General features: G+C 68.6%; 54 protein-coding genes (2 of these 54 running past the window's edge). 31 read left to right on the top strand and 23 right to left on the bottom strand.

Translation table 11 applies throughout. The annotated features are described in order from the left end of the window. The 4 genes from uvrA to IEY70_RS02340 all read left to right on the top strand — a co-directional run. On the top strand, positions 1–2,727 hold the 3' portion of the coding sequence (gene uvrA / locus IEY70_RS02355; RefSeq protein WP_189063385.1) for an excinuclease ABC subunit UvrA. Its footprint begins 366 nt before the window's first position; 2,727 of the gene's 3,093 nt are visible here — the last part of the coding sequence; its start codon lies beyond the left edge, outside the window; its stop codon occupies positions 2,725–2,727. Further along, positions 2,724–3,455 (top strand): hypothetical protein, encoded by a 732-nt coding sequence (locus IEY70_RS02350; RefSeq protein WP_189063384.1) that lies wholly within the window; start codon positions 2,724–2,726, stop codon positions 3,453–3,455. Before uvrA ends, IEY70_RS02350 begins: the two co-directional genes overlap by 4 nt. Before the next feature lie 107 nt (positions 3,456–3,562). Continuing rightward, on the top strand, positions 3,563–4,258 hold the full coding sequence (locus IEY70_RS02345; protein WP_189063383.1) for a DsbA family protein: 696 nt from the start codon (positions 3,563–3,565) through the stop codon (positions 4,256–4,258). A gap of 3 nt (positions 4,259–4,261) precedes the next feature. Then, positions 4,262–4,702: a disulfide bond formation protein B gene (locus IEY70_RS02340; protein ID WP_189063382.1), complete on the top strand. Its 441-nt coding sequence runs from the start codon at positions 4,262–4,264 to the stop codon at positions 4,700–4,702. 50 nt (positions 4,703–4,752) lie between these two features. Here IEY70_RS02340 and IEY70_RS02335 read toward each other — a convergent pair whose 3' ends face one another. The 3 genes from IEY70_RS02335 to IEY70_RS02325 form a co-directional block, all read right to left on the bottom strand. Next, positions 4,753–5,499, bottom strand: coding sequence for an SDR family NAD(P)-dependent oxidoreductase (locus IEY70_RS02335; RefSeq protein ID WP_189063381.1), 747 nt, complete (start codon positions 5,497–5,499; stop codon positions 4,753–4,755). Positions 5,500–5,694: 195 nt separating this feature from the next. Continuing rightward, positions 5,695–6,642 (bottom strand): electron transfer flavoprotein subunit alpha/FixB family protein, encoded by a 948-nt coding sequence (locus IEY70_RS02330; protein WP_189063380.1) that lies wholly within the window; start codon positions 6,640–6,642, stop codon positions 5,695–5,697. After that, on the bottom strand, positions 6,639–7,400 hold the full coding sequence (locus IEY70_RS02325) for an electron transfer flavoprotein subunit beta/FixA family protein (protein WP_189063379.1): 762 nt from the start codon (positions 7,398–7,400) through the stop codon (positions 6,639–6,641). The genes IEY70_RS02330 and IEY70_RS02325 overlap by 4 nt, the downstream gene beginning before the upstream one ends. A 660-nt stretch (positions 7,401–8,060) precedes the next feature. Here IEY70_RS02325 and IEY70_RS02320 point away from each other — a divergent pair. After that, positions 8,061–8,741, top strand: coding sequence for a hypothetical protein (locus tag IEY70_RS02320; RefSeq protein WP_189063378.1), 681 nt, complete (start codon positions 8,061–8,063; stop codon positions 8,739–8,741). Positions 8,742–8,803: 62 nt separating this feature from the next. Here the strand turns inward: IEY70_RS02320 and IEY70_RS02315 are convergent, their stop codons facing one another. After that, entirely contained in the window at positions 8,804–9,229 is a 426-nt protein-coding gene (locus IEY70_RS02315) for a carboxymuconolactone decarboxylase family protein (RefSeq protein WP_189063377.1), read from the bottom strand. Positions 9,230–9,579: 350 nt separating this feature from the next. Here IEY70_RS02315 and IEY70_RS02310 point away from each other — a divergent pair, with 350 nt between their 5' ends. From IEY70_RS02310 to IEY70_RS02280, 7 genes are all read left to right on the top strand, one after another. Further along, entirely contained in the window at positions 9,580–11,820 is a 2,241-nt protein-coding gene (locus tag IEY70_RS02310) for an ATP-dependent Clp protease ATP-binding subunit (RefSeq protein WP_189063376.1), read from the top strand. A 174-nt stretch (positions 11,821–11,994) separates the two neighbouring features. After that, positions 11,995–12,276, top strand: a complete 282-nt coding sequence (locus IEY70_RS02305) for a DUF2087 domain-containing protein (protein WP_189063375.1) — start codon at positions 11,995–11,997, stop codon at positions 12,274–12,276. Next, positions 12,269–13,660, top strand: a complete 1,392-nt coding sequence (gene radA, locus IEY70_RS02300) for a DNA repair protein RadA (RefSeq protein ID WP_189063374.1) — start codon at positions 12,269–12,271, stop codon at positions 13,658–13,660. The genes IEY70_RS02305 and radA overlap by 8 nt, the downstream gene beginning before the upstream one ends. 4 nt (positions 13,661–13,664) lie before the next feature. After that, on the top strand, positions 13,665–14,183 hold the full coding sequence (locus IEY70_RS02295; protein WP_189063373.1) for a PH domain-containing protein: 519 nt from the start codon (positions 13,665–13,667) through the stop codon (positions 14,181–14,183). Positions 14,184–14,265: 82 nt separating this feature from the next. Beyond that, complete coding sequence (locus IEY70_RS02290; protein WP_189063372.1) at positions 14,266–15,228, top strand: cation diffusion facilitator family transporter; 963 nt, start codon at positions 14,266–14,268, stop codon at positions 15,226–15,228. A gap of 120 nt (positions 15,229–15,348) precedes the next feature. Beyond that, on the top strand, positions 15,349–15,702 hold the full coding sequence (locus tag IEY70_RS02285; protein ID WP_189063371.1) for an ArsR/SmtB family transcription factor: 354 nt from the start codon (positions 15,349–15,351) through the stop codon (positions 15,700–15,702). Next, positions 15,699–16,205, top strand: a complete 507-nt coding sequence (locus IEY70_RS02280) for an SRPBCC family protein (protein WP_189063370.1) — start codon at positions 15,699–15,701, stop codon at positions 16,203–16,205. Before IEY70_RS02285 ends, IEY70_RS02280 begins: the two co-directional genes overlap by 4 nt. A gap of 55 nt (positions 16,206–16,260) precedes the next feature. Here IEY70_RS02280 and clpB read toward each other — a convergent pair whose 3' ends face one another. The 8 genes from clpB to glnA form a co-directional block, all read right to left on the bottom strand. Continuing rightward, a complete protein-coding gene (gene clpB, locus IEY70_RS02275; RefSeq protein WP_189063369.1) occupies positions 16,261–18,819 on the bottom strand; it encodes an ATP-dependent chaperone ClpB in 2,559 nt (852 codons plus the stop codon). Between the two features lie 182 nt (positions 18,820–19,001). After that, positions 19,002–19,979 (bottom strand): lipocalin-like domain-containing protein, encoded by a 978-nt coding sequence (locus IEY70_RS02270; protein WP_189063368.1) that lies wholly within the window; start codon positions 19,977–19,979, stop codon positions 19,002–19,004. A gap of 143 nt (positions 19,980–20,122) precedes the next feature. Beyond that, a complete protein-coding gene (locus tag IEY70_RS02265) occupies positions 20,123–20,851 on the bottom strand; it encodes an ABC transporter ATP-binding protein (RefSeq protein ID WP_229777564.1) in 729 nt (242 codons plus the stop codon). Next, positions 20,844–21,653, bottom strand: a complete 810-nt coding sequence (locus IEY70_RS02260; protein WP_229777563.1) for an ABC transporter ATP-binding protein — start codon at positions 21,651–21,653, stop codon at positions 20,844–20,846. The genes IEY70_RS02265 and IEY70_RS02260 overlap by 8 nt, the downstream gene beginning before the upstream one ends. After that, positions 21,650–23,293, bottom strand: a complete 1,644-nt coding sequence (locus IEY70_RS02255; protein WP_189063367.1) for a branched-chain amino acid ABC transporter permease — start codon at positions 23,291–23,293, stop codon at positions 21,650–21,652. The genes IEY70_RS02260 and IEY70_RS02255 overlap by 4 nt, the downstream gene beginning before the upstream one ends. Further along, positions 23,290–24,303: a branched-chain amino acid ABC transporter permease gene (locus IEY70_RS02250; RefSeq protein ID WP_078302740.1), complete on the bottom strand. Its 1,014-nt coding sequence runs from the start codon at positions 24,301–24,303 to the stop codon at positions 23,290–23,292. The genes IEY70_RS02255 and IEY70_RS02250 overlap by 4 nt, the downstream gene beginning before the upstream one ends. 331 nt (positions 24,304–24,634) lie before the next feature. Beyond that, positions 24,635–25,792, bottom strand: a complete 1,158-nt coding sequence (locus IEY70_RS02245) for a branched-chain amino acid ABC transporter substrate-binding protein (protein WP_189063366.1) — start codon at positions 25,790–25,792, stop codon at positions 24,635–24,637. Between the two features lie 497 nt (positions 25,793–26,289). Continuing rightward, entirely contained in the window at positions 26,290–27,702 is a 1,413-nt protein-coding gene (gene glnA / locus IEY70_RS02240) for a type I glutamate--ammonia ligase (RefSeq protein ID WP_189063365.1), read from the bottom strand. 675 nt (positions 27,703–28,377) lie between these two features. Between glnA and IEY70_RS02235 the strand changes: the two genes are divergently transcribed. Continuing rightward, the gene (locus IEY70_RS02235; RefSeq protein WP_189063558.1) at positions 28,378–30,534 is read left to right on the top strand and encodes a glutamine synthetase III family protein; all 2,157 of its coding nucleotides are present in this window, start codon (positions 28,378–28,380) and stop codon (positions 30,532–30,534) included. Between the two features lie 232 nt (positions 30,535–30,766). Beyond that, on the top strand, positions 30,767–31,579 hold the full coding sequence (locus tag IEY70_RS02230; protein ID WP_189063364.1) for an AAC(3) family N-acetyltransferase: 813 nt from the start codon (positions 30,767–30,769) through the stop codon (positions 31,577–31,579). A gap of 79 nt (positions 31,580–31,658) precedes the next feature. Here IEY70_RS02230 and IEY70_RS02225 read toward each other — a convergent pair whose 3' ends face one another. From IEY70_RS02225 to gyrA, 4 genes are all read right to left on the bottom strand, one after another. Beyond that, positions 31,659–32,669 carry an NAD(P)/FAD-dependent oxidoreductase gene (locus IEY70_RS02225; RefSeq protein ID WP_189063363.1) on the bottom strand — a complete coding sequence of 337 codons (1,011 nt, stop codon included), beginning with the start codon at positions 32,667–32,669 and terminating at the stop codon, positions 31,659–31,661. 48 nt (positions 32,670–32,717) lie between these two features. Next, positions 32,718–34,076 carry an FAD-dependent oxidoreductase gene (locus tag IEY70_RS02220; RefSeq protein WP_189063362.1) on the bottom strand — a complete coding sequence of 453 codons (1,359 nt, stop codon included), beginning with the start codon at positions 34,074–34,076 and terminating at the stop codon, positions 32,718–32,720. Between the two features lie 166 nt (positions 34,077–34,242). Then, positions 34,243–34,851, bottom strand: coding sequence for a helix-turn-helix domain-containing protein (locus tag IEY70_RS02215; RefSeq protein WP_189063361.1), 609 nt, complete (start codon positions 34,849–34,851; stop codon positions 34,243–34,245). Between the two features lie 706 nt (positions 34,852–35,557). After that, the gene (gene gyrA / locus IEY70_RS02210; RefSeq protein WP_189063360.1) at positions 35,558–37,993 is read right to left on the bottom strand and encodes a DNA gyrase subunit A; all 2,436 of its coding nucleotides are present in this window, start codon (positions 37,991–37,993) and stop codon (positions 35,558–35,560) included. Positions 37,994–38,453: 460 nt separating this feature from the next. Between gyrA and IEY70_RS02205 the strand changes: the two genes are divergently transcribed. The 7 genes from IEY70_RS02205 to IEY70_RS02175 all read left to right on the top strand — a co-directional run bounded on the left by IEY70_RS02205 (position 38,454) and on the right by IEY70_RS02175 (position 42,031). Then, the gene (locus IEY70_RS02205; RefSeq protein WP_189063359.1) at positions 38,454–38,804 is read left to right on the top strand and encodes a roadblock/LC7 domain-containing protein; all 351 of its coding nucleotides are present in this window, start codon (positions 38,454–38,456) and stop codon (positions 38,802–38,804) included. Further along, entirely contained in the window at positions 38,801–39,142 is a 342-nt protein-coding gene (locus IEY70_RS02200) for a roadblock/LC7 domain-containing protein (protein WP_189063358.1), read from the top strand. The genes IEY70_RS02205 and IEY70_RS02200 overlap by 4 nt, the downstream gene beginning before the upstream one ends. Then, positions 39,139–39,459, top strand: coding sequence for a roadblock/LC7 domain-containing protein (locus tag IEY70_RS02195; RefSeq protein WP_189063357.1), 321 nt, complete (start codon positions 39,139–39,141; stop codon positions 39,457–39,459). The genes IEY70_RS02200 and IEY70_RS02195 overlap by 4 nt, the downstream gene beginning before the upstream one ends. 111 nt (positions 39,460–39,570) lie before the next feature. Then, entirely contained in the window at positions 39,571–40,575 is a 1,005-nt protein-coding gene (hemB, locus tag IEY70_RS02190) for a porphobilinogen synthase (protein WP_189063356.1), read from the top strand. A 58-nt stretch (positions 40,576–40,633) separates the two neighbouring features. Beyond that, a complete protein-coding gene (locus tag IEY70_RS02185; RefSeq protein ID WP_189063355.1) occupies positions 40,634–41,173 on the top strand; it encodes a cyclin-dependent kinase inhibitor 3 family protein in 540 nt (179 codons plus the stop codon). Between the two features lie 108 nt (positions 41,174–41,281). After that, complete coding sequence (locus IEY70_RS02180) at positions 41,282–41,788, top strand: hypothetical protein (RefSeq protein ID WP_189063354.1); 507 nt, start codon at positions 41,282–41,284, stop codon at positions 41,786–41,788. A 54-nt stretch (positions 41,789–41,842) separates the two neighbouring features. Then, positions 41,843–42,031: a hypothetical protein gene (locus IEY70_RS02175; protein WP_189063353.1), complete on the top strand. Its 189-nt coding sequence runs from the start codon at positions 41,843–41,845 to the stop codon at positions 42,029–42,031. 56 nt (positions 42,032–42,087) lie between these two features. Here IEY70_RS02175 and IEY70_RS02170 read toward each other — a convergent pair whose 3' ends face one another. The 4 genes from IEY70_RS02170 to sdhC are packed head-to-tail and all read right to left on the bottom strand — an operon-like array spanning position 42,088 to position 45,433. After that, a complete protein-coding gene (locus IEY70_RS02170; RefSeq protein WP_189063352.1) occupies positions 42,088–42,852 on the bottom strand; it encodes a succinate dehydrogenase iron-sulfur subunit in 765 nt (254 codons plus the stop codon). Positions 42,853–42,910: 58 nt separating this feature from the next. Next, positions 42,911–44,662, bottom strand: coding sequence for a succinate dehydrogenase flavoprotein subunit (gene sdhA / locus IEY70_RS02165; protein WP_189063351.1), 1,752 nt, complete (start codon positions 44,660–44,662; stop codon positions 42,911–42,913). 37 nt (positions 44,663–44,699) lie between these two features. Continuing rightward, positions 44,700–45,077: a succinate dehydrogenase hydrophobic membrane anchor subunit gene (locus IEY70_RS02160; RefSeq protein ID WP_189063350.1), complete on the bottom strand. Its 378-nt coding sequence runs from the start codon at positions 45,075–45,077 to the stop codon at positions 44,700–44,702. Beyond that, positions 45,077–45,433 carry a succinate dehydrogenase, cytochrome b556 subunit gene (gene sdhC / locus IEY70_RS02155; protein ID WP_189063349.1) on the bottom strand — a complete coding sequence of 119 codons (357 nt, stop codon included), beginning with the start codon at positions 45,431–45,433 and terminating at the stop codon, positions 45,077–45,079. Before sdhC ends, IEY70_RS02160 begins: the two co-directional genes overlap by 1 nt. Before the next feature lie 228 nt (positions 45,434–45,661). Between sdhC and IEY70_RS02150 the strand changes: the two genes are divergently transcribed. From IEY70_RS02150 to leuB, 6 genes are all read left to right on the top strand, one after another. After that, positions 45,662–46,024 carry a hypothetical protein gene (locus tag IEY70_RS02150; protein ID WP_189063348.1) on the top strand — a complete coding sequence of 121 codons (363 nt, stop codon included), beginning with the start codon at positions 45,662–45,664 and terminating at the stop codon, positions 46,022–46,024. Between the two features lie 316 nt (positions 46,025–46,340). Then, positions 46,341–47,627, top strand: coding sequence for a homoaconitate hydratase family protein (locus IEY70_RS02145; RefSeq protein WP_189063347.1), 1,287 nt, complete (start codon positions 46,341–46,343; stop codon positions 47,625–47,627). A 162-nt stretch (positions 47,628–47,789) separates the two neighbouring features. Then, positions 47,790–48,410, top strand: coding sequence for a LysE family transporter (locus IEY70_RS02140; RefSeq protein WP_229777562.1), 621 nt, complete (start codon positions 47,790–47,792; stop codon positions 48,408–48,410). A 30-nt stretch (positions 48,411–48,440) separates the two neighbouring features. Then, positions 48,441–49,691 (top strand): hypothetical protein, encoded by a 1,251-nt coding sequence (locus IEY70_RS02135; protein WP_189063346.1) that lies wholly within the window; start codon positions 48,441–48,443, stop codon positions 49,689–49,691. A gap of 84 nt (positions 49,692–49,775) precedes the next feature. Further along, a complete protein-coding gene (locus tag IEY70_RS02130; protein WP_189063345.1) occupies positions 49,776–50,342 on the top strand; it encodes a 3-isopropylmalate dehydratase small subunit in 567 nt (188 codons plus the stop codon). Further along, entirely contained in the window at positions 50,335–51,393 is a 1,059-nt protein-coding gene (gene leuB, locus IEY70_RS02125) for a 3-isopropylmalate dehydrogenase (protein WP_189063344.1), read from the top strand. Before IEY70_RS02130 ends, leuB begins: the two co-directional genes overlap by 8 nt. A 65-nt stretch (positions 51,394–51,458) precedes the next feature. On the opposite strand, the gene IEY70_RS02120 is transcribed toward leuB, so the two are convergent. Next, positions 51,459–51,635, bottom strand: coding sequence for a hypothetical protein (locus IEY70_RS02120; RefSeq protein WP_189063343.1), 177 nt, complete (start codon positions 51,633–51,635; stop codon positions 51,459–51,461). Positions 51,636–51,728: 93 nt separating this feature from the next. Between IEY70_RS02120 and IEY70_RS02115 the strand changes: the two genes are divergently transcribed. From IEY70_RS02115 to IEY70_RS02100, 4 genes are all read left to right on the top strand, one after another. Beyond that, the gene (locus IEY70_RS02115; RefSeq protein ID WP_189063342.1) at positions 51,729–52,037 is read left to right on the top strand and encodes a hypothetical protein; all 309 of its coding nucleotides are present in this window, start codon (positions 51,729–51,731) and stop codon (positions 52,035–52,037) included. After that, positions 52,013–53,566 carry a MocR-like pyridoxine biosynthesis transcription factor PdxR gene (pdxR, locus tag IEY70_RS02110; protein WP_373290735.1) on the top strand — a complete coding sequence of 518 codons (1,554 nt, stop codon included), beginning with the start codon at positions 52,013–52,015 and terminating at the stop codon, positions 53,564–53,566. Before IEY70_RS02115 ends, pdxR begins: the two co-directional genes overlap by 25 nt. Positions 53,567–53,678: 112 nt before the next feature. Then, positions 53,679–54,044: a hypothetical protein gene (locus IEY70_RS02105; RefSeq protein ID WP_189063341.1), complete on the top strand. Its 366-nt coding sequence runs from the start codon at positions 53,679–53,681 to the stop codon at positions 54,042–54,044. 109 nt (positions 54,045–54,153) lie between these two features. Next, positions 54,154–54,579 carry a hypothetical protein gene (locus IEY70_RS02100; RefSeq protein ID WP_189063340.1) on the top strand — a complete coding sequence of 142 codons (426 nt, stop codon included), beginning with the start codon at positions 54,154–54,156 and terminating at the stop codon, positions 54,577–54,579. Positions 54,580–54,652: 73 nt separating this feature from the next. Here IEY70_RS02100 and IEY70_RS02095 read toward each other — a convergent pair whose 3' ends face one another. Both IEY70_RS02095 and IEY70_RS02090 read right to left on the bottom strand, forming a co-directional pair. After that, positions 54,653–56,254, bottom strand: a complete 1,602-nt coding sequence (locus tag IEY70_RS02095; RefSeq protein ID WP_229777561.1) for a hypothetical protein — start codon at positions 56,252–56,254, stop codon at positions 54,653–54,655. Next, on the bottom strand, positions 56,251–56,811 hold the 3' portion of the coding sequence (locus tag IEY70_RS02090) for a VWA domain-containing protein (RefSeq protein WP_189063339.1). The gene runs 150 nt beyond the window's last position; only the last 561 of its 711 coding nucleotides appear in the window; its start codon lies beyond the right edge, outside the window; its stop codon occupies positions 56,251–56,253. Before IEY70_RS02090 ends, IEY70_RS02095 begins: the two co-directional genes overlap by 4 nt.

Raw genomic sequence — 56,811 nt, 5'->3', positions numbered from 1 at the left:
GTGTGCGGCCGCAAGATCGAGAAGCAGAGCCCCAGCGAGATCACCGACCGCCTGCTGGCGGGCTTCCCTGACAAGCGCGCCATCCTGCTCGCGCCCGTCGTGCGTGGGCGCAAGGGCGAGTACCGCAAGCTGTTCGCGGACCTGCGCCGCGAGGGCTTCGCGCGCGTCCGCGTGGACGGCACGCTGTACGAACTGGAGGAAGCCGAGAAGCTGAAGCTGGAGAAGTTCGAGAAGCACGACGTGGACGTGGTCATCGACCGCGTGACGCTGCGCGAGGGCGACCGTAGCCGCATCGCGGAGAGTGTCGAACTGGGCCTGCGCCGCGGCGAGAGCCTGCTGCGCGTCCTGATGCCGGATGCTGGTGAAGACGGCGGCGCGCACGAGGAACTGTACTCCGAGAAGTTCGCCTGCCCCGAGCACGGCAGCGTGCTGGAGGAACTCGAACCCCGCTCGTTCTCGTTCAACTCGCCGTACGGCGCGTGCGGGGACTGCGCGGGCCTGGGCAGCAAGCAGGAGTTCAGCCCGGACCAGATCATCGACGACAAGCTCTCCATCGCCGAGGGCGCCATCCTCCCCTGGAGCAAGAAGGGCACGGGTGGCGGCATCTACTACTGGGACAAACTGCAGGCGCTGGCCGAACACCTGGACTTCAGCGTGAAGACCCCCTGGCGCGACCTGCCGAAAGCCGCACAGGACGCCGTCCTGAAGGGGCCGGGCGCGCCGTTCGAGGTCGTGTACCGCCGCGCGGGCAAGGAAACCATGCGCTTCATGACCGAGTTCGAGGGGGTCATCCCGAACCTGGAACGCCGCTACGCCGACACGGAATCCGAGTTCATGCGCGAGAAACTCGAGGAGATGATGGAACTCCAGCCGTGCCCGACCTGCGGCGGCACCCGCTACAAACCCGAGATCCTCGCGGTGCGCGTGGGCGGCCTGAACATCAGTCAGGCGAGCGGCATGAGCGTGCTGGACGCCGACTCGTTCTTCGACCGCCTTCAGGACGGCGCGCTGGACCACGCGGCCATCGAGCCGTTCCTGAAAGGCCACGCGGGCGGCACCGCGAAGGCGCACGGCCCGCGCCACTACGAGTACGCCCTGAACGATTTCGGGTCGGCAGTCGCCGCGCCCGTCCTGAAAGCCATCCGCACCCGCCTGAAATTCCTGGTAGATGTCGGCCTGGACTACCTGAGCCTGGACCGCACCGCGAACACCCTGAGCGGCGGGGAGGCGCAGCGCATCCGCCTCGCCACGCAGGTCGGCAGCGGCCTAACCGGGGTGCTGTACGTCCTCGACGAACCCAGCATCGGCCTGCACCCCAAGGACAACCACCGCCTGATCGGCACGCTGAAGCACCTGCGCGACCTGGGTAACACCCTGATCGTCGTCGAGCACGACGAGGACACCATGATGGACGCCGACTACCTCGTGGACATGGGCCCCGGCGCCGGCGTGCACGGCGGGCAGGTCGTCGCCGTCGGCACCCCGGAACAGGTGAAGAAGGACAAGAACAGCCTGACCGGCAAGTACCTGCGCGGCGAACTGAAGATCGAGGTGCCCACCCATCGCCGCCGGGGCAACGGCAAACAGTTGAAGGTCATCGGGGCGCGCGAACACAATCTCCAGAACGTCTCCATCGAGATTCCGCTGGGCACCATGACCGTCGTCACCGGCCCCTCGGGCAGCGGCAAGAGCACCCTGATCCACGACATCCTGCACGCCACGCTGGCCCGCGAATTGAACGGCGCGAAGACCACCCCCGGCAAGTACGACCGGATCGAGGGCATGGAGCACCTGGACAAGGTCATCGAGATCGACCAGAGCCCCATCGGGCGCACGCCGCGCAGCAACCCCGCCACGTACACCGGCGTGTTCACCGAGATCCGCGACCTGTTCACCCGCACGCCCGAAGCCCGGCGGCGCGGCTACCAGGCCGGGCGCTTCTCGTTCAACGTGAAGGGCGGCCGCTGCGAGCACTGCAAGGGCGACGGCGTCATGAAGATCGAGATGAACTTCCTCCCCGACATCTACGTCCCCTGCGAGGTCTGCAAGGGTGCGAGGTACAACCGCGAGACGCTGGAAGTCAAGTACAACGGCAAGACCATCGCCGACGTGCTCGACCTGACCGTCGAGGACGCCCAGAGCTTCTTCGAGGCGATCCCCGCCATCGAACGCAAGATGACCCTGCTGTGCGACGTGGGCCTGGGCTACATGAAGATCGGGCAGCCCAGCACCACCCTCTCCGGCGGAGAGGCGCAGCGCATCAAACTCGCCAGCGAACTGAGCAAACGCGCCACCGGCAAGACCATCTACATCCTCGACGAACCCACCACGGGCCTGCACTTCGAGGACGTCCGCAAACTCATGGAAGTGCTGCAACGCCTCGTGGAGGGCGGCAACACCCTCGTGATCATCGAGCACAGCCTGGACGTCATGAAGACCGCCGACCACATCATCGACCTGGGCCCCGAGGGCGGCGTGCGCGGCGGCACGGTCGTCGGCACCGGCACCCCCGAGGAGATGGCCGCCCACCCGACCAGCCACACCGGCGAGTACCTGCGCCGCGTGCCTGGCATCGTGGCCGCCCAGCCCCGCACTGTCCCGTCCGACGAACCTGTGGAGGCGCCGAAGAAAGCCAGACGCACCCCGAAGAAGGCGGCCGCCGAGGAGCTGGAACCCGTCGGCGCGGCCCCCGCCCGCAAAACTCGTGCTAAGAAAGAAAGCGCATGACCCAGCCGCCCGACCCTGCCCAACCCGACGCCCACACCGCAGACGCCCAGACCCCCAGCGCTGAGGGGCCCCTTCAGGCCGACCAGACCGGGCGGCACGCGACCCCGGACGGTACCCCGACCCGCCCGGCGCCCGCTGCCCCCCCGACGCCTGCCAGGGGCCGCCCGGCCGGGCGTCAGCGTCAGGCCGGGGGTCAGGACGACCCGCCCGCCAGCACGGCCGTCACGCTGATGAAACTGCTGGGCGGCGCCGTGTGCCTGCTGGCCCTGGCGTACTTCCAGTGGACGCCCGGCGAGTGGCCCGTGCGCCTGCTGACCTGGGTGCTGCTGACCCTGCTGGCCGACGAGTTCGGCGGCTGGTTCGGGTACGCCGGGCTGGTCATGGGCGGCCTGGGGTACTTCAGTCCGGTGCAGCCGCCCGCCGAGTGGCTGGTCATCCTGCCGCTGGTCGGCGGCGCCCTGATGGGCACGCTGCTGCTCAAGCACTCGGGCGGCCTGTTCGTCCTGCCGTTCGCCGGAGTGCTGTTCGCGGGCGTCCTGATCGTCGTCGGGCAGTTCGGTACCAAACTCGACCCGCAGATGACGCTGCCCGCCAACCCGGAATTCCAGCGGACTGCCATCACCGCCATGCTGATCGCGCTGGGCATCAGCGCCGCGCGGCAACTGATCGGCCTGATCCTGCGCGCCCGCCAGCGCCGCACCCGGCGCGCGGACACCGCACCCGCCTGAACCCCCGTGCCTCCCTGCACGCCGTTCCCGCACGCCGGAGCGGCGTTTTCTGCTGCCTGCACGCCGCCCTGCGGTCCCTCATGGACGCGCGTTACACTTCAGGGCAGATGAACAGCAACTCCAACCGCACCATTCTCGTGATCGGCACGCTGATCGCCGTGGCCCTGATCGCCCTCGCCCTCGTCGCCGTGCGCGGCAAACCCGCCCCCGGAGCGGGCCTGAACGGCAACTTCGACCTGACCGGCCAGCCCTTCGCCGGCAAGGCCGACGCGCCCGTCAGCGTGGTCGTCGTCGAGGACTTCAAGTGCCCCGTGTGCAAGACCTTCGAGGAAACCATCGCTCCCGAACTGAACAGCAAGTACATCGAGACCGGCAAGGCCAAGCTGTACTCCCTGGTGTGGCCCTTCCTGGCCGAGAACGTCCGCCTGCCCACCGACGACAGTAAACTCGCCGCGCAGGCCGCCAAGTGCGTGTACGACCAGGGCGGCAACGACGCCTTCGGCAGTTTCAAGACCATCCTGTTCCGCGCCCAGGGCAGCGAGAGCACCGTCTGGGCCACCAAGACCCGCCTCAAGGACCTCGCCGGGAACGTCGAGGGACTCGACCAGGGCAAGTTCGCCACCTGCCTGGATACCGACGCCACCGCCGCCCGCGTGGACGCCGACGAGAAACAGGTCACGGACGCCCGCGTGAACCACACGCCCACCGTGTTCGTGAACGGCAAGGAAGTCCTGAACGGCAGCGGCCAGAGCAGCTACCTGCTGGCCGACGTCAGCGCCGCCATCGACGCCGCCAGCAAGTAAGCCGTGAGCCGCGACAACCGCCTGTACGCCGCGTGGGTGATCGCCCTGATCGCCACGCTGGGCAGCCTGTACTTCAGTAACATCCTGGGCTTCAAACCCTGCGTGCTGTGCTGGTACCAGCGTATCGCCATGTACCCGCTGGCCGTCATCCTAGGCATCGGCGCGCTGCGCGGCGACCTCGGTGCCCGCGTGTATGCCCTGCCGCTCGCGGGCGTCGGGGCCGTCATCGCCCTGATCCAGAACTTCGAGGACTGGGGCGTGATTCCCGTCCTGAAAGCCTGCACCGCCGACGCCACCACCGTCGCCTGTAACGTCCCCTGGCCCGTCTGGGGCAGCGGCGCGCTGGCTGGACTGAACACCGTCATCACCATCCCGGTCCTGAGCATGACGGCCTTCATCCTGATCATCGGGCTGCTGAGCTGGGGCCGCCCCCGCAGCATCTGATACGGACTCCGATTGAATGGACTGCAAAGGCCATTCAATCGGAGTCCGTATTACACCGGTCGGCCCGCCATCATGAATGACGCGGTCATTCCGCCGTCCACCGGCACGATCGCGCCCGTCATGAACGCGGCCTCCCCGCTGCCCAGGAAGTACACGACCTGCGCGACCTCGCGCGGGGTGCCCAGGCGGCGCAGGGCGTGCAGGTCCTCGTAGTCCCGGCGGGTCTGCTCGGGGTCGCTGCTGTCCGCGATGGCGTCCAGTACGCCCTCGGTGCTGATGGCGCCGGGCGCGACCGCGTTCACTCGCAGGCCGCGCGGCGCGAGGTCCAGCGCCATGGCGCGCGTCAGGTTCACCAGGCCGCCCTTGCTGGCGTTGTACGCGGCGTTGTCCTGCTCGGCGAACAGGCCCTGCACGCTCGCCACGTTCACCACTGCCGCTCCGTGCGGCAGCAGGTCCACCAGCGCCCGCACCAGCAGCAGTGGCGCGGTCAGGTTCACGTTCAGGGTCCGCGCCCAGCCGCGTTCACTGACGTCCAGCACGCTCCCGTGCGCGCCCTGGTACGCCGCGTTGTTCACGAGCACCTGCACGCCCCCCATCTCCCGCGCTGCCCGCACGATCCGTTCGCGTCCGGCGGCGGTGCTCACGTCCGCCTTCACGCGCCGCTGGCCCTTCAGGGTGGGCGGCAGGTTCACGTCCGCGCTCAGGACCCGCCATCCACGTTCCGCGTACAACTCCGCGACCGCCCGGCCAATGCCGCGCGCCGCGCCCGTCACGATCACACCAGAACCGTCTGTCATGCCCCCAGTCTCAGGGACACCCGCCCGTCCGGAGCCGAGGCATAAGGCACGCTCAAGTGGGGAGGTTGTGGGCAGTACGCAGTGCAGAGGGGGAACAGAAGGGAACCCGCCGACTGCGAATGCGTCGGCGGGCCTTTCAGGGACTGCTGTGTGGTGGGGCAGAGGTTGGAGAACCAGCCCACTCCCACATTCCGTTTACTTGCGGCTGGCTTCGATCAGCGCGGGGACGATCTCGTTGATGTCGCCGACGATGCCGTAGTCCGCGACCTTGAAGATGGGGGCCTCGGCGTCCTTGTTGATGGCGATGATGTTCTTGCTCTTGCCCATGCCGCTCAGGTGCTGCACGGCGCCGCTGACGCCGAGGGCGATGTACGCCTTGGGCTGCACGGTCTTGCCGGTCTGGCCGACCTGCTCGGCGTAGGGGCGCCAGCCGGCGTCCACGACGGCGCGCGTGGCACCGACGCCCGCGCCGATGTTGTCGGCGAGGCCCTCGACGTACCGGGCGAAGTTCTCGGGGCTGCCGACGCCACGGCCGCCGGTGACGATCACGTCCGCTTCGGTCAGGGCGACGCGGCTGCTCTTCTCGACGCTCTTGCCGGTCACCTGCACGCGGGGGGTGGGCAGGGTGAGTTCGACGTCGTACTGCTCACCGGCCGCGCCAGCGGGGGCGGCGGGCGCGAACGAGCCGGGCTTGACGGTCACGACGACCAGTCCGTCCGCCTCGACGGTCTCGGTCACGCGGGCCAGGAAGGTGTAGCGCTGCGCCTGGAGGGCCGCGCCGTTGCTGCTCAGTTTGGTGGCGTCTTCCAGGTACGCGGCGTCCAGCTTCACGGCCACGCGGGGCGCGTACTCGCGGCCGGAGCGGCTCCCGCCGATGATCACGGTGTGCGCCTCGCCTTCCTGCGCGATCTGCGTGGTGGCGGCGGCCCAGACCTCGGCGTTGTAGGTGGCGAGCTGGGGCAGGTCGGCGACGAGCACCTGATCGGCGACGGCGGCGGCCTCGGTGGCCACGCTGGCGACGTTTTGGCCCAGCACGAGCAGGGTGACGGGGCCTTCGCGGCCCGAGTCGCGGGCGGCGGTGACCATTTCCAGGGTGGCTTTCGCCAGTTTCCCGGCGGTGTGTTCAGCGACGATCAGAATCATGCGATCACCTTCGCTTCGTTGCGAAGCAGGTCCAGCAGTTGTTGGGCGGCGGCCTGGGGGTCCTTGCCGTCGATCATCCTGTTCAGGCGGGCGCGGGTCTGGATTTCAGCGCCGACCACGCGGACCTTGCTGCTCAGGCCGTAGGAAGCGGGGTCGTCCTTGCGGAGTTCCTTCTTCTTGGCTTTCATGATGTTCGGCAGGGTGGGGTAACGGGGTTCGTTCAGGCCCTGCTGCGTGGTGACCACGGCGGGCAGGGGGGCGCTGAAGCTCTCGTTGCCGTCGTCCACGTCGTGGCGGCCGGTCAGGGTTTCGCCGTCGAGTTTCAGTTCGTTCGTCCAGGTCAGCTGGGGCCAGCCGAGGCGTTCGGCGCTGGCGGCACCGAGGGCCTGGGAGTCCCAGTCGGCTTCCTGCCCGCCGACCAGGATCAGGGTCACGTTCTCGGCCTGCGCGACCTGCGCCACGACGCGGCTGAGGGTGATGGCGTCGAACGTTTCGTCGGTTTCGACGTGAATGGCGCGGTCCACGCCCATGGCGAGCGAGGTGCGCAGGGCGTCCTCGACTTTCTTGGGGCCGACGGCCAGCGCGATGATCTGTTCGACGGGCGCGCCGCTTTCGCGCAGGCGCAGGGCTTCTTCCACGCCGTACTCGTCCATGCCGTCGATGATCAGGGTGGCGCCGTCGAGGTCGACGGTCTGGCCGCTGATCTTGACGCGGGCTTCGGCGTCCGGAACTTGTCTTACGAGCGTCAGGATGTTCATGGGTCCTCCAGGGAGTCAGGTGCGTGTGTCGGGGACTTCGGGTGAGGCTGGCCCGCCCGGCCCGACAAATTGTACTTGGTTCAAGTTTAGCAGAGCGGTCCTGCCCAGGGAAGTCCCGCGCGCCGCACCACCCGGCACGCCCCGGCCCACACATCAGGAACCCAGCCGCCGCGCACCAGTCATGCACCCGCGCGCCACACCACGCTCCGGACGGAACCAGAACTCGAAAATGAACCGGTCACCAGGGTAGCTCAGGCGCACCCCGCCCGCACAGCACCGGTCAACTGATAGGGACTCCGATTGAATGGGCTGCAAAGACCGCCGGGTCCGAGCCGATGCGCGTAGGAGAAAAACGCCCCTCCGGGCGTGGAGCTGGCAGGGGCGGTGAAGTTCCGGATTGTCAGCCAAACAAACGGAATCCGTATGACTTCATCCGGCCACCCGGCGACCCAGCCACCTGACCGAACATGAGAACCCCGGGCCCACCCACCCGGCCCCACATGAACGCGCAGGGCGGCATGGACGCCCCCGCACCCACACCAGCCCGGCTTTACGTGCCGTTCAGGTCATCAAGCGACGGCCTTTAGGAAGACCGCTACCTTAAAGCTCCCGTCAACTGCCTCAAGGAACCCTCTCATGGTCACGGACGAACCTACCCTCATGAAGAACCTGATCTCCCTGACCGTCCTCGCCATCGCCGCCAGCACCGCCACCGCCGGCGCGCAGTCCCTGAACGGCGTCGAACTCGGCCTGACCGGCGGTTACGCCGGCGGCCTCAGCGGCGAAGCCTTCGTGCACGCCCCCAACGTCGTCGGTCCGGTCGGCGTGAAGGTCGGCGTGGCTGTCACCCGCTCCGCCGACGCCATCAACGACAGCAACGACGGCACCACCGACGGCAGTGGCCCCTTCACGTTCGGCGACCTCAAACAGAACATCGGTGCCACCGAATCCGGCAGCCAGACCGTCGTGTCCCTCGACGGCACCTACAGCCTCGGCGAAGTCGCCCCCGGCGTCGACACCACCCTGTACGCCGGCGGCCGCTACGGCATGTTCCGCAGTACCGAAGACTACGGCGCCGACGGCAACGTGACCTACAGCAGCAACTCCTTCGGGATCGGCGCGGGCGTAATGGCCAGCTATGCCCTGAGCGGCAACATCAGCCTCGTGGGCGACCTGGGCGTCGATCACTTCTTCAAGTCCTCGATCACGACCGGGGGAAGCAACACGAACGCCGGAGGCACCTACAACACCGGTGACGCCGGCTACAGCGTCTACGACGACCGTTTCGTGCGTCCCGGCACCAACTTCAAGGCCCGCGTGGGCGTCAAAGCCACCTTCTGATCTACGCCTCCTTTTGACCGGACCGGCCCTCCCTGTGGGGGTCGGTTCGTGTTGTGTGTGGGTCAGCGCTTCAGGTGCTGCCTGAGCACCTCGAAGGCTGCCACGGTGCGTGGGAACCCCAGGTACGGGACGCACATCATGAGGGCGCCGCGCACCTCGGCCTCGGTCGCTCCGGCGTTCATGGCGCCGCGGATGTGGGTGCGCAGTTCGGGGGGGCTGCCCAGTGAGACGAGCAGCGCGCAGGCGATCAGCTCCTTGCTTTTCAGGTCCAGTCCTGGGCGGTCGTACACGGTGTCGTACGCGAAGTCCTGAATGTAGCGGCCCAGGTCGGGGTCCAGGTCGGTCAGGCGTTCCTGAATGCGTTCCTGCTGCGAACCGAAGATGACTGCCCGCGCGTGCCCTGGCGTGGGGGTGTGGGTGGCGGCGCGTTGCTCAGCGCTCTGCTGTTCGGGGCTCTGCTGCCCGGTGCTGCGTTCGGTGTCGTTCATGCCCGCAGGGTAGTGCCAGGGTCGTGCGTGTGCGCGGGCTGCCGTGGCGGGCGCGTGTGGGCGCCTGCGGACCGGGTGCATGCAGATGTGGCAAGAATCCCGTCATGACTGGGCCGCTACAGTGGGGACGTGCCGGGAATCCGTTCAGATCGTAAGGTTTCACCTGCCCGCAGGGGCGTGGGGCGGATAGTCTACACTCAGGCTGTCCACCAGGCACCGAGCGTTCTGTCCAGTCGCGGCAGTTCGTTGTTCCCGTTTCAGCCGTTCACCCGGCGCCGCTGTTTCAGCGTGTCACGGCCCGCCCGTGATGAGCCCGTGACGGCCGCGCTTTCCGCCCCTGGGGGTCACCCATGAACAGATACGACGACCGCGCCCGACTCGTGTTCCATTACGCCCGCGAGGAAGGCAACCGCCTGGGCCACGCGATGGTCGGCCCGGAACACCTGCTGCTGGGCCTGATGCGCGAGGGCGGCACCGCCGCCAGCATTCTCGGAGAGTTCGGCGCTTCACTGGACGGCCTGCGCCGCCGCGTGGAGGAAATCATCGGCCGGGGCGAGGGCAACCGCCTGAACGACGCGCCCAGCATCACGCCCCGCGCCCGCCGCGTCATGGAACTCGCGTCCAGCGAGGCCCGCAGCCTGGGCGCCCAGGTGACCAGCACCGAGCACATCCTGCTGGGCATCATCCGCGAGGGTGACGGCGTGGCCTTCCGCATCCTGCAGGAACTCACCAAGGACGTGGACACCATCCGCTGGCGCATCCTGGCGCAGGGCGAGGGCGCGGGCAGCAAACCCGCCAAGCCGGTCGCCACGCCGTTCCTCGACGAGTACGGCCGCGACCTGACCAAGTGGGCGCGCGAGGGCAAACTGGACCCCGTGATCGGGCGCAGCGAGGAGATCCGCCGCGTCACGCAGATCCTCACGCGCCGCACGAAGAACAACCCGGTCCTGATCGGGGACCCCGGCGTGGGCAAGACCGCCATCGTTGAGGGACTGGCGCTCGCCATTCACGAGAAGCGCACGCCCCCCAACCTCCACAACGTGCGGCTGGTCAGCCTGGACCTCAGCGGCGTCGTCGCGGGCACCAAGTACCGTGGGGAGTTCGAGGAACGCCTGCGGCAGATCATCGAGGAGCTGCGCAACGCCAAGGTCATGGCCTTCATCGACGAGTTGCACACCCTGGTCGGGGCGGGCGGCGCCGAGGGCACGCTGGACGCCGCGAACATCCTGAAACCCGCCCTGAGCCGCGGGGAGATTCAGGTGATCGGCGCGACCACCACCGGCGAGTACCACCGCTACATCGAGAAGGACGCCGCCCTGGAGCGCCGCTTCCAGCCGGTGATCGTGCTGGAACCCAGCCCCGCCGAGACGCTCCAGATCCTGCGCGGCCTGAAACCCAAGTACGAGGAACACCACGGCGTGCAGATCCCCGAACAGGCGCTGGAACTCGCCGTGCGCATCGGCGAACGGAGCCTGCCGGGCCGCAACTTCCCGGACAAGGCCATCGACCTGATCGACGAGGCCGCCAGCCGTGTGCGCCTGAACATGAGCGTCGGCCTGCCGGTCGCGGAGACCGAGGACGGCGAACCGTACGTGACCCGCGAGGACATCGAGAGCGTCATCAACTCCATGGGCGGCATCTACTCCGAGGAGACGGCCGCGCAACTCGGTGACCTGGAAGGCAACCTGCAGGATCAGGTGTACGGCCAGCCGGACGCGATCCGCGCGCTGAGTTCCGCGCTGCGCCGCGCCCGCGTGGGCCTGGGCGGCCGCACCCGCGTCGCCGCGAGCTTCCTGTTCGTCGGGCCAAGCGGGGTCGGCAAGACCCACCTGGCCAAGGCGCTGGCCCGCAGCCTGTTCGGCAGTGAACGCAGCCTGATCCGCATGGACATGAGCGAATTCCAGGAAAGCCACTCGGTCAGCAAACTGATCGGCTCGCCTCCCGGCTACGTGGGCTACGAGCAGGGCGGCCGCCTGACGGAAGCCGTGCGCCGCCAGCCGTTCAGCGTGATCCTGCTCGACGAGATCGAGAAGGCCCACCCGGACGTGTACAACACCTTCCTGCAGGTTCTCGACGACGGCCGCCTGACCGACGGTCTGGGCCGAACCGTGGACTTCCGCCGCACGATCATCATCATGACCAGCAACACCGGCTTCAACGTGAACCCCACCGTCGGCTTCAGTCCGGTCACGCCGGACAGCAACGCCCCGCTGCGGAACATCTTCACGCCGGAATTCCTGGACCGCCTGGACGAGGTCATCCGCTTCAAGAGCCTCGGCGAGGAGGAACTGGTGCGGGTCGCGCAGCAACTCATGGGCGAGATGACCGAGGAACTCGCCAGCCGCGAACTGAGCGTCACCTTCGACCCGGCCATCGCCGCGTGGCTGGTCGGGAAACTCAAGGCCCGCAGCCCCAAGCATGCCGTCGGCAGCTCCCGGCAGTTGCGCACCCTGGTCCGCGAGGAGATCGAGGACCCGCTGGCCCTGGAACTCACCAGCAATCACGGCGAGGAAGTGCGTGTCGTGCTGGGCGAGAGCGGCCTGCAATTCGAGAAGGGCGAGGAAGCCGCTTCCCGCCAGATCCTGGCCTGACCACCAGAGCCTCTACCCCCCGGGACGCCCACGCACACGCGGGGCGTCCCGCTCTGCTGGCCTGCGCTGCGGGAGACTGCCGCACTCTCTCCGGGCCAGCCGCCGGGCGTCTCCGGGCACGCAGGCTGCTCCGCGTCACCCTGCGGGACGCTCCGGGCGGTTAGCATGACGGTCATGACGAAAAGCATTGTTGACTTTCAGGACGAACACGGCCGCATCACCGGGTGGCCCAGCGACCGCCGCCGCGCGCACCAGCTGGCCATCCTCGACTACCTGACGGGCCTGTTCGAACCCGGCGTGTCGTACGACCAGGGGCAGATCGAGCAGGTGCTGGCCGACCACAGCACCCTGGAGGACCCCAGTTTCCTGCTGACGGAACTGGTGGACGGCGATTACCTCGCGACGGCGAACGGCATGTACTGGCGCGCAGACGGTCGCCCCGGCGCGCGTGGCTAGAGCCCGCACCAGCTACGTCTGCAGCAGTTGCGGGTACACCAGCGCCAAACCGCTGGGCCGCTGCCCGAACTGCCAGGCGTGGAATTCCTTCGAGGAGGAAGTCCCGGCCGCCGCGACCGGTTCGCGCGGCGGCGCGTACGGGGGTGTCGTGGGCGGGAAACTTACGGCGCTGTCCACCGTGGGCCGCCGTGAGGAGCCGCGCACGTCCAGCGGCATTCCGGAACTGGACCGGGTGCTGGGTGGCGGGCTGGTCGCCGGGGGCGTCACGCTGATCGGCGGTGAACCGGGCATCGGCAAGAGCACGTTGCTGCTGCAGGTCGCGGACCGCGTGGCGAAACTGGGCGGCACGGTGCTGTACGTGGCTGGCGAGGAATCCCTGGAGCAGATCCGCCTGCGCGCCGACCGGCTGGGCGTGGCGCTGGACGGGGGTGCGGACATTCAACTCACCCGCGACACCCGCGCCGAGCATGTGGCCGCGCTGATGAACGAGCACAAACCCGCGCTGTGCATCGTGGACTCCATCCAGACCGTGACCGTGGAAGGCGAGGGCGCGCCGGGCGGTGTGGCGCAGGTCCGCGACGGCACCGCGCTGCTGACCCGCGCCGCGAAGGAAACCGGGACCGCCACCGTTCTGGTCGGGCACGTCACCAAGGACGGCACGGTCGCCGGGCCGAAAGTCATGGAGCACATCGTGGACACCACCGTGTTCCTGGAGACGGTCGGGTCGTTCCGGCTGCTGCGTTCGGTCAAGAACCGCTTCGGGCAGGCCGGTGAACTCGGCGTGTTCGAGATGCGCGGCGAGGGCCTGATCGCCGTCGAGAACCCATCGGCGGCGTTCCTGGCCGAGCGGCCCCTGGACGTGCCGGGCAGCGTCGTCGCCGCCACCATCGACGGGCAGCGCCCCATGCTGCTGGAAGTGCAGGCGCTGGCCAGCAAGACGCCGTACCCGAACGCCCGCCGGGTCGTGGTGGGCCTCGACCCGCGCCGCGTGGACGTGGTCCTGGCCGTGCTGGAACGCCGCCTGGACCTGACGCTGGGCGGCCTGGACGTGTACGTGAACCTCGCGGGCGGCCTGAAGGTGCCCGATCCGGGCCTGGACCTCGCCATTGCCCTGGCGATCTACAGCGCCGTGGTGGGCCGCGCCCTGCCCGGCAACGTTGCCGTGTTCGGCGAGGTCGGACTGGCGGGCGAGGTGCGCTCCACGACCGGCTCGATCCGCCGCGCCGAGGAGGCCCGCCGCGCCGGGTACACCCGCCTGATCGTCCCGCCCGGCCTGGACGGCCACCCGGACGGCGTGAAGAGCGTCGAGGAGGCCGTCGCGCAGGTGTGGGGCGGCGCCCCGGCGTCCGGCCGGAAACCCCGCGCGGCTGCCGAACGTACCTGAGGGTATGACTGCCCCAATTTCTGTCGCGCCGCCCACCTCGCCCGTCTGGTTCCGGGCGCTGGTGTGGCTGGCGCCCCTGCTCCTGATCGTGACCGCCTGGCTCCCGGACGACAGCGCCGACAAGCCCCTGCCGGTGGCGGGCAGCGTGGCCCTGACCCTGCTGGGCGTGGGACTGGGGGCGTTTTTCGCGCAGGTTCCGCGCCGACTGGCGTACACCCTGACCGACACGGGCCTGCGCATCAGCCGCTTCTCCGGTACCTTCGAGTGGCCCTACCGCGAACTGCGCGTGCGCCGCACCGACGCCGGGCTGGGCCTGCGGGTCGGCGGAGTGGGCCTGCCCGGCTACTACACCGGGAACTACACCTTCACGGGGGCCGGGTACCGCAGCGTGCAGGCCATCGCCTCCAACACGCGCGGCGGCCTGATCGTCGAGCGGGGCGGCACCCCCTACTACCTGACGCCCGCCGATCCGGACGCCTTCGCGCAGGCACTCGCCGCGCGGGGTGTGCCCGTGTTGGACTGACCCCGACTCCGACTGTCCTGCGTGCAGGTCACATGAACGGGGGTCGCACCTGCCGTGGGTCGGTGGGTGCGACCCTCGGGGCATGACAAGAGGTTCCACCGCTCCCGACCATGCCGGGCACGATCACACTGGTGACGACCACGCAGCGCACGGGCACGAGGGACATGACCACAACCACGGCGCGAACGCGAATGCTAGGCAGCTGACCCTCGCGCTGCTGCTGACCGGCGGGTTCCTGTTCGTGGAGGTCGCGTACGCGTTCATCTCCGGCAGTCTGGCCCTGCTGAGCGACGCGGGGCACATGCTGACCGACGCGGCGGCGCTGGCCCTTTCGCTGCTGGCGCTGCGGGTGGGCGCGCGGCCCGCCGACGCGCGGCGCACCTTCGGGTACCGCCGCGCAGAGGTCCTGGCCGCCGCCCTGAACGCCGGGGCGCTGTTCGCCGTGGGCATCTACGTGCTCGTGGAGGCCGCGCGCCGCTTCGCGCAGCCCGTCGAAGTGCAGGCCACCCCCATGCTGATCGTCGCGGTGCTGGGCCTGATCGTGAACCTGATCAGCGCCCGCATCCTGGCCGGCGGGCAGGGCGAGAGCCTAAACATGCGCTCGGCGTACCTGGAGGTCATGGGGGACCTGCTGGGCAGCGTCGCCGTGATCGTCGGCGCGCTGCTGATCCGCTTCACCGGCTGGACGTGGGTGGACCCGCTGCTGGGCGCAGGCATCGGCCTGTGGGTGCTGCCCCGCACCTGGGCGCTGCTGCGTGCCAGCGTGAACGTCCTGCTGGAGGGCGTCCCGCGCGGCCTGGATCTGGATGCCCTGCGGGCCGAGCTGCGCGCCCTGCCCGGCGTGGACGACGTACACGACCTACACGTCTGGAGTGTGACGGGCGGCGTGAACAACCTGACGGCGCATCTGGTCGCCCCGACGGCAGACGACTCGCTCCTGCATGAGGTGGAGGAGGTCGCGGCCCGATTCGGCATCACCCACAGCACCGTGCAGATCGAAGGGCCGGACGCCCACGCGACAGGTGGAGCGGCGCTGCATCCCTGAGTGGATGGGGGAGGGGTGAAGCCGGGCTGCCTCCACCAAGCTACATGCCTTGACAGGAATATTCTGATTGAGGCATAATAAGCGCACAACAGAACGCATCAGAAGGAGGTCACGCGCCGCTTGAACCACCACACCTTCACCGCCCTGGCCGACCCGCACCGCTTCCAGATCGTCGAACTGCTGCGCGAACGGCCGCACAGCGTCGGAGAGATCGCCGACCGCCTCGGCCTGCGCCAGCCGCAGACGTCCAAGCACCTGCGCGTCCTCACGGACGCCGGACTGGTCCACATGGAACCCCAGGCCAACCGCCGCATCGCCCACCTGAACCCCACGCCCTTTCGTGACCTCGACGACTGGCTGACCCGCTACCGCCCCCTCTGGGAGGAACGGCTGGACCGGCTGGACGACTACCTGCGCACCCTCCCGCCCGAAGACCCCGCACCCGACCCCACCGAACCCGGAGGTACCCCATGACGCACGCCACGCTCGACCACCGCATCGAAGACGCCCGCACCCTCGTGCTGGAACGCACCTTCGCCGCCACTCCTGAACGCGTGTTTGCCGCGTTCACGCAGGCCGAGCACCTGAAGCACTGGTGGGGGCCGCGCGGCTGGACCCTGACGCACTGCACCGTGGACCTGCGCCCCGGCGGCCGCTGGCACTACTGCATGACCTGCACCGACCCCGCCCAGGGCGACTTCCACGGCATGCAGAGCTGGGGCCTGGGCGTCTACGAGCGCATCGAGGCGCCCACCCGCCTGACCTACACCGACCACTTCAGCGACGAGCACGGCGCCGTGAACGACCAGATGCCCGCCACGCTGGCCGACCTGACCTTCGAGGCCGTCCCCGGCGGCACCCGCGTCACCAGCCGCTCCACGTACGTCCGCCCGGAGGACCTGCAGGCCGTCATGGACATGGGGATGCTCCAGGGCATCAGCGAAACCTGGGACAGGCTGGCCGAACACCTCGCCTGACCCGAACGGGCAGCGGCTCCCACCTTTACCGGGGGAGCCGCTGCCTGTGGCCGCTTCAGTTCAGCGCGCCGGTCTGGAACGTGAAGTTCGTGCCGTCGTAGTCGACGTTCAGGCTGCTGCTGTCGGGCACGTTCCCCTGGAGGATCTCGCGGGCCAGGGGCGTTTCGATCTCGCGGCTGATCGCGCGGCGCAGCGGGCGCGCGCCGAAGGCCGGGTCGTACCCGATCTGCGCCAGTCGGTCCTTCGCGGCGCTGCTCAGGTGCAGGCTCACGCGGCGCTCGGCAAGGCGCTTGATCAGGCCGCGCATCTGGATGTCCACGATGCGGTGCAGGTCGGCGGCGGTCAGCGCGTCGAACACGATGATGTCGTCCACGCGGTTCAGGAATTCCGGGCGGAAGTGACCCTGCAACTCGCCCATCACGGCGTCACGGATCTCGCTGGCGTCTTCGCCGCGGTGCTGCATCTCCAGAATCAAAGGACTGCCGATGTTGCTCGTCAGGATGATCAGCGTATTGCGGAAGTCCACGGTGCGGCCCTGACCGTCGGTCAGGCGGCCATCGTCCAGCACCTGCAGCAGCACGTTGAACACGTCCGGGTGGGCTTTCTCGATCTCGTCGAACAGCAGCACGGCATAGGGGCGGCGGCGCACGGCCTCGGTCAGCTGACCGCCCTCCTCGAAGCCCACGTATCCGGGAGGCGCGCCGATCAGGCGGGCGACGGTGTGCTTCTCCATGTACTCGCTCATGTCGATGCGGACCATGGCGTCCTGACTGTCGAACAGGAACTCCGCGAGGGCCTTGGCCAGCTCGGTCTTCCCGACGCCGGTCGGTCCGAGGAACATGAAGCTGCCCAGCGGGCGATTCGGGTCGCTGAGGCCCGCGCGGCTGCGGCGGATGGCGTCCGCGACACTCACGATCGCGCGGTCCTGCCCGATCACGCGGCCATGCAACTGCTCTTCGAGCTTCAGCAGTTTCTCGCGTTCGCCCTCCATCAGCTTGTTCACGGGAATCCCGGTCCAGCGGCTCACGACGGACGCGATGTCCTCCTCCGTGACCTGGGTGTGCGCGAACTCGGCGCCCTTGAGCTTCTGTTCCAGCTCTGTGACTTCCTTCTCCAGTTGCGGCAGGGTGCCGTACTCCAGTTCGGCGGCGCGTTGCAGGTCGTAGTCCCGGCGGGCTTTCTCGATGTCCGTGCGGACCTGATCGAGCGACTCGCGTTTCTCGCGCAGCGCCGCGACCTCGTGCCGTTCGCCCTCCCAGCGGGCGCGGACGTCGGCCAGCTCGTCGGTGATGCCCTTCAGGGTGCCCTCGATGTCCAGCAGGCGGTTCTGGCTGTCCTGATCCTTCTCACGCTTCAGGGCCTCGCGTTCGATCTCCAGTTGCAGCTTGCGGCGTTCGAGCTGGTCGATGCGTTCGGGGCTGCTCTCCAGCGCCATGCGCAGCCGGGCGGCGGACTCGTCGATCAGGTCGATGGCCTTGTCCGGCAGCTGCCGGTCCGTGATGTACCGCTGTGAGAGCTGCGCGGCGGCCACCAGCGCCGGGTCGGTGATCTCCACGTTGTGGTGCACCTGGTAGCGCTCCTTGATGCCGCGCAGGATGCTGATCGTGTCCTCGACGCTGGGTTCGTCCACGAACACCGGCTGGAAACGGCGTTCCAGGGCGGGGTCCTTCTCGATCTCGCGGTACTCGCTGAGGGTCGTCGCGCCGATCAGGTGCAGTTCACCGCGTGCCAGGGCCGGTTTGAGCATGTTGCCCGCGTCGGGGCTGCCCTCGGTCTTGCCCGCCCCGACGATGGTGTGGATCTCGTCCACGAACAGGATGACCTCGCCCGCCGAGCCGATCACCTCGTCGATGACGCCCTTGAGGCGTTCCTCGAACTCCCCGCGGAACTTCGCACCGGCCAGCAGGCTGCCCATTTCCAGGCTGACGATGCGTTTGTTCTTCAGCCCGTCGGGCACGTCGCCCTTCACGATGCGGATCGCGAGCCCTTCCGCGATGGCGGTCTTGCCAACGCCGGGTTCGCCGATAAGGACCGGGTTGTTCTTCGTGCGGCGCAGGAGGATCTGCATGGCGCGGCGAATCTCCTCGTCGCGGCCGATGACGGGGTCGAACTTGCCGTCGCGGGCGCGCTGCGTGAGGTCGGTGCCGTACTTGGCGAGGGCGTCGAACTGCTGTTCACTGGTCTTGGTCGTCACGGTCTTTCCTTTGCGCTGCTCGTTCACGGCGCGGTTCAGGTCGGTCTCGGTCGGCAGGCCCCGGCCCCGGTACTCGCCGCGCAGGGCAAGCAGCAGCGCGTCGGCCGCCACGAACGAATCGCCGAGTTGCCCGGCCAGGGTGTCGGCCCGTCCGAAGGCGCGGCTCAGGGCCGGGTCGAGGTACAGGTTGTCCCCGCCGCCCTGCACGCGCGGGAGTTTCGCCAGTTCGGCGTCCAGCGCGGCGCGGATCTGCGTCAGGTCGCCGCCCGCCAGGGTCAGGGCGCGCGCGGCGGTGTCGTTGTCGGTCAGGGCACGCAGGACGTGGGTGGGCGTCAGGTTCTGGTGCCCGCTCTGCTGCGCGAGCGTCTGCGCCTGCTGCACGGCCTGGGTGGTGGCCTCGGTGAAGCGTTCAGGGTTCAAGGGTGGACCTCCGTGGGGTGAGGATCAGGGACGTTCAATCTCCCACTATTCTGAAACTTGAGTGCGATCGTGTCAAGTTTATTGCGGATGATTAACAGTAACCCCGTTGACTTCTGAACCCACCGCAGACCCCGTGCTTGTCCGAACTCCACCCCCGGCACCCGTATGACACGAGGTCTGTTTTACTTCGGCGTCCAGGCCCCGCTGACGAGTTCCATCATTCCCTGCCCCCGGGCTGGCGCTCCGGCCCACATGCCCGTCACCTCGATCGGCCCTTCCCAGTACGCGATGCGGGTACTGCGGCTCAGGAGTTCCTGTTCGCGCCGCACGGCCTGCACGGTCAGGTCGAACTCGTCCGAGACCAGTCGCCAGCCCAGCGTGTACTCCCGGCCCTGCGGACTGACCCACGCCTCTCCCGGCTCGGCCCGCAGCCCGGAGACGGCCCGCACGCGCCCGTCCGGTTCCACCACACTGCCGATCAACTGCGCCACCGACCCGTCCAGCCGCCGCACGCGGTACACCATCAGGTCCCGCCCGCCTTCCAGGTGCACGCTGAACCAGTCCCACAGCGCCGTCTGCCCCGGAATCTGGTTCCCCCACTGGTGATCCAGCCACGCCTGACCCTGCACGGCCCGGCCGTTCACGGACCCCGCCAGGGCCAGTCGCGTGATCCCCTGGTAGAACAGCACGCCGGTGTCCGCGCTGCCGCTGTACCCCGGTGGGTGCAGTACCGGCCCTTTCAGGGGTGTCAGGGTCAGGTCCAGCGGCCCGGCCTGCAGGATCAGCGGCGCGGTCGGTTCCGGTCCGGTCTGCGTCAGCGTCCACGCGCCCTGCCGGATGCGCAGTGGCGGGAACGCGGCGTCGCCCGTGCCCGGCGACTGTTCCAGGAATGTCAGCTCGCCCGTTCGCAGGTCCGTGACCGCCACGTGCGAGATCATCAGCGGCACCGGCACCCGTGGGTCACGCACCCGGAATTGCGCCCAGTGCAGCGCCAACCCATCGCCCGGCAGGTAGGCGCTCGCGTACCACCACTCCATCGGGTTCGCGTGCGCTCCGAAATCGGTCGCAGCGGGCAGCTGAGTCGGATTCACGACGGTCTGCACCGGCGCGCACCCGCTCAGGAGGAGGGCCGCCAGTACCGGAATCAACTTGAGACGCATCGGCACCCAGCCTACCCGACCCGCTGTTCACCTGATGCCGCAGATGGTGGATGGTGGATGGCGGCAAACACGGAGCCTCTCCATCCGGATAGACGAACCGACCCCCCAGTTTCCCGGAGGGTCGGCCCAGTCGCGCCTGAACGTTACTCGTCGCCGAGGTACGCCTTGCGGACGCTCTCGTCCTGCGCGATGTCGGCCGCGTTGCCCGACAGTTTGATCTCGCCGGTCTGCAACACGTACGCGCGGTGCGCGATCTGCAGGGCCATGTTCGCGTTCTGCTCGACCAGCAGCACGGTGGTGCCGCGTTCCTGGTTCAGTTTCACGATGATGTCGAAGATCGCTTCCACGAACAGCGGCGACAGGCCCATGCTGGGCTCGTCGAGCAGCAGCAGGCGCGGGTTGACCATCAGGGCGCGGGCAATGGCCAGCATCTGCTGCTCACCGCCGGACATGGTGCCGCCCAGCTGACCCTCGCGTTCCTTCAGGCGCGGGAAGAACCCGAAGCCCTCCTGAATGCGACTCTCGATCAGGGCGCGGTCGGTGACGCTGTACGCGCCCACGTCGAGGTTCTCGCGGACGGTCATGTCCTTGAAGATCCGCCGTCCCTCGGGCACGTGGCTGATGCCCTTGTTCAGGATGTGATGCGCGGGAATCCCGGCGATGTTCTGCCCCTCGAAGGTCAGGCTGCCGCTGCGGGGTTTCATCATGCCGCTGATGGTGCGCAGGCTGGTGGTCTTGCCCGCGCCGTTCCCGCCGATCAGGGCGACGATCTCGCCCTCGTTCACGGTCATGGACACGCCCTTGAGCGCGTGGATGTGGTCGTAGTACGTGTGGACGTCTTGCAGTTCCAGCATGGGTTTGGCCTTAGACATGGGGACGCTCTTCCTTCCCGTACTCGCCGGCGGCGGCGCCGCGGCCCAGGTACGCTTCCATCACGCGGGGGTCGTTGCGGACCTGATGCGGCAGGCCCTCGCTGATCTTCGAGCCGTAGTCCAGCACGGTGATGCTCTCGGACAGGGTCATCACGAGGCGCATGTCGTGCTCGATCAGGCACACGGTGACGCCCAGCTCGTCGCGGATGCGGCGGATCAGGGCCTTGAGGTCCTCGGTCTCGCGGGGGTTCATCCCGGCGGCCGGTTCGTCCAGCAGGATCAGTTTCGGGGTGGTCGCCAGGGCGCGCGCGATCTCCAGTTTGCGCTGATCACCGTACGGGAGGTTGGTGGCGAGTTCGTTGCGCCACCGGCCCAGCCCCACGAAGTCCAACATGATCCGCGCGGCGTCCGTGGCCTCCTGCTCGGACTGATGGAATCGCTTCGTGCGCAGCATGGCGTCCACGAAAGTGCTTTTCAGGCGGGAGTGACGGCCCACCATGATGTTCTCCTCGCTGGTCATGCTGGAGAACAGCCGGATGTTCTGGAAGGTCCGGGCGATCCCGGCTTCCGTCACCTGATCCGGGCGCAGGCCCACCAGTTCACGCCCGGCCAGCCGGATGGAGCCGCTGGTGGGTTCGTAGATGCCGGTGATCATGTTGAAGAACGTCGTCTTGCCCGCGCCGTTCGGGCCGATCACGCTGATGATGCTGCGTTCGGGGATGTTCATGGTCACGTCGTTCACGGCGGTCAGACCACCGAAGACTTTCGTGACGCCCGTCACTTCGAGGATGTTGCCGCTCACCTGCTGCCCCCTGCCTTGTCGTCTTCCTTGGCCGGGGCGTACCCGGCGCTGTACACGTCGCCGCTGCCCTTGCCGAGCGCACCGGCGTTGCCCTGGGCGCTGTCGTCTTCCTGATGGTCCTCGTGGTGCAGTTCCAGTTGCCGCCTCCGGTTGGGCAGCAGTCCCTCGGGCCGCAGCAGCATCATGGCGACCAGAATCGCGCCGAAGATCAGGCGTTGCAGCTGGCCGGGGTTCACTTCCTGCGGGATGCCCAGGTTGGCGGTCGCCTCGCCCAGGCCCGGCAGGATGCGCAGGTTCAGCAGCGTCACGACGCCCGCGCCCAGGATCACGCCGGGGAAGGACCCCATGCCGCCCAGGATGACCATGGCCAGCACCATGATGCTCTGGTTCAGCACGAAGCTCTCGGGGCTGATGAACGTCTGTTTCGCGGCGAAGATCATGCCCATGACCCCCGCGAAGCTCGCGCCGGTCGCGAAGGCGATCAGTTTGGTCTGCATGAGGGGCACGCCCATGGCCTGCGCGGCGACCTCGTCGTCTCGGATGGCGATCCAGGCGCGCCCGATGCGGCTGCGGTCCAGGCGCACGTTCACGAGCAGGATCACGCCGATCACCACCAGCACCAGTGCGTACAGGAACAGCAGGTAGTGCTGATCCTCGCTGAATCCCAGCGCGCCCGCTGCCGCGTTGAACCACGGAACCGACGCGGTCCCGATGGGCGTGATGCCCTGCGACCCGGCCGAGTACAGGTCCAGGTTGTTCGCCAGCACGCGGATCACTTCACCCAGGCCCAGCGTGATGATCGCCAGGTAGTCGCCCTTGAGTTTCAGGACCGGCAGGCCGATCAGGACGCCCACGATGGCGGCCGCCATGATGCTCAGGGCCAGGAACAGCCAGAAGAACCCGGGGTTGATCCCGGCCTCCAGCGAGTCGGCGCTGCCGGACATCAGGACCATCACGGCGCGCAGGGTCAGGGTCAGCCCGGCGACTGCACCCAGGCTCGCCAGTCGGAAACTCCAGGTGGACACGGCGGTCGGGGCGGTGCGGGCGGTCAGGCGCGAGATGTACACCAGACTGGCGACCGTCACGACCAGCAGGAACAGCCCGATGGCGAGCGTCCCGGCGTTCGTGGCGCCCGGATTCTCACCGTAGTAGCGCAGCACCTCCGCGAAGCGCGGGCTGGCGAAGATGCCCCACAGGTACGCGCCCACCGCGAAGAACGCGATGTACCCCAGGTCCAGCAGGCCCGCCAGACCCACCACGATGTTCAGGCCCAGCGCCAGCGCCGCGAAGATCATGATCTGGATGCTCAGGTCCAGCAGACTGGTGTCCTCGCGGCCGGCAAGCGGCAGCACGAACAGCAGACTGCCGACGCCCACCAGCATCCGTGCCCACGGGGCGGCCTTCCACAGGTACGCGAACAGGACGTTCGCCAGGAACAGGCTGACGAACAGGGCTTCCACGATGGGGTTTTTCAGGAAGCTGCCCAGGGAGCCCAGGGACTCCATCAGCGGGGCGTTGTGTGAGGCCAGCAGGATGCCGCTGGTGATGATGAAGAACACCATCAGCAGCAGGGTGCGGTCCGGCTGACCGGTGCGCGGGAGGTTCTTGAAGGGGTTGGGTGTAGACGTGGGGGCGGTCATACTTTCTCCACGTTGCTCTTGCCGAGCAGGCCGGTGGGTTTGAAGATCAGGATCAGCACCAGCGCGATGAAGGCACCCAGTTTGCTGTACGAGTCGTCGATGACGCCCAGGTTCGCGATGCCCAGCACCTCACCGAACACGTTCGTCACGCCGATCAGTTTTTCCAGCACGCCCAGCAGCAGCCCGCCCAGCACCGCGCCGGGAATCGAGCCGATGCCGCCCAGCACGGCGGCCGTGAAGGCGGTCACGCCCGGAATGAAGCCGCTGTAGGCGTTGATGGTGCCGAACTTCATGCCGAACAGCACGCCGCTGATGCCGCCCAGCGCCCCGCCGATCAGGAAGGTGGCGCTGATCATGCGGTTGGCGTCGATGCCCATCAGACCGGCGGTCACGCGGTCCTGCGCGACGGCGCGGATGGCCTTGCCCAGGCGGGTGCGGTTCACGATGTAGTTCAGGACCGCGAGGCTCAGCAGCGACACCACGACCAGGATCACGTCCTTGAGTTGCAGGCTCACGCCGATGCCGGTCAGGAACTTCCCAACGGGCGCGCAGGTGCTCTCGGCGCCGCAGAAAGGTGCGGAGAACCCGTTCGGCAGGGTGTACGTCAGGTCGAAGCGACCCTGGAAGCCTTCAATGACCCGCAGCACGTCCTGAAGGATCAGCGACACGCCGATGGCCGTGATCAGCGGCACGAGGCGCGGCGAGTTCCGCAGCGGCCGGTACGCGAGGCGTTCGATCACCACGTTCAGCAGGCCCGAGATGGTCATGGCCGCGACCAGCGCGATCACCAGCTTCAGGTAGCCGTTCATCTCGACCGGGGCCAGCACGCGGAAGACCTCGAAGCCCACCACGGCGCCCGTGACGAACACCTCCGAGTGCGCGAAATTGATGAGCTGCAGCACGCCGTACACCATGGTGTACCCCAGCGCGATGATGGCGTACACGAAGCCGAGCACCAGCCCGCCCGTGATCACACCCACCAGAAAGGTCAACAACGTCGCAAAATCCAAAACAACCAACTCCTTTGAAACCCAGATATCCCGACCCTGTGGTCCGGTGCCGCTGCGGGCATGACGACCGGCGTGGGCGTCACGCGCAGTTCAACGGTAAAACGAAGGGAACAGCGACCGGGGTGTGGCGGGGACCTCCCTCGCCTTTCCTGTCTACCCCGGTCAGCGCAGACCGTCGATGGTCTTCGCCTGACGTGCCCGTCTCCTACCTGCGCGCCGGGTCAACAGTGGAAACGCAGATGGGGCCGAGCACATAGGCCCGGCCCCAGGATGGTACGGGGAACTGTCATAGAGGGGGTCGCGTGTATAGACGCGGCCCGGAACAGCCGCCTTACTGCTTGACGGGCTTGACGGGAATGCTGGTGCTGAGCTTGAACTTACCGGCCGTGACGTTCATCACGTACAGCGTGCCGGCCTTGCGGTCACCGACCGAGTTGAAGGCGACCGTGCCGGACAGCAGGCCCGTGAAGCTGCCCTTGCGGATGGCGCTCTCGACCTGCGCGCGGCTGGGGACCTTGTTGCCGTTGGCGCGGGTCGCGTTCAGCACGCCCTGCAGCACGACCTTGGCCGCGTCGTACCCGAAGGCGCCGAAGCCCTGGGCGTCGTCGTTGAAGGTCTTCTTGTAGTTGGCGGCGAACACCTTCGCGGCGGGCAGCGCATCGATGGGCGCGGCGACGGTCGTGAAGTAGATGTTGTTGGCGTTGGCGGTGCCGACGATCACGGGCAGTTCGCCGCTGTCGAGGCCGTCGCCGCCGACCACGGGGGTCGCGACGCCGCTTTCACGCAGCTGCTTGATGAACACGCCCACCTGGTTGTAGATGCCGCCGAAGTAGATGGCGTCGGGTTTCTGCAGCTTGATCTTGGCGATGATGCTGGAGAAGTCGCTCTTCTCCTCGGTGCCCTCGTTGGCGCTGACCGTCACGGACTTGGCTTTCAGGGCCTTCTCGACTTCCTTGGCCAGACCTTCGCCGTAGGCGGTCTTGTCGTTCAGGATGTAGACCTTCTTGGCCTTCAGGGTGCCGCTGATGAAGTTCGCGCCGGCGGGGCCCTGCGAGTCGTCACGGGCGACGATGCGGTTCATGTTGCTCAGGCCGCGGTCGGTCACGCCGTTGGCGGTGTTGGCAGGGGAGACCATGGCGACCTTGCTGGAGACCAGCGCCTGGCTGGCGGGGATGGCCACGCCGGAGTTCAGGGTGCCGACCACGGCCAGGATCTGGCGGTCAGCGGCGATCTTGCGGGCGGCAGCGGTGCCGGTGGCGGGGTCGGCCTGGTCGTCGTAGGGGACCAGAACGAGGTCGAAGCCGAGTTTCTTGAACTGGGCCTTGTACTCGTTGACGGCCAGCTGGGTGCCGTTGCGGATCTGGGTCCCCAGGTCGCTCTGGCCGCCGGACAGCGGGCTGAGGCTGGCGATCTTGATGGTGGTCTGGGCGGAGGCGGTGCCGAGGGCCAGCGCGGCAAGTACGGTCATGGTCAGTGCGGATTTCTTCATGGGTCCTCCAGATATGGGTGCACGCCAGACCTGATGTCCGGGTGCGGTGTGGTGATGCCCAGATTCTATGAAGCGCTTTATGACATGTCAATGCGTCACTCATGAAGACCATTGAAATGATTGAAGCGTGACCACATTAATACCAGTCGATGATTGCCGTAATCCGGGTTAGTTCGACAACCTGATTGCGCGGCGAGCGGCTGCCGGGCGTAACAGCAGCATTTTCATGCAGTGGAACGCAAGGACAACTTGTCCAGTTGAGACCCTGCCTCCCCCGGTGGGTGAAGGTTTCAGCACCCGGCGCCCCGATACAAAAGTGCCAGGACACCCGGTCCACGGGCAATCCGGCCGCGTCGCCGCAGGATGGCCACCCCACCACGCCGCCATGCTACGGGCGGGGCGTCTCTACCAGGCGCAGCCCGGACAGGCAGGTGACCCGTGACACACGGACTCCGATTGAATGGCTGACAGAGCCGTTCGTTCAATCGGCGTCCGTATCAGATCAGGTCGAGGTAACGGTCCAGTTCCCACTGGTGTACGGCCGCGCTGTACTCGCGCCACTCGGCGCGCTTGGCCGCCACGAAGTGATCCATGACGTGCTCGCCCAGCGCGCGGCGCATCACGTCGTCCTTCTCGAGTTCCTCGACGGCCTCGCGCAGGTCGGTGGGCAGCTCGCGCACGCGGTGGTGGCGTTTCTCGCGGACCGTCATCTTGAAGATGTTGCGCTGGATGGCCGGGGCGGGCTCCATGTTCTGCTCCATGCCGTCCAGTCCGGCGGCCAGCATGACGGCCAGCGCCAGGTACGGGTTGCAGCTGGGGTCAGGCATGCGCACCTCGGCGCGGGTGGAGTTCCCGCGTTTGGCGGGAATGCGGATCAGGGCCGAGCGGTTGCTGGTGCTCCAGGCCACGTTCACCGGCGCCTCGAAGCCCGGCACGAGGCGTTTGTAACTGTTCACCAGCGGGTTCGTGATGGCGGTCATGCCGCCCGCGTGGTCCAGCAGGCCCGCAATGAACTGTTCGGCGGTGCGGGACAGGCCGTACTCGCCTGCCGGGTCGGCAAAGGCGTTCACGCCGTCACGGAACAGGCTCAGGTGGCAGTGCATGCCGCTGCCGTTCACGCCGGGAATGGGTTTGGGCAGGAACGACGCCAGCAGGCCGTACTCCAGCGCCACGCGCTTGACCACGAACTTGAACGTGGCGATGCGGTCGGCCGTTTCGAGTGCCGGGGCGTACCGGAAGTCGATCTCGTGCTGGCCGGGCGCGACCTCGTGGTGGGCGGCCTCGATCTCGAAGCCCATCTCGACGAGTTTGTTGGTGATCTCGCGGCGGATGCGTTCGCCCTTGTCGATGGGTGCCAGGTCGAAGTACCCGGCGCGGTCGTGGGTGACGGTGCTGCCCACCCCGGCCGGCGTGCGCTCGAACAGGAAGAATTCCGGTTCGGTTCCCACGAACATCTCGAAGCCAAGGGCGGTGGCGCGGTCGATCTGCCGTTTGAGAACCTGCCGGGGGTCGCCCTCGAACGGGGTGCCGTCGGGGAGGGTCACGTCGCAGATCAGGCGGGCGACCTTGCCGCGTTCGCCTTCCTCACGCGAGAATTGCGGGTAGATCAGGAAGGTCCGCAGGTCCGGGCGCAGCAGCATGTCGGATTCCTCGACGCGCGTGAAGCCCTCCACGGCGCTGCCGTCGAAGGTCACGTCGCCGTTCAGGGCCTTGCTGAACTGGGATTTGGGCACCTCGACGTTCTTGGTGTTGCCCAGGATGTCGGTGAACTGCAGGCGCAGGAACTTCACCTCGGCTTCCTGAAGGCGGGCCAGGATGCTCTCCACACCCGGCCCGTCCGGCTGGGCAGGACGCGGGGTGGGTGTGGGGTCGGAAGGTGCAGGGGTCTTGCTGGAACGGGGCGGCGTCATGGTGAAAGGAACCTCCGGAAGGGGAACGCTGGGGTCACGGGCACAGCCCGGCGGAAACAGTGTGGAACAGCAGCACAGCGCAGAAGAACAGCACAGGGGAACAGCGCGGGAAACGCAGGAGAGGGAACACAGCAGAGCAGGTCACGGCACGGCAAGTCAAATCAGCGCGGCGGCCAGCGCCGCAGGCACGGCCCACACCACACTCAGAACCACGCCGCGCCGGGCACCATCAGGCGCCCGGCACCGTCAGGGGCGTCAAGGAGAGCTGAGGGCGCGGCGCTGCTTCCTGAACACATGCTCCCTGAACACACCACCCGGCCATCTCGAAATGGTACGACCTTCGCAGCCACCCGGCACGCCGGGAACGCCCGCGCCGCCCCGGCAGGCCGCGAGCCCCCGGTCACGCACGCCCACGCCCCGTACCCGCCACGCTGCAAAGTGTTCCGGGAAAGGTGCAGTTCTGCTCACGCGCACCGTGACAAGCTGCATGGGAAACCCCGGCCGGATGAGCGGACGGCCAGCAAACCGTCATCTTGTTCAGAACAATGCGTTGACCCTGCCAGGGTGCCCTTCTATACTCGCGGGCAGTACGTGAGCCACCGACCGGCGCGGCGTGAACCGGAACACGCCAGGCACACCGCGCACCCAACGGCGTGGCCCACCACAGGGAGCGACATGAACCAGGACTTCGACGTTAACTCGGCCGCACGCAACTGGCGCGTGGAAACCACCCCCTCCGCCTCCCCGCTGGAAGTCGTGAACGACCTGTTCGCCAGCGACGTGCTGACCCTCGAACAGCTCAAGGCCCGCCTCAGCAAGAGCGCCCACAAGAGCCTGCAGGCCACCGTGGAACGCGGCGCGCAACTCGACGCCAGCATCGCCGACACCGTCGCGCTGGCCATGAAGACCTGGGCCATGGAGAAGGGCGCCACGCACTACACCCACTGGTTCCAGCCGCTGACCGGCAGCACCGCCGAGAAACACGACTCCTTCCTGAACCCCGCCGGTGACGGCGTGGCCATCATGTCCTTCTCCGGCAAGGAACTCATCCAGGCCGAGCCCGACGCCAGTTCCTTCCCGTCCGGCGGCCTGCGCGCCACCTTCGAGGCGCGCGGCTACACCGCCTGGGACCCGTCCTCCCCGGCGTTCATCATCCGGCACGCCAACGGCGCGACCCTGTGCATCCCCAGCGTGTTCGCCTCCTGGACCGGCGAGGCACTCGACCTGAAAACCCCGCTGCTGCGCTCCATCGAGGCCCTGAACAGCGCCGTGACGCCCGCCCTGGAACTGTTCGGCGCCAGCGCCGGCACCCGCGTCAGCAGCAGCCTCGGGGCCGAGCAGGAGTACTTCCTGATCGCCGAGGAGTACTACTACCGCCGCCCCGACCTGGTCATGACCGGCCGCACCCTGTTCGGCGCGCAGCCCCCCCGCGGCCAGGAACTTGAAGACCACTACTTCGGCGCCATTCCCGACCGCGTGCTGAGCTTCATGACCGACGCCGAAATGCAACTGTACGCGCTGGGCATCCCGGTCAAGACCCGCCACAACGAGGTCGCGCCCGGCCAGTTCGAGATCGCCCCGATCTTCGAGAACAGCAACATCGCCGCCGACCACCAGCAGCTGATTATGCAGGTCCTGCGCACCACCGCCCGCAAGTACGGCCTGGTCTGCCTGATGCACGAGAAACCCTTCGCCGGCGTCAACGGCAGCGGCAAGCACTGCAACTGGAGCATGGCCACCAACGCCGGCGAGAACCTGCTGGAACCCGGCGACACCCCCCACGAGAACATGCAGTTCCTGTTCTTCTGCACCGCCGTCCTGAAAGCCGTGGACACCCACCAGGACCTGCTGCGCGCCTGCGTCGCCAGCGCCAGCAACGACCACCGCCTCGGCGCGAACGAGGCCCCGCCCGCCATCATCAGCATCTTCCTGGGCAGCGAACTGACCGACATCTTCGACCGCATCGTCAGCGGCCAGGGCGGCAGCGGCAAGTCGGCCGGGCTGATGGGCCTGGGCAGCTCCGTCCTGCCCGAGATTCCCGTGCACGCCGGGGACCGCAACCGCACCAGTCCGTTCGCCTTCACCGGCAACAAGTTCGAGTTCCGCGCGGTCGGCTCCTCGCAGAGCATCAGCTTCCCCATCACGGTCCTGAACGCCATCGTCGCCGACAGCGTCTCGGAACTCACCGCCGACCTGAAAGCCAGACTGGACGCCGGCCTGAGCCTCGACGACGCCGTGACCGAGGTCGTCAAGAGCACCTACCAGAAGTACCAGCGCATCGTCTTCAACGGCGACGGCTACAGCGACGCCTGGCACCAGGAAGCCGAGAAGGAACGCGGCCTGCTGAACCTGCGCACCACCCTCGACGCCATCGAGCACCTGAACAGCGAGAAGAACGTGGGACTGTTCGATAAGCTCGGCATCCTGAACGCCCGCGAACTCGGCGCGCGCCAGGAAATCATGTTCGACATCTACTTCAAGACCGTGAACATCGAGGGTGAAACCACCGAGTATATGGCCCAGACGCAGATCCTGCCCGCCGCACTGAACTACCTCGCGGACCTCGGCAAGGTCAGCGGCAGCCGGGCCGCCCAGGGCGTCACCGCCGAGGTCGGCGCCGCAGCCGACGAACTGTTCGACGCCATCCAGGCCCTGCGCACCCAGAACCAGACGCTCGGCGGCGAGGAAGTCCACGAGAAGGCCCACCACATGCGCGACCACGTGCTGCCCGCCATGGCCGACGTGCGCGCCGCCGCCGACAAACTCGAGAAGGTCGTCAGCAGCAAGCTCTGGCCGCTGCCCACCTACCGCCAGATGCTCTTCGTCAAGTAAGGGAAGCGCGTGGGAGCGGGTCGTGGTGAGTGGATCACCTGCCCACCTGCACCCCACGCCCTGACCGACCCATGCCAGTGACCCGCCCTGCCCCGCAGCAGGCGGGTCACTGCTCTGTTGCTGGCCGGCCCCCTGCCGCCGCCCCACTGCCCATGTCCCACTCCCTGTGCCCCGCTGCCGCTCTCCCGCCCGCGTATCAGTTCTGCTGCCCGCAGCGGAGTAAACTGCGGGTGTGTTGAATCTGCTTCGCCGCCCCGCCGTGACCCCCGCCGAGCTGGACGAGGGGCTGCGTGCGCTGGGACTGGACGGGTCGCAGCACGTGATCGTGCACGCCAGCCTGAAATCCTTCGGAACGCTGGACGGCGGCGCGCGCACAGTCGTGGACGCCCTGGCCGCGCGCACCGCGACGCTGGTGGCTCCGGCCTTCACGTACTCGACGCTGCTGTCCCGGCCGACCTCGACCACGCACGCCCGCTTTCACCGGGACAGCCGCGTGAGCCGCGACATCGGCCGGGTGTCGCAGGAGATCGTGGACCGCGCAGACGCCCGGCGCTCCTTCCACCCCACCCTGAGTTTCATCGCGCTGGGCAGCGAGGCGGCCCGCATCACCGAGGCGCAGTCCCTCAGCAGTCCGTACCAGCCGGTCGGGGCGCTGTACGACCTGAACGGGTACGCGCTGCTGATGGGCGTGGATTTCGGCAGTAACACCAGCGTGCACTACGGCGAGCACCTCGCGGGCATGCCGCTGCTGACGCGGTACGTGCCGCTGGACGGTCAGGTCCTCCCGACTGCCTTCCCGAACTGCTCGGCGGATTTCGATCACCTGGCACCCGAGGTGCACGCCGGGCTGCGCAGCACGCAGGTGGGGCAGGCCACGCTGCGCCTGTACCGCGTGCGTGACCTGGTGGACGCCACGGTGCGCCTGCTGAACCGCGACCCGGAAGGCCTGCTGTGTACATACCGGGGCTGCCGCTGCCAGGAAGTGCGGACGCTGGTGCGCGCGCAGGGCCTGACGCCGCGCGCGCACACGGGCCTGATCAGCTGAGATGCATCTTCACGGGCCCGGTCAGCTGAGGTGCGTCCCCACAGGCCCGGTCAGCTGAGGTGCGTCCCCACAGGCCCGGTCAGCTGAGGCGTTTCTCGCTGGAGTGACCGGGCCGCACGCGCAGGTCCGGGCGAACATGATGCGCGGCGTGGTTGGCGGCCACGGCCGCCTGCGCCAGCCCCACCGAGATCAGCTTGAAGTCCTGCCCGGACGCCGCGAGGTCGCCCGCCACGAACACGCCGCTCAGGGCGGTGCGGCCGCCCACGCCGTCCGGGACGTACTCGCCCTGCCAGTCCAGCGGCCAGCTCTGGAGCGGGCTCAGGTCGGGCAGGTAGCCGTTCAGGATCAGGACCGTGTCGGCCTTCACGTCGCGCGGGTGTCCGTCCACGGTCAGGACCGCGCCGGTCGGGGTCAGGGTGGTCAGGACGGCGGGGGCCAGCAGCGTCAGCAGCCCGCTGCGGCCCGCGTCCTCCAGGGTGTCCAGGTCGGCGGGACTGCCCCGGAACCCGGCGCGGCGGTGCGTGAGGGTCACCTGCGCCCCGCCACGCGCGAGGTCCAGGGCGGCGCGGGTGGCCTGCGGCACGCCGCCCACGATCAGGACGCGCCGACCCGCGAGTGCTGCGGCGTCCGGCACGTCCGTCCGCACATCCGGGTGGGTGTCCGCGCCGGGCACGCGCGCGTCGCGGGGCAGCAGTGCGCCCAGGCCCGCCGCCAGGATCACGGCGCCCGCCCGGTAGCTGCGCGGGCCGTCCGGGGTGGTCGCCCCGACCCGCCAGCCGTCACCGTCGGGTTCCAGCGTGTGGGCCAGGGTGTGCAGGTGCAACTGCACGTTCAGGCCGTCCAGTTGCCGGACCAGTCCGGCGATCACGTCGGCGGCGCGCGCGGCGGGCAGGCCCGGCACGTCGTACACCCGCCGGTCCGGGTACAGGGCGCTCAGTTGCCCGCCGGGTTCGTGCCGGGCGTCCAGCAGGGTCACGTTCAGGCCGCGCCACGCGGCGTAGAACGCGGCGTGCAGTCCGGCAGGCCCGGCACCAATGACCAGTACGTCCGCGTCACGTTCAGGGGGAAAGGTGGGGGAGGGGACGCTCATGCGGCGAGTATGCCAGAACGTCCCTCTGCCCCCCGCATGCCTGGGCGATCAGCCCCGGCGGTGGCCGAGCATCATCTCGCGGTGCACGACCTTGCGGCGGGGGCGGCCCTCGGCCTGCCCGGTCGCCAGTTCGTGCGCGTCGAGGGTCTGCCAGTCCGCGAAGGAGTACACCTGCACGCCCCGCCCGGCCAGCAGGGCGTCCACGGCCTCGCGGGTGGGGTGGGCCGCGCCGGGCAGCGCGCCGCCTTTCACGTCGGCCAGCAGGAGCGCGACGGTGTCGGTGGCGTCCTTGCGGTTCGTGCCGACCACGCCGCTCGGGCCGCGCTTGATCCACCCGGCGGTGTACTCGCCCACGCGGCCCTCCACGCGGCCTTCCTCGTTGGGAATCACGCCGCGCCGCTCGTCGAAGGGCACGCCGGGCAGCGCCACGCCCCGGTACCCGACCGAGCGCAGCACCATCTGCACAGGCAGCACCTCGTACTCGCCGGTGCCGACGGCGTTTCCGTTCTCGTCCAGGCGGTTGCGTTCCACTTTCAGGCCGCCCACGTGCCCGGTGCCGTCGTCGATGATCTCGGTGGGGGACACCAGGAAACGCAGGTGAACGCGGCGGGGTTTGCCCTCGCGTTCACGGGCGGCGAAGTCGCGCAGCACCTCGATGTTCTTCTTCTTCACGTTGTCGGTGATGGCGGCTTCCTCGGCGTCGGTCAGGGCGATCTCGGCCGGGTTCACGACGGGTTCGGATTCGTGCAGTTCCCCGAATTCACGCAGTTCCTTGGTCGTGAAGGCCGCCTGCGCCGGGCCGCGCCGACCCAGGATCCACACGTCCTTCACGGCGCTGTGTTCCAGGGCGTCCAGGGCGTGCGCGGCGATGTCACTGCTGCGCAGTTCCGCGGTGGTCTTGGCCAGGATGCGGCTCACGTCGAGCGCCACGTTCCCCACGCCGACCACGGCGACCCCACCGGCGCTGAGGACCATCTCGCGCGCGGCGGCGTCCGGATGGCCGTTGTACCACGCGACGAACTCGGTGGCGCTCATGGAGCCGGTCAGGTCCTCGCCGGGGATGCCCAGGCGGCGGTCGCTGCTGGCCCCGACGGTGTACAGAATGGCGTCGTAGTGGCTCAGGGCGTCCTGGTGGGTGAGGTCCGTGCCGAATTCCACGTTCCCGAGAAAGCGCACGCGTGGGTCGCCGAGGGTCTTCTCAAAGCCGCGCGTGACGCTCTTGATGGTCAGGTGGTCGGGTGCCACGCCGTAGCGCACCAGTCCGTAGGGGGTGGGGAGGCGGTCGAACACGTCGATATCGACGTTCAGGTCGCTCTTGAGCAGGGCTTCGGTGGCGAAGATGCCGCTGGGGCCGCTGCCGATCACGGCGACGCGCAGCGGACGTTCGGGGGTGACTGTCAGACTCATGAAGTTGAGTCTAAGGGTCAACTGCTGATGGGGGAATGGCAACGCGGCCCGCTGTCCAGCCCGGTGGGTGTCACGTGCCCGGAAACACGGGGCAGTTCCCACACGAAAACGCTGCCCGTCGTGACGACCGGGCAGCGCTGCTGGACAAAGAAGTGTGTGGTGTGGATCAGGCGGCGGCGATGACGCTCAGGGCCTGCTCGTTCTTCAGGGTGATCTTGCCGTACCCGGCGCTGATCACGCCCTCGCGGGACAGTTCGCCCACGACCTTGGTGACGGTCTCGCGCACGCTGCCGACGGCGGCGGCCAGTTCGTCGTGCGTGGCGTAGATCATGGTCTCGCCGCTGTCGAGCTGGGTGGCCAGTGCGGTGTCCTTGAGTTCCAGCAGTTCCCCGGCGATGCGGGCGCGCAGACGCTTGCCGACCAGGCGGTAGATGCTCTCGTAGGCGCGTTCCAGCGTGCGGACCAGGTGGGTGGTGACCACGAGGTTGTCCTCGGCGCTCATGAGGGCGGGGTTGATCACGTCGATGCTGGAGTCCGTGACGGCCTCGGCGAAGTAGGCGCGGTTCACGCCGGCCAGGGCTTCCTCGCCGAAGTACTCGCCGGGTTTCACGTAGCGCAGGGTCAGGCCGTTGCCGTCGTCGTCCATGGTGTGCACGCGCACGAGGCCGGAGGCGACGCGGTAGAGCATGTCGCTCTTGCCGGGGTAGAGGATGACGGCGCCGGGGCGGTAGGTGACGGTGTCCACGAAGGTCCGGGTGTTGGTGGTAAGGGTCATTGTGTGCGCCTCCTTGGGCGGTGTGAGAGGGGGGGAACGGGGTGCCGGGGGCTTATTCCCGACGTGCTCACAGTGTAACCCAATGTCACTTTTTTGTAAACACTTTTGTTTCTTTAATCAGTGTTGAGATTACAGATCACCCGGTCAGTCGCGGTTCGCGCGAGGCGCAGCAGCACAGCACTTTCGGCCTGCCTGCCGCCCCGCCGCACCTCACCTGCCGCTCACCGCCGAACCGAATCCCCCGGTGGGGGCGTTCCCGGCTCATACGGACTGCCGTTTGTTTCGCCAACAATCCGCAACTTCACCGCCCCTGCCGGCTCCACGTCCGGAACCCGCCCGGCTCCTACTCGCTTCGCTCGGACCCAGCGGGCTTTGCAGCCCATTCAATCGGAGTCCGTATCACAGCAGGTCTACTTCAGGTACGGGCCGACGCGACAGGTGGTTCGATCTGCCCCGCCGGGGCCTGTATTCATACGGACTCCGATTGAATGGCCTACAAGGCCGTTCAATCCGAGCGGATGCGAGTAGGAGAGAAACGGATTCCGGACGTGGAGCTGGCAATCCGGTGAAGTTCCGGATTGTCAGCGAAACAAACGGAATCCGTGTCAAGGGCATTGATGGTCGGCCGGAACAGGCGTGGGCGGCGAGGCCCTCACCCCGCCGCCCACCCGGTCCCGCCGTCCTCAGCGGGTCAGGGTGCAGCCGATCAGAGTTCGTCCTCGCGGCGGATCGGGAAGGCGCTGATCACGGAGTCCTTGTCGGACACGTTGATGACCTTCACGCCCTGCGCGTTACGGCCCGTCACGCGGACCTCCTCGACGCGGGTGCGGATCACGGTGCCCTTCTCGGTCAGGACCATCAGTTCCTCGTCACCGGCCACGCGGGCCAGCGTGACCAGTTTGCCGGTCTTGTCGGTCACGTCCAGCGTGATGACGCCCATCCCGCCGCGTCCCTTGGCGGGGTACTCGCCGACCGGGGTGCGTTTGCCCAGCCCGCACTCGCTGACGGCCAGCAGTTCGCTGTCCTCGTCACCGCCGGGCACCAGGGCCATGCTGACCACGGCGTCCTGCTCGCCTTCACGCAGGCGGATGCCGATCACGCCCTGCGTGGCGCGGCCCGTGTCGCGCACCTCGCCGCTCTGGAAGCGCATGGCCTTGCCGTTGCGGGTCGCCAGGATCACGTGATCGCTGTCCTGCACGATGCCCACGCTGATCAGCTCGTCGCCCTGCTGCAGGTTGATGGCGATCAGGCCCGCCGAGGTGATGTTGCCGTAATCGGTGATCAGGGTCTTCTTCACCACGCCGTTGCGGGTGGCGAAGATGAAGCATCCTTCCTCCTCGAAGCCCCGCACGCTCAGGACGGACGCGATGTTCTCGTCGTCACGCAGGCCCGGCAGCAGGTTGCGGATGTGCGTGCCCTTGGCGTCACGGCCCGCTTCCGGCAGGTCGTAGATCTTCTCGTGGAACACGCGGCCCTTGTCGGTGAAGAACAGCAGGAAGTCGTGCGTGCTCCCCACGAACACGCGGGTGTTCACGTCCTCGTCACGCAGTTTGCCGCCCGACGCGCCGCGCCCGCCGCGGCCCTGCGCGCGGTAGGCGTCCAGCTTGGTGCGCTTGAGGTACCCGGCGCGGGTCATGGTGATGACCATGTCCTCGACGGCGATCAGGTCCTCCTTGCTGATGTCCTCTTCCAGCAGCGTGATGGTGCTGCGGCGCTCGTCACCGTAGTTGTCGCGCACGGCGCGGATTTCCTTCTTGATTTCCTTCCAGAGCAGACCCTCGTCACCCAGGATGGAGCGCAGGAACGCAATCGTCTTCTGGAGTTCGTCGAACTCGGCCATCAGCTTCTCGCGTTCCAGGCCCACCAGACGCTGCAGGCGCATGTCCAGGATCGCCTGGGACTGCTCCTCGCTGAGCCCGAAGCGGACCATCAGCGAGTCGCGCGCCTCGGTGCCCGTGTTGCTGGAGCGGATCAGGTTGATGACCTCGTCGATGTGGTCGAGCGCCTTGATCAGCCCTTCGAGGATGTGGGCGCGGGCCTCGGCTTTCTTCAGTTCGTACTGCGTGCGGCGCGTGACCACGTCCTTGCGGTGCGCCAGGAAGTACCGCATGGTGTCGACCAGCGGCAGCACGCGCGGCTCGCCGTTCACGATGCTCAGGTTGATGACCGTGAACGTGCCCTGCAGCTGCGTGTACTTGTACAGCTGGTTCAGGACCAGCGTGGGAATCGCGCCGCGCTTGAGTTCCACCACGATCCGCACCGGGTCCTTGCGGTCGGACTCGTCGCGCAGGGCGCTGATGTCGGGGATCTTCCCGGCCTTGTACATGGCGCTGATCGTCTGGATCAGGTTGGTCTTGTTCACCTGGTACGGGATCTCGCTGATGATGATCTGGTTACGGCCGTTCTTTTCCTCGATGCGGGCCTTGCCGCGCACCTTCAGGCCGGCGTGGCCGGTGGCGTAGGCGTCGCGGATACCCTGCTTGCTGATGCGCCCGCCGGTCGGGAAGTCCGGGCCGGTCACGTGCTGCATCATGGCGTCCAGGCCGATGTGCGGGTCGTCGATCAGGGCCAGCAGGCCGTTGCAGATCTCGGTCAGGTTGTGCGGCGGGATGTTCGTCGCCATGCCCACCGCGATGCCCGACGCGCCGTTGATCAGCAGGTTCGGCACGGCCGAGGGCAGCACGCTGGGTTCCACGGTCGTCTCGTCGTAGTTGGGTTTCAGGTCGACGGTTTCTTTTTCCAGGTCGGCCAGGACTTCCTCGGCGACCTTGGTCATGCGGGCCTCGGTGTAGCGCATCGCGGCGGGCGGGTCGCCGTCGATGGAGCCGAAGTTCCCCTGCGGGTGAACCATGGGGTAGCGCATGTTCCACCACTGGCCCAGGCGGACCATGGCGTCGTAGATGGACGAGTCGCCGTGCGGGTGGTACTTCTTCATGACCTCGCCGACCACAGAGGCCGATTTGGCGTGTTTCTGGTTGGCGTAGAGGCCTTCGAGCATCATGGCGTACATGATCCGGCGCTGCACGGGTTTGAGGCCGTCGCGCACGTCGGGCAGCGCGCGGTCCACGATCACGTTCATGGCGTAGTTGATGAAGTTGGTCTTGACTTCGCTGGTGATGTCAACGGGAAGAATTCCGGTCATGTTGCTCCAGTGGTGCAGGTCCGGGCGTGGCCGGAGCCGCGCCGCAGAGGTGGGATGTGGATGCCCGGCGCGGGGGCCGGGAATGGATCGATTCTAGCACGATTATGTTTTAAGCGTAATAGCCCCGACGCCTTCTATGATCCCCATTGTACCCGAAAACACCCCCCCACACCGCGACCCTCACCACCACCGGAACCCGCCCAGCACCAGCAAAACCAGTCCTCGGCGACAGCCCACACGACACCCCGCCCCCCACCCGCTCCGGACAGCGCACTCGACCGCCGCCCCTGCCTGACCGACACGCAACCAGACCGGGCCGCAACCAGACCGGGCCACAACCAGACCGGGCCGCAACAGGCCGCGCTGGCCCGCCGACACTCCGGGCACCCTCCACACCCCCCCGGCCGCCCGACAGCGACCACCCCCCGCCAGCCCCGCCGAGCCTTTATGATGACTTCACATGCTTGATCAACTCACGCAACTCGTCAGGGACGTGGATGGCGCCTGGGCCGCAGCGATCGGTGGCCTGGACGGCCTGCTCATCGAAGGGCACTCCACCGCCAACGCCGACCTCAACCTGCTGATCGCCGAACACGCCGGCCTGTACCGCTCGGCCAGCACCGCCTACTCCACCACCCTGAACGGCGGCCAGACCCGCGAGATGTACCTGCGCGGCGAACGCCTGAGCGTGTACCTGCACCCCATCAAGGCCGAGTACTTCCTGCTGCTGGCCGTCGACGCCCGCAGCAACCTCGGACAGGCCCGCCTGTACGGCCGCGACACCGCCCGCAAACTGGAGGCCATCCTGTGATCATCGACCCCCTGCGCACCCTGCCCGGCGTGATCGCCGCCGCCCTGGTCGGCCCGGACGGCCTGCCCATCGAGACGCACGGCGAGGGCGGCGACTCCATGGCCGCCGAACTCAGCGCCCTGCGCACCAGCCTGGACCGCACGGGCCGCCGCCTGGGCGCCGGTGAAGTCACCCGCATCGCGTTCACCAGCGAACGCATCGAGGTCGTGGCCGTGTCCAGCGGGGACTTCGTGCTGGGCGCCGCCATGGCGCGCGGCAGCGACACCCGCACCGCCCAGCAGACCCTGGCCCGACTGGCCCTGGAACTCGGGCACCTGCCCCGCCCGGAGACCCCATGATCGAGGCGCTGATGGACGTGCGCGGCGTGCGCCACACCGCCCTGGTCGCCAACGACGGCCGCGTCGTGGCCCGCGCCGGACTGACCGACGAGCACCTGGGCGCCGAACTGACCCTGATCGCCGCCGGACGCGCCGTGATCGGCAGCCTGCAGGCCAACCTGAACACCGGCGACTGGCAGGAACTGCTGCTGGACGTCGAGGGCGGCCCCGTCCTGCTCACCCCGCACGGCGACCAGATTCTCCTGACCGCCTTCGACGAGGTCGCCAGCCTGGGCCGCGTGCGATTCGCGGTGCGCCGCCTGCTCGGCACGGCCTGACCCGCCCTGCCTGACCGCCGGACCCGCCCCCCGCGCGCCCTGGCCCCCGCCCGGCGGGAACGCCGGAGGCGCGTTGCATTCGTCCCGCCGCCCGCGCGCTAGCGTAGGCGCATGCAAGACCGTCCCCGCCGCCTGCGCCGCACGCCCGCCCTGCGTGCCCTGACCCGCGAAGTGCACCTGCACCCCAGTCAGTTCATCCACCCGATCTTCGTGCATGAACGCGACACCGTCACGGACATCGCCACCATGCCCGGCGTGCAGCGCCACTCCATCGACAGTGCCGTGGCACAGGCCCGCGAGGCCCTGGCCCTCGGGATTCCCAGCGTGATCCTGTTCGGCATTCCCGACCACAAGGACGCCCTGGGCACCCAGGCCTACGCCGAGGAAGGCGTCATCCAGCGGGCCACACGCGCCATCAAGGCCAGCGTGCCCGGCATCAGCGTCATTGCCGACACCTGCCTGTGCGAGTACACCGACCACGGCCACTGCGGCCCGCTGTGCGAGGTGCCCGGCCTGAGCGGCGCGGACGCCTGGACGGTCGACAACGACGCCAGCCTCGCGCTGCTCGCGCAGACCGCCGTCTCCCAGGCCCGCGCGGGCGCCGACGTGATCGCCCCGAGCGCCATGATGGACGGACAGGTCGCCGCGATCCGCGCCGCACTGGACGCTACCGGCTTCACGCACGTCCCGATCATGAGTTACGCCGTGAAGTACGCCAGCGCCTACTACGGCCCCTTCCGCGACGCCGCCGGATCCACACCCAGCGTCGGGAACCGCGCCACCTACCAGATGGACCCCGCCGGAGGCTACCGCGAGGCGCTGCGCGAGGCCCGCCTGGACGCCGAGCAGGGCGCCGACACCCTGATGGTCAAACCCGCCCTGGCATACCTGGACGTCCTGAACCTCCTGAAACGCGAGTTCGACCTGCCCGTCGTGGCGTACAACGTCAGCGGCGAGTACTCGCTGATCAAGGCCGCCGCCGCCGCCGGATTCATGGACGAACGCCGCACCGTCCTCGAAACACTGACCGGCTTCAGGCGCGCCGGAGCGGACGCCATCATCACGTACCACGCCATGGACGCCGCCCGCTGGATCGCCGAGCAGGTCAGCCTATGACAGCGAATCAAGAAGGGCGAGGGGCGGTCTCCGAGCCTGTAGCCCGCAGAGGCTGCGCATGACCAGCGCCGCCAACCCCATCCGCGTCGACTGGATTCCCACCGGCCTGTGGCCCGGCCGCCTGGGCCTGACCTTCGCGCCCGGCAAGAAGGGCGGCAGCGTGTACCAGCCGGGCGTCACCCACGAACGCAACGTCACGGACGACATGCAGACCCTCGCGCAGCAGGGCACGAACGTCATCGCGCCCCTCATCGAGGACTTCGAATTCGACCTGCTCGGCATGGACGGCTACCACGACGCCGCCTCCGAGTACAGCATCGAGGTCGCCCCGTACCCCATCCCCGACCAGCATGCACCGCACGACCCGCGCGACTTCGCCGCGTACATCGACGAACTCATGACCCACCTGCTCGACGGGCGCAGCGTCGTCGTGCACTGCCGGGGCGGCCTGGGCCGCGCGGGCCTGAGCGCCGCGTGCCTGCTCGTGCAGGGCGGCCTGAACCCCACCGATGCGATTGCCCTCGTGCGCCAGACACGCAGCCAGAACGCCATCGAAACGCGCGAGCAGGTGCAGTTCATTCACGACTTCGCCCGCTGAGGGCACATCACCCATGACCAGCGTCGCCAACCGCACCCACGTCAACCCCGACAGGAGAAGCGCGAGATCGTGGCCCGCTGACCGGCCCCGCCGGACTACACTGGGCGCATGAAGCTCCATGCTCTGCTCGGCGCGGCCCTGCTCGCCTCTGTCCTGGGCGCGTGCGCGCCAGCCGTGACCACCCCGCAGACCGGGCGGATCGTGAACACCCGCACCGGGCAGGAAGGCACCGTGACCTTCGTGCGCGGCAGCCTGAACGCCCGCCTGCCGGACGTGTTTGCACCCGACAACGCCACCATCGTCATCGGCGACCGCACCTACACCGGCCGCACCTACCTGCTGGACGGCGTGGCCAGCCCCATGCCGGCCGGCAGCAGTCTCAGCGTGGGCTTTGGGGCCAGCACCGGGGGAGGCAACGCCGGAGACTTCGGTTTCGGCACCCGCTTCGACACCGGCCGCCCCCGCCTCGCCCCGACCCGCACCGGGAACCTGATCGCCCGCGTGCAGGGAGACGCGCCGGGCCTGCTGACCTGCACCCTGACCGTGGACGCGCAGGAACGCGGCATCGGCGAGTGCTTCGACGGCGCCGGCACCCGCTACGCCCTGCAATTCTGAATCGGAGCAGATGCGAGTGGGAGTGATGCAGAGTCCGGAACGGACGGAGTCCAATTGAAGATGATGGAGGAGAGGCCGCGCGTGGTGTGCCTGTGCGGCAGCGTACGCTTCCTGACCGAGTTCGACGCGGCCTCGCTGGCCGAAACGCTGGCAGGCCGCATCGTCCTGAGCGTCGGCAGTCACAGGCAGCGGGACGAGGTGCTGATCATCAGGCCCGGCGGTACACGCCCGCAACCAGACTGAGAAAGCCCCGCCTGCCGTCGGGCGGGGCGGGGCTGAATCCAGAAGGGGGCTTCGGCTTAGGCCTGGCCGTACATGACGGCGCGCTTGACTTCCTCGATCAGCTGCGTGATCGGAATGTCGCGCGGGCACGCTTCCGTACAGTTGTACGCGGTGCGGCAACGCCACACGCCCGTGTTCTGGTTCATGATGCCCAGGCGCTGCTGCGTGGCCTCGTCGCGGGTGTCGAAGATGAAGCGGTGCGCCTGCACGATCGCGGCCGGGCCGAGGTACGAACCGTTCACCCAGAAGATCGGGCAACTGGTCGTGCAGCACGCGCACAGGATGCAGTTGCTGGAGTGCGCCATGCGCTCGGCTTCTTCCTCGGACTGGATGCGTTCGGCGGCGGGGGCCGGGGACTCGTTGATGAAGTACGGCATGATCGCCTTGTACGAGTCGAAGAACGGCTCCATGTCCACCAGCAGATCCTTCTCGACCTTCAGGCCGCGGATGGGTTCCACGGTGATGGTCCCGCCGCTCTTGGCGACGTCGCGGACCAGGGTCTTGCAGGCGAGGCGGTTACGGCCGTTGATCAGCATGGCGTCGCTGCCGCAGATGCCGTGCATGCACGAGCGGCGGAAGGTCAGGCTGGGTTCCAGGTACCATTTGATGTGGTTGATGACGTCCAGCACGCGGTCGCTGGCCTGGGCTTCCACGTCGTAGGTGGTCCAGTGCGCCTTCTTGTCCTTTTCGGGGTCGAAGCGCAGGACCTTCACTTTCAGTTGCATCATCGGCACGCTCGCAGAGACGGGCGCGGCGCTGGTCGGTGCGTGGGTCTGGGTCATTGAGATTCCTTCCGGGCGGCGCCTTCCTGCACGCCGCCCGAGTGGCTAGGGGTTTGGGTCAGTACACGCGGGGCTTGGGTTCGAACGCCCGCGTGAAGCCCTTGAGCGACACGGGCTTGTACCCGATCTGCACCTGACCCTCGCGGTTCAGGTCCTTGTACGCCATGGTGTGCTTCAGCCAGTTCTCGTCGTCGCGGGTCGTGAAGTCCTCGCGGTCGTGCGCGCCGCGCGACTCGGTGCGGTTCAGCGCACTGGCGGTCATGGCCTCGGCGCAGTCGAGCATGAAGCCCAGTTCCATCGCCTCGATCAGTTCGCTGTTGTAGCGGCGGCTGGGGTCGCTGACGCCCACGTTCGCGTACCGCGCCTTGAGTTCCTGAACGATCCCGACCTGTTTTTCCATGTCTGGGCCGTTACGGAAGATCCCGACGTTGTTCATCATGGATTCCTGAAGTTCCTTGCGGATCGCGGCGGCGTTGTCCTTGCCGCTGCTGTTACGCAGGCGGTCGAACAGGTCCACGCTCTCACGCTCGGGGTTCTCGGGCATGTCCGGGAATTCCACCTGACGCGCGTACTGCGCGGCGTAGATCCCGGCGCGGCGGCCGAACACCACGAGGTCCCCGAGGCTGTTCGTGCCCAGGCGGTTCGCGCCGTGCAGGCTCACGCAGGCCTGCTCACCGGCCGCGTACAGGCCCTCGATGCTGCCGCCGTTCCCGTCACTCAGGCACAGGCCGTTCAGGTCGGTGGGAATGCCGCCCATCGCGTAGTGCGCCGTCGGCTGGATCGGCACGAGGTCCTTGACCGGATCCATGCCCAGGTACGTGCGCGCCAGGTCGGTGATCTCGGCCAGTTTGCCCTCGATCACCTCGCGCGGCAGGTGCGTCAGGTCGATGTTCACGGCGTCCTTGTCGCGGCCCACCCCGCGACCCTCGCGGATCTCGGTGATGATGGAGCGCGACACGATGTCACGCGGCGCGAGGTCCTTGATGGTCGGCGCGTACCGCTCCATGAAGCGCTCGCCGCTGTCGTTCCGCAGAATGCCGCCCTCACCACGGATGCCTTCCGTGACCAGGATGCCCAGCTTCGCCAGACCCGTCGGGTGGAACTGGTAGAACTCCATGTCCTCAAGGGGCAGGCCCTTGCGGTAGTAGATGCTCATCAGGTCGCCCGTCAGGGTCAGCGCGTTGCTGGTGATCTTGAACACGCGCCCGTACCCGCCGGCCGCCAGGATCACGGCCTTCGCGTGGAAGGTGTGCAGTTCCCCGGTGCTCAGTTCGTACGCCACCACGCCACGGCAGCGGCCGTCCTCGATCAGCAGGTCCGTCACGTGGAACTCGTTGTAGAACGTCGTTCCGGCCTTCACGTTCTGTTGGTACAGCGTCTGAAGGATCATGTGACCCGTGCGGTCCTTCGCGTAACAGCTGCGCTCGACGGCGGCCTTCCCGAAGTCACGGGTGTGCCCACCGAACTTACGCTGCGCGATCTTCCCGTCCGGCGTGCGCGAGAACGGCAGACCCATGTGCTCCAGCTCGTACACGGCGTCGATGATGTCCTTGGAGAACACCTCGGCGGCGTCCTGGTCAGTCAGGTAATCGCCGCCCTTGACGGTGTCGAACATGTGCCATTCCCAGTGGTCTTCCTGCACGTTCCCGAGCGCCGCGCCAATCCCACCCTGCGCCGCGCCCGTGTGCGAACGCGTCGGGTACAGCTTGCTGATGCAGGCCACGGACACGTTGCCCTTCGCCGCGTACAGCGCCGCCATCAGGCCCGCGCCGCCCGCACCCACAACCAGAACGTCATAACGATGATGCATAGTTATCCTTTACCACCTGCCAATTCTGAACGCAGGCTCAGATTGAGAACAGGCCAATAGTTCCAAAAGCGAACAGCAGCGCGATGACGGTGTAGAACACACCCTTCACCCACGCCCGGTTCGGACGGGACCGCACGTAATCCTCGATGGAGTACCGCGCGCCGTTCGCGCCGTGCATCAGCGACAGCGCCAGAATCAACCAGTCGTAGAACTTCCACGCCGGATTCGCGAGTTTCCCCACCACCGCGTCGAAGGTCGCGTCCGACTCGCTGACCTGAATGAACGTCATGTAGATGTGCCCCAGAATCAGGAACACCAGGATCAGGCCACTGATCCGCATGAAGATCCACCAGTTCAGCTCCGCGTTACTGTGCGACTGCTGCCGCGCGTCCGTGAACGTCCGAGCACGAATCATCAGTACCCCCCCACCAGACGCGGGTACAGCGTCCACGCGGCACCAATAAACGACAGCACACTGATCAGCAGCACCCCGTACCACATCTGCCGCTGGTACGCCACGCCGAAGCCCGTGAAGTCCATCACGATGATCCGCAGCCCGTTGAACGCGTGGTACACCACGCCCGCCGTCACGAACAGCAGCCCGATCCGGAACGGCCACAGGTCATACGTCTCGTGAATCGCCATGTAAAACCGCTCACCAAAAATGAACGACCCGATGCTGAACACGTGCAGCATCAGGTAAGCCAGAATTGCCAGCCCGGACAGGCGGTGAAGCAGGAACGCCCACTGCCCCTCTCTTCCTCGGTACATTCTCCCAGTCCTCCTCGACGTCTAAACCTTCAACGGTCGGCCCCGACACGCCACCACACAGTAGGGCGAAACGTAATGCCTTGTGGGTGACCATTCACACCACTCTTTCAGACAGCACCGAGTTTACCACCCACCCGCAACGACACGCGCCCCGCACGTCCCTCCACCGCCCCCCCGATGTCACCGCGTGAGGTGCAAGCCCAGCCCCCACGCGCTACCCTGACACCCATGACCGGCCCCACCCCCAAAGACCCCCAGGCAGAAGCCGAATTCACCCGGAAGATGGTCCTCGGGATCCTCGGCACCCTCGAACAGAAAGGGCTGCTCAGCAAACACGAAGTCGACAGCATCATCCGCGCCGCCCGCCACGCCGCGTACCCCACCCCACCCCGCCGCACCCCCGGCCCCGCCGCGCCCGGCACCCAGTGGGTCAAACCCGGCCAGTCCCACCAACCCATGGACCGCACCACCCCCATCGCCATCCCCAACGTCCAGCGCGCCGCCCCCACCCCACCCGGCGACCAGCCGAAAGACAAACCGGCCGAGGAAACCCCCAAGGCGCCGCCCGTCATCGACTTCGACCTGCAATAACGCGCGACCGGCACGTCCGGTTGCTCTGTACCCACGGCAACGCCAGAAGGCCGCCCCCCATGTTCCGGGAGCGGCCTTCTGGCGATCAGTCCGTATGAGCGTTCCGCAGGGCGGCGCGGCGCCTATCTACACCACCTGTGCGCCGCGCGTGGGGTGTGGCGTATGCTCGGGGCATGTTCAGCGGTTCTGTGCGGGTCGGAGCGTCCCTGGTGGGGCTTCTTCTTCGCTTGGGGCGTTGAGCGCGGCCCAGCGTTCAGTGTTCGCCCCCGGTAGCTCTCGCAGCGGCCGGGGGCGCGTTTCTTGAGGAGGCAGTGGTATGGGAATGACGATTGCGGAGAAGATTCTGGCGGCTCACAGCGGGCATGACTCGGTGGTGCCGGGTCAACTGATCGAGTGCGCGACCGACTGGGTGCTGTGCCACGAGATCACGACCCCGGCGGCCCTGCGGATGCTGGAGGAACGCGGCATGGACCGTGTGTTCAACCCGGATCAGATCGTGGCGGTGCCGGATCACAGCGTGCCCGCCATGAACATCAAGGCCGCGAAGATGTACCAGAAACTCAAGAGCTGGGTTCACGAGAAGGGCATCAAGCACTTCTTCGACGTGGGGCGCGGCGGCATCGCGCACGTGGTGCTGGAGAACACGGGCCTGATGAAACCGGGGCAGACGCTCGTCAGCGGTGACAGTCACACCTGCAACGCGGGCGCGCTGGGCGCCTTCGCGACCGGGGTGGGCAGCACGGACCTCGCGGGTGCCATCTACGCCGGGAAGGTGTGGTTCAAGGTGCCCGAGACCATGCTGATCCGCGTGACGGGCCAGACGCAGCCGGGCGTGACGCCCAAGGACATCGTGCTGGAAGTCATCAAGCGCATCGGTGCGGACGGCGCGAACTACATGGTCATGGAGTGGGTCGGGGATTACATCGACAACCTGGACATGGAGGGCCGCTTCACGCTGACGAACATGGCCATTGAGGCGGGCGGGAAGACCGGCATCGTCGCCGTGGACGACACCACCCGCGCGTACATGAGCGCCCGTGGCGTCACGCCCGGCGCGTACACCGAGTACCAGTCCGACGCCGACGCGCGCTTCAAGGTGGTCGTCGAGGTGGACGCCTCGCAGGTCGAACCGACCGTCGCGTACCCGCACATTCCCAGCAACGGGCGCGTGGCGGGCAGCGACCGGATTGCCGTGTCGCACGCGTACGTGGGCAGTTGCACGAACGGCCGCATCACGGACCTGCGGGACGTGGCCCGCATCCTCAAGGGCCGCAAGGTCGCGGACGGCGTGCAGATGATCGTCGTGCCCGCCACGCAGGCCATCTGGAAACAGGCGGCGCAGGAGGGGTTGCTGGAGATCTTCGTGGACGCCGGGGCGAGCGTCAGTTACCCCAGTTGCGGCGCGTGCCTGGGCATGCACTCGGGCGTGCTGGGGCCGGACGACGTGTGCATCAGCTCCTCTAACCGTAACTTCGTGGGCCGCATGGGCGATCCCAGTGCGCAGATCTACCTCGCCAGCCCGGCCACCGTCGCCGCGAGTGCCGTCGCGGGCTTCATCAGCGACCCGCGCGCGTACAACGACACCATCAACGCCGCCGACTGATACGGACTCCGATTGAATGGGCTGCAAAGCCCGTTCGATCCGAGCGAAGCGAGTGGGAGCAAAACGGGTTCCGGACGTGGAGCCGGCAATCCGGTGAAGTTCCGGATTGTTGGCGAAACAAACGGAATTCGTATGAGCAGGGGACGAGAGGAGGAGAGAGGCGTGGACCTGAACATTCTGCTGGCTGTCGCGGCCATTCACGCGGTGGTGCTGGTCATTCCGGGACCGGACGTGCTGCTGGTCAGTCAGACGGCGCTGGCCCGCACCCGCCGCGCGGCGCTGCTGGCCGGGCTGGGCGTCGTGCTGGGCATCGCGTGCTGGGCGGCACTGGCGCTGCTGGGGATTGGCCTGCTGTTCCAGGCGTTCCCGTGGATTCACGGGGTGGTGAAGGTCGCGGGCGGCGCGTACCTGCTGTGGATGGGCGTGGGCCTCTGGCGGTCCAGCACCCAGCCCGGTGGCGAGGCCGCGCCCGTCCAGGCACCCCTGGGCGACCTCGCGGCGCTGCGGGCGGGGTTCCTGACGAACATCAGCAATCCCAAGGCCGCCGTGTTCTTCGGCAGCGTGTTCAGCGGGCTGCTCGGCGCGCACGCGGGCACCGGGCTGAAACTCGCGGCGTTCCTCGTGATCGTGGGCCTCAGCCTCGGCTGGTTCGCGCTCGTCGCGGCCGGGATGTCGACCGCGCCCATGCAGCGCGCGTACCTGCGTGCCCGCCGGGCCGTGGACCGCGTGGCGGGCACGCTGATGCTGGGCTTCGGCGCGCTGCTGCTGGCGTCCCGCGAGTAGTCCTTCCACGCGAGTAAGCTGGGTGAACTTATGGGCGAAGCAAAACGACGTAAACAACTGGGCCTGATGCCCACCGTGTACCCCTTCGACGCGACCATGGACGCGGACGGCACGCTGACCTTCACGCGCGCCCCCGAGGACGCCGCGCACCGCGAGCTGATCGCGGGCGCGCTGCGGCTCTCGCAGCCGTACGGGGCCGCGTGGGACAGCCAGTACCGCACGCTGCACGTCATGCACGGCCGCGTGGACCGCTTCCTGGAAACCGCCGAGGACGTGCAGTCCATTCCCGTACCGGCACTGCGCCGCCTGAGCGGTGAACTGGCGCTGGGCCGCGTCGGAGAGGGCACAGAGACGACCGGGCGGTTCCTGCCGGTCGAGGGCGGCGCGGTCCGCCTGCGTGAAGTGCAGCACTCCGCCGACGGCACGAAGTGGGAGGCGTTCCCCGTGAACATGGACCCCCGCCGCGCCCTGGAGTTCCTGCTGCAACACCCGGCCGCCACGCTGGGCGGCGAGGTCGTCGCGACCTACGTGGCCGAGCAGTGGCGCGAGGGCCGCCTGGACATCGACCCGGAACCCCCGGCGGACCTGCTGGACATGCTCGAAACGCTGGCCCGCGAGTGGCACGGCGACACCGAGCAGGGCTGGCAGGACACCCATCTGGACGCCACCGACGGCGACGACACCGACCCCGTGCCGGTCGCGCGCCGCGTGGCCTTCGAACTGCGACAGCCCGCGCCGCTGCAATCCCCGCTGAACCTGTCGTTCGCCACGCTGGGCAACGTGGAAGTCACCGTGAACCGCGAGAACAGCAGTTACAGCCTCGACGGTGAGACGTGGATCTCGTACGCCGACCCGGACGGCGAGGCCCGCGAGGACGCCCTGAACCTCCCGGACTTCCTGGATGTGGAGACCGTACCCGTGCAGGTGTTCGCTGACGGCCGCGTGGAATGGGTGGACGGGGACGTGCCGGCCGAGCACGGCGAACGCCTGCGCGCCGACCTGCTGCTGGAAACCAGCGCCGGGAACCCCGCCGGGTGGGCGCAGTGGACCCGCGAACTGATCACGCAGACCTTCGAACACGAACTGGTCGTCCCGGAAGACGCCGAACTGCCCGTGCCCGTCGCGGTACTGCTGGACATTCCCCTGGACGCCCTGGACGACCCGGACCCGCTGGCGCAGTCGTTCATCGAGTCCGCCATCACCTTCGACGGCACCAACTGGCGCGACCTGTACGACGAGGAAGTGCCGGAAGAACTCCGCGCCTTCCTGGACGACAACTGACGGTGCCAGTAACTGACCGTACCGAGACCTGAATTCGAACCCGCGTCGGGGCCGCACGCCGCGCCCCGACCGCAAGGAGCACCCATGACCACCGTGCACGTGTTTGGCCGTGACCACATCAACACCGACGAGATCATCCCCGCCCGGCACCTGACCACCGACGTGGAAAGCGAACTTGCAAGGTACGCCATGGAGGACTACGACAAGGACTTCGTGAAGCGGGTCCAGCCGGGCGACATCATCGTGGCCGGCGCGGACTTCGGCTGCGGCTCCAGCCGCGAGCACGCCGTGTGGGCGCTGCGCGGCGCCGGCGTGGCCGCCGTGATCGCCCCGAACTTCGCGCGCATCTACTACCGTAACTCCATCAACAACGGCTTCCTGGCGCTGGAATGCGACGGCATCGTGCAGGCCTTCGAGGACGGCGACCCCGCCGACCTGAACCTCACGGCGGGCACCATCACGAACACCCGCACCGGGCAGAGCCTGACCTTCGTGCCGGTCCCGCAGTTCGCGCTGGACGTGCAGAAGGCCGGCGGCTGGCTGGAATACATGAAAGAACACGACCAGGCGGCCCTGGAAGCCGAAACCCTGGACGCCCACTCCACCCAGGCCGGTCACGGCCACCCCGGCCAGGAGGAACACCATGCCTAAGATCGTTTCCCTGCCCGGCGACGGCATCGGCCCGGAAGTCACGGCGGCGGCCGTGCAGGTGCTGCGCGAGGTCGCGCCCGACGTGACCATCGAGGAACACCTGATCGGCGGCGTGGCCTACGACACGCACGGCGACCCGTTCCCGCAGGTCACCCGCGACGCCCTGAGTGACGCCGACGCGGTCCTGCTGGGCACCGTCGGCGGCGCGCAGGACAGCGCCTGGAACCTGCTGCCCCGCCACCAGCGCCCGGAAAGCGGCCTGCTGGCGCTGCGCAAGGCGCTCGGCTGCTACGCCAACCTGCGCCCGGTGCGCGTGCAGCCCGGCCTGGAACACCTGTCCCCGCTGAAGCCCGAACTGGCGCGCGGCGTGGACATCCTGATCGTGCGCGAACTGCTGGGCGGCGTGTACTTCGACGGCGACCGCAAGATCGACGGCGACACCGCGTACAACACCATGCGCTACACCACCGCCGAGGTCGAACGCGTCGCGAAGGTCGCCTTCTGGGCCGCCGAGCAACGCAAGGGCCGCGTCACCAGCGTCGACAAGGCCAACGTGCTGGAAGTCAGCGAACTGTGGCGCCGCGACGTGACCGCCCTGCGCGACCGCGACTACCGTGGCATTCACCTGAACCACGAGTACGTGGACTCGGTGGCCATGCTGATCGTCTCGGACCCCAGCCGCTACGACGTGATCGTCACCGAGAACCTCTTCGGCGACATCCTCAGCGACCTCGCCGCCGTCATTCCCGGCAGCCTCGGCCTGATGCCCAGCGCGTCCCTGGGCGACGGCGCGGGCCTGTTCGAACCCATTCATGGCAGCGCCCCCGACATCGCCGGGAAGGGAATCGCCAACCCCGCCGCCGCGATCATGAGCGCCGGGATGCTCCTGCGCCACGGCCTGAAACGCCCGGACGCCGCCAACCAGATCGACCGGGCCGTGTCCATCGCCCTGCGGTCACACCCCACCCGCGACCTGGGCGGCGCGGCCGACACGCAGACCTTCACGCGCGCCGTCATGAGCGCCCTGGAAAGCTCGCCCGCCGTCGGGTAAGCAGGAGCAGGGCAGCCGGGAGGGGCAGGGGAGATGGGCTTCCCTGCCCCTCCCGGCTGCCCCGGTCAGTGCAGTCGTTCGCGTTCAAGCTGCTGGATGCGCCGCTCAAGGTCATGCAGGCGGCTGCGTTCACTGCGCTCCCCGGCGTGCCGGACCACGAAGCGGATCAGGGCGATCAGCCCCACGATGACACTCAGGACGGTCAGCAGCAGCAGCAGGTCGGGGAGGCCCAGGGGTGGCATGCCCGCAGCTTAAGCGGCATTCCGGGCGGACGCTGCCGCAAATGCCGCACGGACCCTGTTCACGGGTGCTTCACGCGGCGCATGCTGTGAGGCATGAGCGACCCCGCCGTGACCTTTCCCGCCCCGACCCGCATCCCGTACCCCGGCGGCTGCGTGCTGGAACCCGGCCCGTACGCGCTGGACTACCTGCTCAGGTGGCGGGCCGACGTGACTGTACGCGGACAGCTGCACCCGGACACGCCGGTATTCCCGCTGCTGCGCGCGCTGCTGGCCGACCCGGCCGCGCACGGCCTGAGCGCCGCCGAGGCCGCAGCCGCCCGCGACCGCTTCCTGGAACTGGCCGGGCAGGCCCTGACGGCCGAGGGTGGGCAGCGCGCGTGGCTGGAACGCGAATTCCGCTGACCGGCCGCGCGCAGGCGACTGACGCGGCGCTCCCCGCGCCGCCCGGCCCGGCCGACGGCTGGCTGGACGCCCTGACCCTCAGCGACCCGCACCCAGGCGAGACCCGGCACGCGCTGGTCGCCCGGACCCTGCGCGGCGCCGTGACGCGCGGCCTGCTGCCCGAGGGCACGCGCCTGCCCGGTCACCGCCGCCTCGCGCAGCGGCTGGGCGTGTCCCGCAACACCCTGGTCGACGCCCTGACCCAGCTGCACGCCGAGGGGTACGTGCGCCCGAGGGGCCGCAGCGGCACGGTCATCAGCGTGCCCATGATCGGTGAGCCCGTGATCGGTGAGCCCGTCCACGCGGGCACGGTCCATCCGGGCGGCGTGACCGTACCCGGATGGACGGGTCAGTGCCTCCCGCTGAGCGCCTGGGCGATCCGCGCGCTCCAGGGGCAGGTCGAGGAGGTCGGCGGGGACCGTTTCGCCGTGGACTTCCGGGTGGGGCAGCCCGTCCCGGACCTGTACCCGGAGGCCGCCTGGACGCAGGCACTGGCACGCCGGGCCGCGCAGGTCACGCACGCGCACCCGCACGACCCGCTCGGGCCGCCCGAGACGCGCCGCGCGCTGGCCGCGTACCTGAACGCGCAGCGCGGGGCGCGCGTCACGCCGGACATGGTCATGCTGACCGGCGGTACCCAGTCCGCGCTGGACGCCCTGGCCCGCGTGTTTCTCGAACCGGGCCGCCTCGCGGTCGTCGAGGACCCCACGTACGCCGGGGCGCGCGCCGCGCTGGCCGCCACCGGCGCGGACGTGACCGGCGTGCCCGTGGACGATCGGGGCCTCCAGACCGGCGCGCTGCCGCCCGGCGCGACCCTGGCGTACGTGACGCCCGGCTGCCAGTACCCCACCGCCGTCAGCCTGGGCGCCCCGCGCCGTCAGGCGCTGATCGCGTGGGCGGCCGCCGCGAACGCCTTCATCCTGGAAGACGATTACGCCGCCGACCTGCACCTGAGCTCCCGCCCGCCCCCGGTGTTGCAGGGCCTCGCGCCGGACCGCGTGATCCTGCTCGGGTCGTTCAGCAAGAGCCTCGCGCCCGTCACTCGCAGCGGGTTCCTGGTCGCGCCGCCCGGCGTGCTGCGCGTCCTGACCGGCACCCGTCCCCTGACCGACCGCCTGCCCGGCCGCCTGGACGCCCTGGCCCTGGCGGACGTGCTGGCCTCCGGCGCGTACGCCCGCCACCTGCGCCGCGCCCGCACGGCCGTGCAACGCCGCCAGGACGTGCTGACCGGCGCGCTGCGTGACCACCTGCCCGGCTGGCCGGTCACGCCCGTCGCGTCCGGGTTGCACCTGTACCTGCCGCTGCCCGACCCCTGGACCGAGGCGGACGTGCTGGCCCGCGCCGCCCGGCAGGGCGTGGCACTCAGTCCCGTCGCGCCGCTCTCGCAGGGGGGCCACCCTCCGGCCGTGCTGCTGGGCTTCGCGGCCCTGTCCGCTGCCGAACTCACGGACGGCGCCGCCCGCCTGGGCGCGGCCCTGCGCGGCCCCTGACAATCCGGCTCCTGACGCCCCGGCTCCGCACCTACCCGATTGGGGGGCGCCCGCTGCCTGCCGGACGCACCTGCCGCACACCCGCCGCCCGGCACGGGGTAGACTGCGCGCAATGCGGTTCCTGCTGATAGCCCTGGCGCTCGTCCTGACGGTGATGTACTTCACGTTCGGGCTGCGCTTCGGGTACGTGACCCTGACCCCCACCTACCTGCTGAACGCCAGCGGCGAGAACCGCTACGGCCTGAACATCTACGAGGACCGCGCCAAGATCGGCGTGCGCGGCTCCTGCAACGTGCGCAGCGGCACCGCCACCGTGCGCCTGCTCGACCCGCGCGGCGTGCAGGTCGCCGGTCAGGTCTGCCCGAAAGGCGAGTGGGGCCTGAACGTCCTGACCAGCGGCCCCCAGGGCAAGTACCAGCTGGTCGTGGAATTCGAGAAGTTCACGGGTGTCATGGACCTGAAAGAAGCCCGCCAGTAACGCCGCCATCCTGGCAGGCGGCAGAGACTGCCCGGATCACGGAGACCACCCGCATCACGGGTTTCTCATAGCGCCGGGCCGCACCTGAGCCGTAAGGTCGGTCCTACCCATGACCGCCGCGCTTCCTGCCGACCACTCCGCGCCCCTGCTGGCGGGACCGTCCGGCGGCGTTGCGCGCGACCCCACCCCGCTGGCGGACTCACCGCTGGCGTTCGGTGCGGCGGCCCTGGCCCGCGCGCGGCGCTGGGCGACCTTCTACCCGGCCGCCGAGGTGCTGCTGGACCCGCAGGGGCACTTCCAGCCGCAACCGCGCGACCAGATGCAGTGCAGCGTGCACCTGTACGCCGTGACCCGCCGCCACATGGACGGCGTCCGGCCCGACGAGGCGACCGTCATGGCCCGCATGCTGACCCTCGCGCAGATCGAGGCGGACCCCCACCGGGACGCGGCCTCACCGGGAAGCCTGCCGGGCACGTCCGGCCTTCCCTCCGGCCCGGCGGCCCGCCTGGACCGGCTGTTGCAGACGCTGGGCTGATACGGCTGGCCGTCTGTTTCGCCGACAATCCGTATGACCCGCCGCTCCTGGCCAGCCCGGACCGGGGGGCCAGTCAGCCCAGCAGGGCGCGCAGGCCCCGGCGCGGGCGGGGGAAGCGCGCGGCCTGCACCTGCGCGGCGAAGTCCTCCAGGGTGGCCTGTAATTCCTGCGCGTCGGCCCTCAGGCGGGTGCTGATGGCCTGCACCTGCGCGTCGCGTTCCTGCTCCCAGTGGTTCAGGACGCGTTCGTTCAGGCGGGCGTGGTCGGGGCTGGTCACGTCGCGCGGCGGGGCGAGGCGGTCGCGGGCCAGTTCCAGGTACGCCACGTGATCGGTCGCGCGGGCGGCGGCCCTCAGGCTGCCCTGCGCCTTGAGCTGCGCCACGCGCGCCGCGAGGCGTTCGCGTTCCAGCACGGTGCGGGCGCGCTCGCGGCCCTGAATGAACGCTGCCCCGGCGGCCATGCCGACCAGCGCCAGCGTGAAGGTCAGCAGCGACCAGTGCTGCGGCGCGGTGTCCGTCTCGGGCGCGGCGCTCAGGTCGGTCAGTTGACCCTGCTGCGCGGCGTTCGCGGCGATCTCGGCCGTGACGCGCAGGATGCCGTCCCAGTTCAGGAAGCCCTCCACGCCCAGGTACAGTCCCGTGACCGCCAGGATGCCCGCCGTGTACGTGCGCGGGTGGGCCATGCCGGGCGTGCCGGGCGCGAGCTTGGCGCGGTACGCGAGTTCATCCACCAGCCACAGCAGAAGCACGCTGAACATCACCCCGGCCGTCAGGGCGATCAGGGTCAGGTACAGGCGGGACTCCGGGTTGAACAGCAGGTTGATGCTGACCCCACTGATGATCCCCACGAAGAACTTGCTGAACACCGCGAACGCATTGAAGACGCGTTTACTCCCGCTTTTCTGCTCGGGCGGGCGGATGGCGTGCCCCTCCCGGGCGAGCGTCATGACGGCCTGCTGGGTGTACAGGTCCTCGGCGCCGGTCGTGTCCGGGCGGGCGCCGCTGGCGACCAGCGCGTCGAACCGTTCGGCGCGGGCCTGCTCGATGGCGGCCGTGGCGGCCTCGTAATCACGTTCCACGCTCCCGCTGGCGGCGTTCATGAACGCCAGGTGTTCCTGCTGGCGCCCCCAGCTGGTGCGGACACCCACGCCCGTCTCGGCCAGCACGCGGGTCAGGGCGGCGCGCGCCTGCTCGTGGTTCACGCGGTACCCCTCGACGTTCAGGTGCAGCAGTCGGGCGCGGCTGTTCAGGGCCGCGCGGGTCGCCTCGTCCGGGATCAGGCTCAGTTCGCCGCGCAGGTCCCCCAGCAACTCCGCGAACTGCTGCGGGTGCAGGACCGGCATGAACGACTCGGCACTCAGGGGTTCCGGGCGGGGCAGCGCCGCCTCGTACAGGCGCGGGTCGAAGTCCGGCAGGTCGTCCTGCGGGGGAGCGGGCGGCCCGCCGGGCGGCGCGTGTCCCGCGGCCCCGGCGCCGGTGGCATCGTTGGGGGCACCGTTCCGGGCGGCCTCTCCCTCGAATTCCAGGTCCACGGTGCCCAGGTCCGGGCCGCTGAGCGTCACGCGCGACAGGGGCCGGGTGGTTGGGGGCTGGGTGGTCGGCGGACTGGTGCTCGGCGGACTGGTGCTCGGGGAGCTGGTGTCGCCCGGGCTGGCGGGGTCGCCTGGGCGGGTCACCGGCGGGCCGCCTTCACGGCCGCCGCGAAGGTCGGGTACACGTTCGACAGGTCGTACGCGCCCGCCAGCAGCACGCGCCGGTCACTGGCCGAGGCGCCCAGCGCCTTCACGAACGAGTCCCGGACCGACACGCCGCCCGTCCCGGCCTCCGGACTGAGGCCCGCCACGAACAGCGTCCGGGTGGTCTTGGCCCCCAGCAGCTTGCGGGTCACGGCGCCCAGCCCGGCGCGACCGGGGTCGTCCAGCAGCGCGCCGTCCGTGAACAGCACGACCACGTCGTTCACCTTCGCGGTCTGCGCGGCGCGCCCGGCGGCCTGGGTCAGTCCGGCCGTGATGGCACTGCCGCGCCCCGTGCAGGGTCTGGTCAGCGCGGTCGTGTAGCGCAGGATGTCCGCCCTGGCCATACGCGCCCCGTTCTTCGAGCTGAACGTGAAGTCCGCGACCGTCTGCACGCCTTCGCACACGCGCAGCAGGGTCAGGGTGTCGCCGCTGCGCAGCTGGTTGAGCATCACGCTCTGCGCCAGCAGCCGCGCCTGATCCGCGTACCGGAAGGCGGG

This window comes from Deinococcus seoulensis, from assembly GCF_014648115.1.
GTDB lineage: Bacteria > Deinococcota > Deinococci > Deinococcales > Deinococcaceae > Deinococcus > Deinococcus seoulensis.
This window is presented reverse-complemented; position numbering and strand designations above follow the sequence as displayed.

Excerpts from the sequence above, each read along its gene's own strand:
- sdhC (WP_189063349.1), bottom strand. The coding sequence starts at position 45,433 with ATGTACCGAGGAAGAGAGGGGCAGTGGGCGTTCCTGCTTCACCGCCTG.
- IEY70_RS02220 (WP_189063362.1), bottom strand. The coding sequence starts at position 34,076 with ATGAGTCTGACAGTCACCCCCGAACGTCCGCTGCGCGTCGCCGTGATC.
- glnA (WP_189063365.1), bottom strand. The coding sequence starts at position 27,702 with ATGACGCCGCCCCGTTCCAGCAAGACCCCTGCACCTTCCGACCCCACA.
- IEY70_RS02120 (WP_189063343.1), bottom strand. The coding sequence starts at position 51,635 with ATGCCACCCCTGGGCCTCCCCGACCTGCTGCTGCTGCTGACCGTCCTG.
- IEY70_RS02245 (WP_189063366.1), bottom strand. The coding sequence starts at position 25,792 with ATGAAGAAATCCGCACTGACCATGACCGTACTTGCCGCGCTGGCCCTC.
- IEY70_RS02320 (WP_189063378.1), top strand. The coding sequence starts at position 8,061 with ATGAAGAACCTGATCTCCCTGACCGTCCTCGCCATCGCCGCCAGCACC.
- IEY70_RS02265 (WP_229777564.1), bottom strand. The coding sequence starts at position 20,851 with ATGTCTAAGGCCAAACCCATGCTGGAACTGCAAGACGTCCACACGTAC.
- IEY70_RS02280 (WP_189063370.1), top strand. The coding sequence starts at position 15,699 with ATGACGCACGCCACGCTCGACCACCGCATCGAAGACGCCCGCACCCTC.
- IEY70_RS02255 (WP_189063367.1), bottom strand. The coding sequence starts at position 23,293 with ATGACCGCCCCCACGTCTACACCCAACCCCTTCAAGAACCTCCCGCGC.
- IEY70_RS02195 (WP_189063357.1), top strand. The coding sequence starts at position 39,139 with ATGATCGAGGCGCTGATGGACGTGCGCGGCGTGCGCCACACCGCCCTG.
- IEY70_RS02160 (WP_189063350.1), bottom strand. The coding sequence starts at position 45,077 with ATGATTCGTGCTCGGACGTTCACGGACGCGCGGCAGCAGTCGCACAGT.
- sdhA (WP_189063351.1), bottom strand. The coding sequence starts at position 44,662 with ATGCATCATCGTTATGACGTTCTGGTTGTGGGTGCGGGCGGCGCGGGC.
- IEY70_RS02135 (WP_189063346.1), top strand. The coding sequence starts at position 48,441 with ATGGGCGAAGCAAAACGACGTAAACAACTGGGCCTGATGCCCACCGTG.
- IEY70_RS02305 (WP_189063375.1), top strand. The coding sequence starts at position 11,995 with ATGACGAAAAGCATTGTTGACTTTCAGGACGAACACGGCCGCATCACC.
- IEY70_RS02150 (WP_189063348.1), top strand. The coding sequence starts at position 45,662 with ATGACCGGCCCCACCCCCAAAGACCCCCAGGCAGAAGCCGAATTCACC.
- IEY70_RS02145 (WP_189063347.1), top strand. The coding sequence starts at position 46,341 with ATGGGAATGACGATTGCGGAGAAGATTCTGGCGGCTCACAGCGGGCAT.
- IEY70_RS02345 (WP_189063383.1), top strand. The coding sequence starts at position 3,563 with ATGAACAGCAACTCCAACCGCACCATTCTCGTGATCGGCACGCTGATC.
- hemB (WP_189063356.1), top strand. The coding sequence starts at position 39,571 with ATGCAAGACCGTCCCCGCCGCCTGCGCCGCACGCCCGCCCTGCGTGCC.
- IEY70_RS02295 (WP_189063373.1), top strand. The coding sequence starts at position 13,665 with ATGACTGCCCCAATTTCTGTCGCGCCGCCCACCTCGCCCGTCTGGTTC.
- IEY70_RS02310 (WP_189063376.1), top strand. The coding sequence starts at position 9,580 with ATGAACAGATACGACGACCGCGCCCGACTCGTGTTCCATTACGCCCGC.
- IEY70_RS02325 (WP_189063379.1), bottom strand. The coding sequence starts at position 7,400 with ATGAACATCCTGACGCTCGTAAGACAAGTTCCGGACGCCGAAGCCCGC.
- IEY70_RS02105 (WP_189063341.1), top strand. The coding sequence starts at position 53,679 with ATGCGGTTCCTGCTGATAGCCCTGGCGCTCGTCCTGACGGTGATGTAC.
- IEY70_RS02350 (WP_189063384.1), top strand. The coding sequence starts at position 2,724 with ATGACCCAGCCGCCCGACCCTGCCCAACCCGACGCCCACACCGCAGAC.
- IEY70_RS02185 (WP_189063355.1), top strand. The coding sequence starts at position 40,634 with ATGACCAGCGCCGCCAACCCCATCCGCGTCGACTGGATTCCCACCGGC.
- IEY70_RS02315 (WP_189063377.1), bottom strand. The coding sequence starts at position 9,229 with ATGAACGACACCGAACGCAGCACCGGGCAGCAGAGCCCCGAACAGCAG.
- IEY70_RS02270 (WP_189063368.1), bottom strand. The coding sequence starts at position 19,979 with ATGCGTCTCAAGTTGATTCCGGTACTGGCGGCCCTCCTCCTGAGCGGG.
- IEY70_RS02115 (WP_189063342.1), top strand. The coding sequence starts at position 51,729 with ATGAGCGACCCCGCCGTGACCTTTCCCGCCCCGACCCGCATCCCGTAC.
- IEY70_RS02235 (WP_189063558.1), top strand. The coding sequence starts at position 28,378 with ATGAACCAGGACTTCGACGTTAACTCGGCCGCACGCAACTGGCGCGTG.
- IEY70_RS02100 (WP_189063340.1), top strand. The coding sequence starts at position 54,154 with ATGACCGCCGCGCTTCCTGCCGACCACTCCGCGCCCCTGCTGGCGGGA.
- IEY70_RS02205 (WP_189063359.1), top strand. The coding sequence starts at position 38,454 with ATGCTTGATCAACTCACGCAACTCGTCAGGGACGTGGATGGCGCCTGG.
- IEY70_RS02330 (WP_189063380.1), bottom strand. The coding sequence starts at position 6,642 with ATGATTCTGATCGTCGCTGAACACACCGCCGGGAAACTGGCGAAAGCC.
- IEY70_RS02170 (WP_189063352.1), bottom strand. The coding sequence starts at position 42,852 with ATGACCCAGACCCACGCACCGACCAGCGCCGCGCCCGTCTCTGCGAGC.
- IEY70_RS02180 (WP_189063354.1), top strand. The coding sequence starts at position 41,282 with ATGAAGCTCCATGCTCTGCTCGGCGCGGCCCTGCTCGCCTCTGTCCTG.
- IEY70_RS02335 (WP_189063381.1), bottom strand. The coding sequence starts at position 5,499 with ATGACAGACGGTTCTGGTGTGATCGTGACGGGCGCGGCGCGCGGCATT.
- gyrA (WP_189063360.1), bottom strand. The coding sequence starts at position 37,993 with ATGACCGGAATTCTTCCCGTTGACATCACCAGCGAAGTCAAGACCAAC.
- IEY70_RS02290 (WP_189063372.1), top strand. The coding sequence starts at position 14,266 with ATGACAAGAGGTTCCACCGCTCCCGACCATGCCGGGCACGATCACACT.
- leuB (WP_189063344.1), top strand. The coding sequence starts at position 50,335 with ATGCCTAAGATCGTTTCCCTGCCCGGCGACGGCATCGGCCCGGAAGTC.
- IEY70_RS02215 (WP_189063361.1), bottom strand. The coding sequence starts at position 34,851 with ATGACCCTTACCACCAACACCCGGACCTTCGTGGACACCGTCACCTAC.
- IEY70_RS02130 (WP_189063345.1), top strand. The coding sequence starts at position 49,776 with ATGACCACCGTGCACGTGTTTGGCCGTGACCACATCAACACCGACGAG.
- IEY70_RS02225 (WP_189063363.1), bottom strand. The coding sequence starts at position 32,669 with ATGAGCGTCCCCTCCCCCACCTTTCCCCCTGAACGTGACGCGGACGTA.